The 57,671-nt window shown below is 32.3% G+C and carries 50 protein-coding genes and 1 pseudogene (1 of these 51 running past the window's edge); 16 read left to right on the top strand and 35 right to left on the bottom strand.

What is annotated here, in order from left to right; genetic code table 11:
• From pgi to uvrC, 8 genes are all read right to left on the bottom strand, one after another.
• Positions 1-832, bottom strand: partial view of a glucose-6-phosphate isomerase gene (pgi, locus tag F6464_RS07475; RefSeq protein ID WP_151107191.1) — the 5' portion only. Its footprint begins 812 nt before the window's first position; 832 of the gene's 1,644 nt are visible here — the first part of the coding sequence; it begins with the start codon at positions 830-832; the stop codon falls past the left edge of the window.
• Between the two features lie 79 nt (positions 833-911).
• Entirely contained in the window at positions 912-2,135 is a 1,224-nt protein-coding gene (locus F6464_RS07470; RefSeq protein ID WP_151107190.1) for a M23 family metallopeptidase, read from the bottom strand.
• Between the two features lie 57 nt (positions 2,136-2,192).
• Positions 2,193-2,969 (bottom strand): DUF3108 domain-containing protein, encoded by a 777-nt coding sequence (locus F6464_RS07465; protein ID WP_151107189.1) that lies wholly within the window; start codon positions 2,967-2,969, stop codon positions 2,193-2,195.
• A 294-nt stretch (positions 2,970-3,263) separates the two neighbouring features.
• A complete protein-coding gene (gene hppD, locus F6464_RS07460) occupies positions 3,264-4,424 on the bottom strand; it encodes a 4-hydroxyphenylpyruvate dioxygenase (protein ID WP_151107188.1) in 1,161 nt (386 codons plus the stop codon).
• Positions 4,425-4,614: 190 nt separating this feature from the next.
• Complete coding sequence (locus tag F6464_RS07455; RefSeq protein ID WP_151107187.1) at positions 4,615-5,772, bottom strand: homogentisate 1,2-dioxygenase; 1,158 nt, start codon at positions 5,770-5,772, stop codon at positions 4,615-4,617.
• A gap of 243 nt (positions 5,773-6,015) precedes the next feature.
• A complete protein-coding gene (locus F6464_RS07450) occupies positions 6,016-7,653 on the bottom strand; it encodes an amino acid permease (RefSeq protein WP_151107186.1) in 1,638 nt (545 codons plus the stop codon).
• A 71-nt stretch (positions 7,654-7,724) separates the two neighbouring features.
• A complete protein-coding gene (locus tag F6464_RS07445; RefSeq protein WP_151107185.1) occupies positions 7,725-9,935 on the bottom strand; it encodes a patatin-like phospholipase family protein in 2,211 nt (736 codons plus the stop codon).
• Between the two features lie 7 nt (positions 9,936-9,942).
• On the bottom strand, positions 9,943-11,742 hold the full coding sequence (uvrC, locus tag F6464_RS07440; RefSeq protein WP_151107184.1) for an excinuclease ABC subunit UvrC: 1,800 nt from the start codon (positions 11,740-11,742) through the stop codon (positions 9,943-9,945).
• A gap of 72 nt (positions 11,743-11,814) precedes the next feature.
• Between uvrC and F6464_RS07435 the strand changes: the two genes are divergently transcribed.
• Positions 11,815-12,378 (top strand): 5-formyltetrahydrofolate cyclo-ligase, encoded by a 564-nt coding sequence (locus F6464_RS07435; protein ID WP_151107183.1) that lies wholly within the window; start codon positions 11,815-11,817, stop codon positions 12,376-12,378.
• A 20-nt stretch (positions 12,379-12,398) separates the two neighbouring features.
• Here F6464_RS07435 and F6464_RS07430 read toward each other — a convergent pair whose 3' ends face one another.
• The 6 genes from F6464_RS07430 to gdhA form a co-directional block, all read right to left on the bottom strand.
• The gene (locus tag F6464_RS07430; protein WP_151107182.1) at positions 12,399-13,001 is read right to left on the bottom strand and encodes a lipoprotein signal peptidase; all 603 of its coding nucleotides are present in this window, start codon (positions 12,999-13,001) and stop codon (positions 12,399-12,401) included.
• 87 nt (positions 13,002-13,088) lie between these two features.
• A complete protein-coding gene (locus tag F6464_RS07425) occupies positions 13,089-13,469 on the bottom strand; it encodes a TraR/DksA family transcriptional regulator (protein ID WP_151107181.1) in 381 nt (126 codons plus the stop codon).
• A 7-nt stretch (positions 13,470-13,476) separates the two neighbouring features.
• Complete coding sequence (gene ileS, locus F6464_RS07420; protein WP_151107180.1) at positions 13,477-16,935, bottom strand: isoleucine--tRNA ligase; 3,459 nt, start codon at positions 16,933-16,935, stop codon at positions 13,477-13,479.
• A gap of 190 nt (positions 16,936-17,125) precedes the next feature.
• Positions 17,126-17,839 carry a DNA repair protein RecO gene (gene recO / locus F6464_RS07415; protein ID WP_151107179.1) on the bottom strand — a complete coding sequence of 238 codons (714 nt, stop codon included), beginning with the start codon at positions 17,837-17,839 and terminating at the stop codon, positions 17,126-17,128.
• Between the two features lie 33 nt (positions 17,840-17,872).
• Positions 17,873-20,149, bottom strand: coding sequence for a type IX secretion system anionic LPS delivery protein PorZ (porZ, locus tag F6464_RS07410; RefSeq protein WP_151107178.1), 2,277 nt, complete (start codon positions 20,147-20,149; stop codon positions 17,873-17,875).
• A gap of 120 nt (positions 20,150-20,269) precedes the next feature.
• On the bottom strand, positions 20,270-21,613 hold the full coding sequence (gdhA, locus tag F6464_RS07405; protein WP_151107177.1) for an NADP-specific glutamate dehydrogenase: 1,344 nt from the start codon (positions 21,611-21,613) through the stop codon (positions 20,270-20,272).
• Positions 21,614-21,894: 281 nt separating this feature from the next.
• Between gdhA and F6464_RS07400 the strand changes: the two genes are divergently transcribed.
• Entirely contained in the window at positions 21,895-22,677 is a 783-nt protein-coding gene (locus F6464_RS07400; RefSeq protein ID WP_151107176.1) for a THC0290_0291 family protein, read from the top strand.
• Between the two features lie 40 nt (positions 22,678-22,717).
• Here F6464_RS07400 and F6464_RS07395 read toward each other — a convergent pair whose 3' ends face one another.
• Positions 22,718-23,872, bottom strand: coding sequence for a cystathionine gamma-synthase (locus F6464_RS07395; protein ID WP_262714078.1), 1,155 nt, complete (start codon positions 23,870-23,872; stop codon positions 22,718-22,720).
• 143 nt (positions 23,873-24,015) lie between these two features.
• Positions 24,016-24,276: a DinB family protein gene (locus F6464_RS07390; protein ID WP_225318044.1), complete on the bottom strand. Its 261-nt coding sequence runs from the start codon at positions 24,274-24,276 to the stop codon at positions 24,016-24,018.
• Positions 24,277-24,353: 77 nt separating this feature from the next.
• Between F6464_RS07390 and F6464_RS07385 the strand changes: the two genes are divergently transcribed.
• The 6 genes from F6464_RS07385 (at position 24,354) to F6464_RS07360 (ending at position 29,149) form a co-directional block, all read left to right on the top strand.
• The gene (locus F6464_RS07385; RefSeq protein ID WP_151107174.1) at positions 24,354-24,704 is read left to right on the top strand and encodes an arsenate reductase family protein; all 351 of its coding nucleotides are present in this window, start codon (positions 24,354-24,356) and stop codon (positions 24,702-24,704) included.
• On the top strand, positions 24,704-25,594 hold the full coding sequence (locus F6464_RS07380; RefSeq protein ID WP_151107173.1) for a DMT family transporter: 891 nt from the start codon (positions 24,704-24,706) through the stop codon (positions 25,592-25,594). Before F6464_RS07385 ends, F6464_RS07380 begins: the two co-directional genes overlap by 1 nt.
• A 45-nt stretch (positions 25,595-25,639) precedes the next feature.
• Positions 25,640-26,500: a YicC/YloC family endoribonuclease gene (locus tag F6464_RS07375; RefSeq protein WP_151107172.1), complete on the top strand. Its 861-nt coding sequence runs from the start codon at positions 25,640-25,642 to the stop codon at positions 26,498-26,500.
• Between the two features lie 101 nt (positions 26,501-26,601).
• Positions 26,602-27,174 (top strand): guanylate kinase, encoded by a 573-nt coding sequence (gmk, locus tag F6464_RS07370; protein WP_151107171.1) that lies wholly within the window; start codon positions 26,602-26,604, stop codon positions 27,172-27,174.
• A 61-nt stretch (positions 27,175-27,235) separates the two neighbouring features.
• A complete protein-coding gene (nadD, locus tag F6464_RS07365) occupies positions 27,236-27,817 on the top strand; it encodes a nicotinate (nicotinamide) nucleotide adenylyltransferase (RefSeq protein WP_151107170.1) in 582 nt (193 codons plus the stop codon).
• 336 nt (positions 27,818-28,153) lie between these two features.
• Positions 28,154-29,149 carry an NAD(P)H-dependent glycerol-3-phosphate dehydrogenase gene (locus F6464_RS07360; protein WP_151107169.1) on the top strand — a complete coding sequence of 332 codons (996 nt, stop codon included), beginning with the start codon at positions 28,154-28,156 and terminating at the stop codon, positions 29,147-29,149.
• Between the two features lie 71 nt (positions 29,150-29,220).
• Here the strand turns inward: F6464_RS07360 and F6464_RS07355 are convergent, their stop codons facing one another.
• The 6 genes from F6464_RS07355 to F6464_RS07330 form a co-directional block, all read right to left on the bottom strand.
• Positions 29,221-30,102, bottom strand: coding sequence for an aldehyde dehydrogenase family protein (locus tag F6464_RS07355; protein ID WP_151107168.1), 882 nt, complete (start codon positions 30,100-30,102; stop codon positions 29,221-29,223).
• A 10-nt stretch (positions 30,103-30,112) separates the two neighbouring features.
• Positions 30,113-31,579: an aldehyde dehydrogenase family protein gene (locus F6464_RS07350; protein WP_151107167.1), complete on the bottom strand. Its 1,467-nt coding sequence runs from the start codon at positions 31,577-31,579 to the stop codon at positions 30,113-30,115.
• 5 nt (positions 31,580-31,584) lie between these two features.
• A complete protein-coding gene (deoC, locus tag F6464_RS07345) occupies positions 31,585-32,487 on the bottom strand; it encodes a deoxyribose-phosphate aldolase (protein WP_151107166.1) in 903 nt (300 codons plus the stop codon).
• 125 nt (positions 32,488-32,612) lie between these two features.
• Complete coding sequence (locus tag F6464_RS07340) at positions 32,613-33,020, bottom strand: hypothetical protein (protein ID WP_151107165.1); 408 nt, start codon at positions 33,018-33,020, stop codon at positions 32,613-32,615.
• Positions 33,021-33,101: 81 nt separating this feature from the next.
• Complete coding sequence (gene pheS, locus F6464_RS07335; protein ID WP_151107164.1) at positions 33,102-34,121, bottom strand: phenylalanine--tRNA ligase subunit alpha; 1,020 nt, start codon at positions 34,119-34,121, stop codon at positions 33,102-33,104.
• Between the two features lie 121 nt (positions 34,122-34,242).
• On the bottom strand, positions 34,243-34,599 hold the full coding sequence (locus F6464_RS07330; RefSeq protein WP_151107163.1) for a hypothetical protein: 357 nt from the start codon (positions 34,597-34,599) through the stop codon (positions 34,243-34,245).
• 136 nt (positions 34,600-34,735) lie between these two features.
• On the opposite strand from F6464_RS07330, the gene F6464_RS07325 reads away from it, so the two are divergent.
• Positions 34,736-35,239: a CvpA family protein gene (locus F6464_RS07325; protein ID WP_151107162.1), complete on the top strand. Its 504-nt coding sequence runs from the start codon at positions 34,736-34,738 to the stop codon at positions 35,237-35,239.
• A gap of 21 nt (positions 35,240-35,260) precedes the next feature.
• Here the strand turns inward: F6464_RS07325 and F6464_RS07320 are convergent, their stop codons facing one another.
• The 8 genes from F6464_RS07320 to F6464_RS07285 all read right to left on the bottom strand — a co-directional run bounded on the left by F6464_RS07320 (position 35,261) and on the right by F6464_RS07285 (position 44,356).
• The gene (locus tag F6464_RS07320; protein ID WP_151107161.1) at positions 35,261-36,007 is read right to left on the bottom strand and encodes a tetratricopeptide repeat protein; all 747 of its coding nucleotides are present in this window, start codon (positions 36,005-36,007) and stop codon (positions 35,261-35,263) included.
• 41 nt (positions 36,008-36,048) lie between these two features.
• Positions 36,049-37,806 carry a BatD family protein gene (locus tag F6464_RS07315; RefSeq protein WP_151107160.1) on the bottom strand — a complete coding sequence of 586 codons (1,758 nt, stop codon included), beginning with the start codon at positions 37,804-37,806 and terminating at the stop codon, positions 36,049-36,051.
• Between the two features lie 45 nt (positions 37,807-37,851).
• Positions 37,852-38,634 carry a tetratricopeptide repeat protein gene (locus tag F6464_RS07310; protein ID WP_151107159.1) on the bottom strand — a complete coding sequence of 261 codons (783 nt, stop codon included), beginning with the start codon at positions 38,632-38,634 and terminating at the stop codon, positions 37,852-37,854.
• Complete coding sequence (locus F6464_RS07305) at positions 38,634-39,668, bottom strand: vWA domain-containing protein (protein WP_151107158.1); 1,035 nt, start codon at positions 39,666-39,668, stop codon at positions 38,634-38,636. The genes F6464_RS07310 and F6464_RS07305 overlap by 1 nt, the downstream gene beginning before the upstream one ends.
• A 70-nt stretch (positions 39,669-39,738) precedes the next feature.
• Positions 39,739-40,740, bottom strand: a complete 1,002-nt coding sequence (locus tag F6464_RS07300) for a vWA domain-containing protein (RefSeq protein ID WP_151107157.1) — start codon at positions 40,738-40,740, stop codon at positions 39,739-39,741.
• The gene (locus F6464_RS07295; protein ID WP_151107156.1) at positions 40,740-42,362 is read right to left on the bottom strand and encodes a hypothetical protein; all 1,623 of its coding nucleotides are present in this window, start codon (positions 42,360-42,362) and stop codon (positions 40,740-40,742) included. Before F6464_RS07295 ends, F6464_RS07300 begins: the two co-directional genes overlap by 1 nt.
• 48 nt (positions 42,363-42,410) lie before the next feature.
• Positions 42,411-43,274 (bottom strand): DUF58 domain-containing protein, encoded by an 864-nt coding sequence (locus F6464_RS07290; RefSeq protein ID WP_151107155.1) that lies wholly within the window; start codon positions 43,272-43,274, stop codon positions 42,411-42,413.
• Between the two features lie 77 nt (positions 43,275-43,351).
• Positions 43,352-44,356, bottom strand: coding sequence for an AAA family ATPase (locus F6464_RS07285; RefSeq protein ID WP_151107154.1), 1,005 nt, complete (start codon positions 44,354-44,356; stop codon positions 43,352-43,354).
• Positions 44,357-44,568: 212 nt separating this feature from the next.
• Here F6464_RS07285 and F6464_RS07280 point away from each other — a divergent pair, with 212 nt between their 5' ends.
• From F6464_RS07280 to F6464_RS07265, 4 genes are read left to right on the top strand one after another with little or no spacing between them, the layout of a single operon-like run.
• Positions 44,569-45,441: an aldo/keto reductase gene (locus F6464_RS07280; protein WP_151107153.1), complete on the top strand. Its 873-nt coding sequence runs from the start codon at positions 44,569-44,571 to the stop codon at positions 45,439-45,441.
• A gap of 42 nt (positions 45,442-45,483) precedes the next feature.
• A complete protein-coding gene (locus F6464_RS07275; RefSeq protein ID WP_151107152.1) occupies positions 45,484-46,623 on the top strand; it encodes an ATP-binding protein in 1,140 nt (379 codons plus the stop codon).
• A gap of 16 nt (positions 46,624-46,639) precedes the next feature.
• Positions 46,640-47,365, top strand: coding sequence for a metallophosphoesterase family protein (locus tag F6464_RS07270; protein WP_151107151.1), 726 nt, complete (start codon positions 46,640-46,642; stop codon positions 47,363-47,365).
• A gap of 45 nt (positions 47,366-47,410) precedes the next feature.
• Positions 47,411-47,917: a DUF6646 family protein gene (locus F6464_RS07265; protein ID WP_151107150.1), complete on the top strand. Its 507-nt coding sequence runs from the start codon at positions 47,411-47,413 to the stop codon at positions 47,915-47,917.
• A gap of 73 nt (positions 47,918-47,990) precedes the next feature.
• Here F6464_RS07265 and amaB read toward each other — a convergent pair whose 3' ends face one another.
• Positions 47,991-49,544 carry an L-piperidine-6-carboxylate dehydrogenase gene (gene amaB / locus F6464_RS07260; RefSeq protein WP_151107149.1) on the bottom strand — a complete coding sequence of 518 codons (1,554 nt, stop codon included), beginning with the start codon at positions 49,542-49,544 and terminating at the stop codon, positions 47,991-47,993.
• Positions 49,545-49,722: 178 nt separating this feature from the next.
• Complete coding sequence (locus F6464_RS07255) at positions 49,723-50,829, bottom strand: endonuclease/exonuclease/phosphatase family protein (RefSeq protein WP_151107148.1); 1,107 nt, start codon at positions 50,827-50,829, stop codon at positions 49,723-49,725.
• 138 nt (positions 50,830-50,967) lie between these two features.
• Here F6464_RS07255 and F6464_RS07250 point away from each other — a divergent pair, with 138 nt between their 5' ends.
• From F6464_RS07250 to F6464_RS07240, 3 genes are read left to right on the top strand one after another with little or no spacing between them, the layout of a single operon-like run.
• Positions 50,968-53,856, top strand: a complete 2,889-nt coding sequence (locus tag F6464_RS07250; RefSeq protein WP_151107147.1) for a carboxypeptidase-like regulatory domain-containing protein — start codon at positions 50,968-50,970, stop codon at positions 53,854-53,856.
• A gap of 11 nt (positions 53,857-53,867) precedes the next feature.
• Positions 53,868-54,467, top strand: coding sequence for a choice-of-anchor J domain-containing protein (locus tag F6464_RS07245; RefSeq protein ID WP_151107146.1), 600 nt, complete (start codon positions 53,868-53,870; stop codon positions 54,465-54,467).
• A gap of 24 nt (positions 54,468-54,491) precedes the next feature.
• Entirely contained in the window at positions 54,492-55,823 is a 1,332-nt protein-coding gene (locus tag F6464_RS07240) for a DUF5689 domain-containing protein (RefSeq protein WP_151107145.1), read from the top strand.
• A 374-nt stretch (positions 55,824-56,197) separates the two neighbouring features.
• On the opposite strand, the pseudogene F6464_RS07235 reads toward F6464_RS07240, so the two are convergent.
• The 3 genes and pseudogenes from F6464_RS07235 to F6464_RS07225 form a co-directional block, all read right to left on the bottom strand.
• A pseudogene (locus F6464_RS07235) lies at positions 56,198-56,281 on the bottom strand (transposase); the annotation flags it as partial.
• Positions 56,282-56,618: 337 nt separating this feature from the next.
• Entirely contained in the window at positions 56,619-57,125 is a 507-nt protein-coding gene (locus F6464_RS07230; RefSeq protein ID WP_151107144.1) for a COG3415 family protein, read from the bottom strand.
• A gap of 299 nt (positions 57,126-57,424) precedes the next feature.
• A partial coding sequence (locus tag F6464_RS07225; RefSeq protein WP_151107143.1) for an OmpA family protein occupies positions 57,425-57,671 on the bottom strand: 247 nt, incomplete at its 5' end.

The following is a 57,671-nucleotide window of genomic DNA, read 5'->3' as shown; positions in this document are numbered from 1 at the left end:
CTACTGCGCTCCAAAGAGAAAATCTTCCTCCAACCCAATCCCACATAGGAAAAACATTGCTTTCATTAATTCCAAATTCAGTAACATTTTTAATATTGGTAGAAACTGCCACGAAATGTTTCGCAACATCTTCTTTGCTTGCTGATTGTAAAAACCATTTTCTAATCGTTTCAGAATTAGTTAGTGTTTCTTGCGTTGTAAATGTTTTAGAAACAATTACAAAAAGAGTCGTTTCTGGATTTAATTTTTTGATGATTTCATTTACATGATCACCATCTACATTTGAAACAAAATGAACATCTAAATGATTCTTATAATATTGTAAGGCTTCAACAACCATTGCTGGTCCTAAATCTGATCCTCCAATTCCAATGTTTACTACATCAGTAAAGGCTTTTCCAGTATATCCTTTTCTATAGCCGTTTACTACTTCATTAGTGAAGCTTTTTATTTTATCTTTTACTTCAAAAATCTCTGGTATTACATTTTCGCCTTCAAACTTTATGTTTGCCGATGCTGGAGATCGCAAGGCAGTATGCAAAACAGCTCTATTTTCGGTTTGATTGATGCTGTCGCCATCAAAATATTTAGTGATTGCATCTTTCAGTTGAGTTTCGTTTGCCAATTCAACTAACAAATCCATCGTTTCTTGATTAATGATGTTTTTAGAATAATCAACTAAAAAGTCATTCCATTGAATATGAAACTGATTGGCTCTAGAAGCATCTTCTTTAAACATGGTAACCATTGACGCATTTTGTAAGTTTTCAAAGTGGTTTTTAAGTTTTTTCCAAGATGCTGTTGTTGTTGGGTTTGTAGTGTTTAATGCCATTATTTTTTTATTTGAGGTGCAAATTTACAGTATTTGCATGTAAATTTATTAGTCTATTTAAGAGTTGATTCAATTAATTTTAGTTTTTTAATTTTGAAACGTTATCCAATTGTTGTTTGAGAGGTTTCATTAAAGTCAAAAATCGGGGTAAATTACTTTTATCCATGGGTTCGGAGTTTGGGAGTTTTAAGCGCAAAGCATCTACTTGAATACCATTTTTCCAGAAGCGATAACACACATGTGGTCCTGTAGCAAGTCCTGTACTACCTACTTTTCCAATTACATCGCCTTGATTGACACGCTGTCCTCTTCGAGCTAATATTTTAGACATGTGTAAATATTGTGTTGAATACGTTCGGTCGTGTTTTACTTTTACAAAATTTCCGTTTCCTGCTGTAAACCCTGTTTGCTCTACCACTCCCGATGCTGTAGTCATAATTGGCGTTCCTGTAGGTGCGGCATAATCGGTTCCTTTGTGGGCTTTCCAGATTAATTGAACGGGGTGAAAACGGTTTTTAGTATAATGTGAAGTTATGTTTACAAATTTAAGTGGCGCTTTAAGGAAAAAGTTTTTGAGTGCTTTTCCTTCTTCATCATAATAATCGATTTTGCCTGAAGCTTCATTTTGAGCAAACGGAAATGCATAAATGGTTTTTCCTTTATATACAAAAAAAGCAGCTTTTAAACTGTCAACTCCGTCATAAATGGTATCATCAATATATCTTTCTGTAAATGTAATTCCAAATTTATCTCCTTTTTTAAGTTTAAAAAAATCGATAGACCAGGCGTATACTTTTGTTAATTTGTTGGCTAATGAAGCGTCAACACCTTCTTTATTTAAAGCTTCAGATAAAGAACCGTCTAGACTTCCCGCAATAGTTCGGGTTTTGATCTTTGTTGGTCTAATTTTTTTTAAAACTGAAATAGAATCCCTCAAATCGACTACATAGTAACTCCCTCGATCAGCTTGGTAAACAAATGCTTGTAATTTTTTATATCTATCTTTTGTTCTAAAAAGTGTATATGGTTTACCAATTCGCATAATCCTAACGTCAAAAGTGTCTTTTACTTTTGCTACAATATCATAAACTAATTTATCATTTAGATTTTGATTGTCGAGTATAGTTCCAAAGGTATCTCCAGACTCAATTGTATCGTTAACAACATTAAAATCGTTATATTTAAATCCGAATTTTTCAATAATTGGCTTTTGCACTGCTGCCGTTTCGATTATTTCTTCTTGTATATTGTTGCAAGAAAGTATAAAAAGAAGAGAGAATATGAGTAAGATTACTTTTTTCAAAAGTTGTTTTTTTGAGAATTGGAGAATTGACTGAATTCTGTTTTTTTTTATTACAATTTAATGTTTCAATTTTACTTTAAAAGAATATTTTAGTCCTTTAAATGCATCTAAATCGGCTTTTATAGACCCTACCGCTAGGCTGGCTTTAATACTTACAGGGATTTTATTATCATCGTCTGAAATCCAAACGGTTAAACTTTCTTCTTCTTTAAAAACGCGTCCTGACTGCACCAATGGCCTGAATATCAAGGTTGGAACTAGCCCAAATTTAGTGTCTAAATCTTCTTTTCCAATAAATTTTAACTTAAACTTTGTAGTTTCGTTATCAAAAAACATATCAATTGTTATCGATTCGCCTACTTTAAGTTTGTCTATCGTAGGATAGTTTCTTAAGTAATAAAAAGCAGAAACAATATCCTGAGTATTTTCAGGAATTAAAAAAGTATTCTCGGATTTATTTTTATAATCCTTAACAAAAATCTTGTTTTCTGATTGATTAAAAAATCCTTCTTGGTTTTTTTTATAACCTCCTTCATCTATTTTTCTAACAAATTGATAAGGCTTACCTGTTTCTTTATCAAAATAACTTTCATAATTATCATCTACTCTAAAGAAAAAACGAGACATTCCGGTAGTATACCCTTTTCCAATAGCGTGGTATACTTTTTTATTGTTTTTGGTTGCCTCTTGCACTTCGAGTGTTGCATATCCTGCGTTGAATAAGCCATAATGCACTCTGAATTTAAACCACTCGCCCGAATCAAAAGCTCTTTCTTTTTGAGAACTAAACCCAAGAGTTATAATAACCAATACTACTATAATTATTTTTTTCATTATTTTTTTAGTTGATATAGTAGTAAAATACAATATTCGTTCCAAATATATTAAAACAAAAAAACCCAGTCAAATAATGACTGAGTTTTTATGCTATTAACCAACCAAAAAAACTATAAATTATGAAAATTTATATAAAATATAAGGAAACCACTCCGTCTATTTTGTTTAGCAAATATAATTACTTTTTTTGAATAATTTTCAACTAAATTTCAACTTTAACATTAATTATCATGCTATGATGAGACTACAACGTTATATTATGATAATTATGTAAAATTTTTAACATTTCTTTTACAAGGTTCCTCGCTTTTCTTGTTCCCTTTCTATCGATTCAAAAAGAGCTTTAAAATTTCCCGCTCCAAATCCTTTAGCACCCATTCTTTGGATGATTTCAAAGAATAACGTTGGCCTATCTTCTATGGGTTTCGTAAAAATTTGCAATAAATAGCCATCTTCATCGGCATCGACCATTATGGCCAAATTTTCTATAGCTGTCAAATCCTCATGCATCATGTTCATGTGTTCGCCCAATCTGCTGGGAATTGCCTCATAATAGGCTTTTGGAGGTGCTGAAAGAAATTCGATGCCTCTTGCTCTTAGTTCGGTTACAGTAGCAATAATATTATCGGTAGCAATGGCAATGTGTTGTACTCCTGAACCTTCATAAAAATCTAAATATTCTTCTATTTGCGAACGCTTATTTCCTTTTGCTGGTTCATTAATAGGAAATTTAATTCTTCCGTTGCCGTTGCTCATCACTTTACTCATTAGGGCAGAATATTCCGTATGAATTTGTTTGTCGTCGAATGAAAGAAAGTTTACAAATCCCATGACATCTTCATACCACTTGACCCAATTATTCATTTGATTCCATCCGACATTTCCTACCATGTGGTCAATATATTTTAGACCAATGGGTGCTGGATTATAATCGGATTTCCATTCTATAAATCCTGGCAAAAATGCTCCTGAATAATTTTTTCGTTCTACAAACATATGAACCGTTTCACCGTAGGTATAGATTCCGGATCGGACAACTTCTCCAAATTCGTCTTTTTCTATAACTGGTTCCATATACACTTTTGCGCCGCGTTTGGTAGTTTCTTCGAAAGATTTTTGAGCATCTTCTACCCATAACGCTATAATTTTTACACCATCGCCATGTTTTTTTACGTGTTCTCCAATAGGTGAATCGCTAGTTAATGCGGATGTTAATACTAATCGGATTTTATCTTGCTTTAAAACATAAGAAGCTCGATCTCGAACACCCGTTTCTAATCCGCAATAAGCATGCGACTGGAATCCGAATGCGGTTTTATAAAAATGAGCCGCTTGTTTGGCATTTCCCACATATAATTCAATATAATCGGTTCCCATTAATGGAAGAAAATCTTGTGCTCCTTCGAATATTTTTTCGAGTCCGTAGTTTACGGAGTTAACTTGTTTTGACATGATTACTATTTTTTATGGTAAACTGTTTTACTAAACATATAGGGCTATTAAACAGTTATACACGAATTTTAATATATTTTAAAATGTTGTTGTTAGTCTAGCCCTGATGGTAACGGCATCCTTTTATGCCTGCCATAGCCATGGCGAGGCGAAAAAGATATAGTGAACAGCAGGAATTAGCTCCTAAAAATTATTCTAACCAAGATTTATAATATTTCCCATCGTCTAATTTCATTGCTTCATCGGTTACCATTAACGGACGGAATGTATCTACCATTACTGCTAATTCTAATGTTTTAGTAAGACCAATACTTCGCTCCATTGCTCCAGGTGCTGGTCCGTGAGGAATGCCTTTGGGATGGAGGGTTATAAATCCCTGTTCTATGTTGTTACGGCTCATGAAATCTCCGTCAACATAATAAATTACCTCATCGCTATCGATGTTGCTGTGGTTGTATGGCGCAGGAACTGCCTTAGGATGGTAATCGTACAACCGTGGACAAAATGAACACACGACGAAGGATGCCGTTTCAAAAGTTTGGTGCACTGGCGGTGGCTGATGCACACGGCCTGTTATGGGTTCGAAATTATGAATGCTAAATCCATAAGGGAAATTGTAGCCGTCCCAACCTATAACATCAAAAGGATGCGTAGCATAAACCACCTCATGAATCATTCCTTCCTTTTTTATTTTGATAAGAAAATCACCTTTTTCGTCATGAGTTTCAAGCTCTATAGGCACTTTGAAATCGCGTTCGCAAAAAGGAGCGTGTTCTAAATGTTGACCGGACTCATTCTTATAGCGTTTTGGGGTGTAGAATGGTGAGAAAGATTCTACATAAAACAATCTGTTTTCGGTAGTATCAAATTCGATTTGATAGATTATGCCTCTTGGAATGATTAGATAATCGCCATATTCGAAATTTATATTTCCGAGCATGGTTCGCAATTTTCCTGAACCTTTATGTATGAATATTAGTTCATCAGCATCGGCATTTTTGTAAAAATAAGATGTAAGTGAATTTTTAGGAGCAGCAACACCTATAGTACAGTCTTTATTGACTAGCATGGGTTTTCTACTTTCTAAAAAATCATCTTCTGGGAGGAGTTCAAATCCTTTTAAAAGTAATGATTTGATATTTTTGCCAATGGCTATTTTGGGTTCAACCGAATAGGATTTAATAATTTCTTTTACTTGTGTTGGCCTATGCAAATGATAGGACAAGGATGAATGACCGTGAAATCCTTCGGTGCCAAAAAGTTGTTCGTAATAAAAGCCTCCTTCGGGTTTTTCGAACTGAGTGTGTCGCTTTTGTGGAAAATTTCCGAGTTTATGATATAAAGGCATTTGATATAAGATTTTTGAATTAAAGTTTAAAATTTCTTCAAAAATAAAATACTCATTCTGGATTTCTTTTGATGAGAAATTGCAGATAGTCTAACAAATCGACCCAAATGGTTTTCATACTAACAAATATCGTGAAATTTTAATTTTCAATCTATTATCTTATGAAATATTTACAATTGAAAAAGGCATTAAAAAATGATAATTCAAGTTTTAATGCCTTTACAAAATATTATGAAGTGATATTTATCTTACTTTTTTAAAACTATACGCATAAATCAGTGTGTGAATTACTGCAAAAAGTAAAGAAAAATAGAATAAGAAATGATCGTCAATATTTGGGTCATTATGGTGTATAAAAGCAATTACAATTAACGCGAATACCATTCCTAATCCAGATCCTGCAACAGTTTTATAACTTTTTAAACTGAACGCCCCTTTGTTTAAAACACTGTTTTTCATACCATAAAATAAGTATAAATCAAATCCTATCATCATCCAAACAATTAGTCTAATCCAAGTGTCTAAAGGCAAAAACACCATCATAAATAAACAAACAAAAACACCCGCTATAGGCACAAAAGGCACTAATGGGGTTCTAAATGCTCTTGGAGCATCTGGCATTTTCTTGCGCATAATCAAGACGCCTATGCATACCAAAATAAAGGCAAATAAAGTTCCAATACTTGTCATCTCTCCAACCACTCTTGCAGGTACAAATGCTGCAAAAAGGCTTACAATAACCATAAATAAAAGATTATTTTTAGCTGGAGTTCTAAATTTTGAATGGACTTCAGAAAAAACTTTCGGCATTAAACCGTCTTTACTCATAGAGAAAAATACTCTGCTTTGACCCATTAACATCACTAAAATAACAGATGCATATCCTCCTAATATTGCCAAAAGAATTGCATTGTTTAACCAAGGATAAGCTGGTGTAATCATACCGTCAGGACCAGCCGTCCCCATGGCTTCTACGGCTATAGCTACAGGAGCAATTCCGTCTTTTCCAGCAAAAGCTTGATAATTAACAACACCCGTCATAACATGTGCAAAAAGTATATATAAAACCGTGCATATAGCTAATGAAAGTAATATTCCAATTGGCATATCTCTTTTGGGATTTTTTGCTTCTTGAGCTGCTGTAGAAACGGCGTCAAAGCCAATGTATGCAAAAAACACTATTGCAGCTGCTCTAATTATTCCAGAGAAACCAAATTCACCAAATTTACCAGTATTTTCAGGGATATATGGAGTATAGTTTTCAGGTCTGATGTATTGCCAACCTACTGCAATAAAAACCAAAACAACAGTTACTTTAAGTAGTACTATTATTCCGTTTATAAAAGCCGATTCGCGAGTTCCACGGATTAAAATTAGAGACATTACCATAACAATAAAAACTGCTGGAGCATTAATAATTCCACCTTCAAAAGGAGAAAGTGTATAGGATTCGTCTAAATGTATACCATAGCCTCCTAAAAATTTCCCTAAATACCTCGACCAACTAATAGAAACTGTCGCTGCGCCTACTGCATATTCAAGAACTAAATCCCAACCTATAATCCAAGCTATAAATTCTCCCATGGTAGCAAAAGAATAAGTATATGCGCTACCCGCAACAGGAATCATTGAAGAAAATTCAGCATAACACAATCCAGCAAAAATGCAACCAAAAGCAGCTACTAGAAAGGATATTGTTATTGCTGGACCCGCATTCATTGAAGCTGCTAAACCAGTAATGGAGAATAATCCTGCACCAATAATTGCTCCTATACCAAGGGCTACTAATCCAGGTGCGGTTAATGTTTTCTTTAACCCTTTTTCAGATTCTGAAGCTTCATTTAATAATTGTGATAAAGGTTTTCGTTTCCAAATAGACATGTGTTTCCTGTTTTAAGTTTGTATTAAAAAATCAAATATATAGTTTTTTGTACAACATTAAACAAAAAATATTAAAACCAAAAGCCAACATTAAACCAAGCAAAACTTCTGCCTGTTTCTGGTGACCAAGTATATTTAATTTCTATTGGACCAATTAAGGTTTCTAAACCATAACCTAATGCATATCCTGAATATCTAGGCTTTGATATCCAATCTGTTGTATTAAAAAGATTATTTTGAACATTTGCATAGTTTGCAGTTATATTTAAGTGGTTTTTTTTGTAAAATTCATAATCTAAAGTAAATGATGATTTAATAAAACTGTCGGCCGCAATACTTAAAAAATCATAGCCATAAAAATGCTTAAAGTTATTTATTGCGTTAAAACCATAACCTCCAAGTACAAAGTTAAAAAATGGAATGGAGTTCTCGCCAATATCAAATCCTGCTTCGTTATGAAAATTAAACGCTAATTTGTTTGTAATCGTTCTTGCAAAACCTATTTCTCCTTTTGCAATTGAAAATCTATTGAAATTGTTATTGTAATCTGATGAATACCCATAGTATTGAAAATCTCCTGTGAGATACCAACCTTTTTTTGGAAAATATTTATTATCTAAAGAATCAAATTTCAAATATCCGAAAAGGCTTAAATAATTACTGTTTTCAAAAACTGGATTAACAAAATCAATGGTTTTTGATTTTATTCTGAGATGTTTAAATTCAATTCCTGTTCCTATAAGAAATTTTTGAGCAAAAATAGTTTGTGCATATGCTAGATTAGAAAAATCAGAGAAGTCAATGTTTATTGAATTAATTCCTTGCTGACTTAACAATTCACCATTATTAAAATCAAATTTTGTATTAGAATTAAAAGTATTTAGTCGTGACTTAAAACCAAAGCTCCAATAAAAACCATTGTCTATATAGTAATCGATATTATATCTTAAATTGTCTCCCAAAATAATGTCTAATGAGGTAATATCATTTTTGACTAAAGCACTCTTTTGTGTCAAATTAACTAAAAAACCACTTTTATATAAATCATCATAATGCAAAGCAAACTTTAAAAAAGTTTTAATTGAATTCTCATTTAAATCTATTACTAAGTCATCGCTATTTTCGTTCTTCTCTAAAGCATACGTTATGGTACTAAAGTTCTGAGTAGCCGTAATATTATCTATGCCTTTCTTTAAATCTTCGTAACTAATTTTTGATTTTTGTTTAAAACCTAGCTTTCCTATGATATATGAGCGTGTGTAGTTTTTTAAAAGTTTGATTCGAATAGTATTAATTTGAATGCTATCTGAACTTTTTGCTAGACCTTTATTTAAATTCATTTCGGAAAAACTTCCTAAAGCCTTTAATTTTTCATAAACTGAGAAAGCAGCTTCTTCTCCGCTCTTTATAATTTCTGCTCCATCATCAAATGAAATAACTCCATATTTTTCTGTGTCTGGTTTTATATAAATATCGGTTTGTTTAATCTTTACCTTCATTTTTTCAATAGATTGAAGATTTATAATTTGAGATAAAATTTTTGTTGCTTCTTTTAGTTTACTTCTATCTAATAAATCATCTTGTACATCGACACCTATAATAATGTCAGCTCCCAACTTTCTTACTTCTTCAATTGGATAGTTATTTGCTACACCTCCATCTAAAAGCATTTTTCCATCTATTTCTACAGGAGAAAATAAGGTTGGAAAGGCCGCACTAGCTAAAATGGCTTTCGCTAAATAACCTTTATTTAAAACAACCTCATCTCCGTTTTCTATATTTGAGGCTATGCAAGTAAAAGCTATTGGAAGTTTATTAAAATCTCTAATATGCCGCATATTCTTAGTAAGTCTATTTAATAAATTATAATTGTAAATTCCTTTTGATAAGGATGTTGGAACTCCAATTTTAAACTTATTAAAAGGCAATACAAAAGCATACAACTCATCATTCTTTTTTTCGTAAAAATTCTTCGAAGATCTAGGTATAAAATCATTTATTAAATCATCAAAATTTGTTGCCTTGAAAATTGAATCGAGCTGATTGGCATTATAGCCACAAGCATATAATCCGCCAACTACCGCTCCCATACTAGTTCCGCCAATGTAATCTATTTTTACACCTGCTTGTTCTAATACTTTAAGAACGCCAATATGAGCGAATCCTTTTGCACCGCCTCCGCTTAACACCAATCCTATTTTAGGCTTTTTAAGTGTTTGTTCTTGCGAAAAACAATTAGAAAGAGTAAAAAACATTATAAAAAATAAAAGAATTTTTTTCATGTAGAATTTACAGATTAGTTGTTTTGTAAAAGTCGGTAATTTTTTTGGCTTTTGATGCACCAACAACGTCAGAAATCTCTTTTTCTGAAGCCAATTTCAATCTTTTAACGCTTTTAAAATGTTGAATTAAGACTAACATCGTTTTTTCACCTATTCCTGCAATGGCTTCAATAGAAGAATTTAAAGCGGCTTTGCTTCTTTTATCTCTGTGAAAGGTAATTCCAAAACGGTGTGCTTCATTTCTAAGCTGTTGTATTACCTTTAAGGTTTCCGATTTTTTATCTAAATACAACGGAACTGAATCGCCTGGATAAAATAATTCTTCTAATCGTTTTGCAATTCCTATAATAGCAATTTTTCCTCTTAAACCTAGTTCGTCAATACTTTTTAAAGCTGATGATAATTGTCCTTTTCCCCCATCAATAATTATTAATTGAGGCAATGGTTGTTGTTCGTCAAGCATGCGTTTGTACCTGCGAAAGACTACTTCTTCCATTGAAGCGAAATCGTTTGGCCCTTCAACGGTCTTAATATTAAAATGCCTATAGTCTTTTTTACTGGGTTTTGCATCTTTAAAAACAACACAAGCCGCAACAGGATTGGTTCCTTGAATGTTAGAATTATCAAAACATTCGATGTGTCTTGGCTCGACTTGCAATCGTAAATCCTTTTGCATCTGCACCATAATTCGGTTCGTGTGCCGGTCTGGATCTACAATTTGTAATTGTTTGAGTTGCTCTATTCTATAAAACTTAGCATTACGAATAGACAATTCTAAAATTTGTTTTTTGTCTCCCAATTGTGGCACTGTAACTTTAATGCTCGAACCCACTTCGACTTCAAAAGGAACAATAATTTCTTTAGATAATAATTGAAACCGTTCTCTAAGTTCAATAATAGCTAGTTCTAACAGTTCTTCATCCGATTCATCGAGTTTCTTTTTTATTTCTAAAGTATGTGAACGAATTATTGAACCATGTGCAATTTGAAGAAAATTGACATAGGCCGCACTTTCGTCTGAAACAATAGAAAAAACATCAATATTTGTAATTTTTGGATTTACAATTGTAGAACGAGATTGGTATTTTTCTAAAGTTTCTATTTTTTCTTTTACTTTTTGAGCTTCTTCAAAATGCATTTTAGAGGCCAAGTCATTCATCAATTTTTTGAAATCTTTCATGCTTTCTTTGAAATTCCCTTTCAAAATTTCGCGTATTGCATCTACTTGTTTTTGATAGTTATCTAGAGATTCATAGCCTTCGCAAGGTCCTTTGCAATTGCCAATGTGGTACTCGAGACAAACTTTAAATTTATGGTTTTCGATGTTAGTTGCACTCAAATCAAAATTACAGGTTCGCAACGGATACAATTCTTTAATCAAATCCAGAATCGTTGTTACGGTTTTGAAACTGGTATAAGGTCCAAAATACTCTGAACCGTCTTTGACCATTTTTCTCGTGGGAAATATTCTAGAAAATGGTTCTTTTTTAATACAAATCCAAGGATAGGATTTATCATCACGAAGCAAGACATTATAACGCGGTTGCAATGTTTTTATAAGATTGTTTTCCAGTAACAAAGCGTCCGACTCTGTAGGAACAACAATATGCTTTATAGTAACAATTTTCTTTACAAGAACATTAGTTTTAGCCGTATCGTGAATTTTGTTAAAATAGGAAGAAACTCTTTTCTTCAAGTTTTTAGCTTTGCCTACATAAAGAATTTTTTCTTCTTTATCATAATACTGATAGACTCCGGGACTATCAGGAAGGGTTTGTATTTGAAGTTCTAGTGAAGGAGTTGTCATGGAAACAAAGTTATGATGATAATCATGAATTTCAAATGAGACTTTGCAAATTTAATTTTATAATTTTACTTCATGAACAAAAGCGATTTAAGATTTAAATATAAAGCATTAAGAAAGCAGCTTTCTGAAGACAAAATAGAAGAAATGAGTTTAGCCATTGCCAATAAATTATTGCAATTACCCATTTGGCACAAAACCTATTTTCATGTTTTTTTACCAATTCTCGAACAAAAAGAGGTAGATACCGAATGTATATTGCATATATTATCAGGAAAAGACAAGGAAATTATAATTTCGAAATCTGATTTTAAAACGTGCAGTATGACTCATTTCTTACTAACTGAAAATACCACAATAAAGAAAAATCAATATAATATTCCTGAACCTTTAGAGGGAATTGAAGTTCCTATACGTAAAATAGAGGTGATTTTTGTACCTCTTTTAGCTTTTGACACAAAAGGAAATCGGGTGGGTTATGGCAAAGGCTTTTATGATAAATTTTTATCGGAATGCAACCCGGAAACCATTAAAATAGGATTGTCTTTTTTTGAAGCAGAAGATACAATTACTGATGTTTTTGAAAATGATGTGAAGTTAGATTATTGCGTGACACCAAATACCATTTATACTTTTTAGTGTAAAACTTGACAAATTATCTATACGTTTTGATGATGAAAGGCTTTTTTATTAAAAACGATTAAGATTCCAACTCCAGTAGAAATGGCCATATCGGCAACATTAAAAATAGCATTAAAAAATTTAAAATCAGTTCCGCCCCAAAAAGGCAACCAGCTTGGGAAAGTTCCGTCAATAATAGGAAAATACAACATGTCGACCACTTTACCGTGAAAAACTTTACCATACGGATTTTCAGAAAACAAAGTAGCTAAGTGGTTGTGGCTATCGTCAAAGATAATTCCGTAAAAAACAGAATCAATAATGTTCCCGAATGCTCCTGCTAAAATTAAAGCAATGGCAACTATTAAATAATTGGATGAATTTTTATGTGAAGCATCCCAAAGCCAATATCCTATTGCAGTTACTGCTATTAGCCTGAAAACGGTAAGAAATAATTTACCATACGCTCCTGGTATTTCTGTTCCCCATGCCATTCCTTCATTTTCTATAAAAAGAATTTTAAACCAGCTGAAAACGTTGACTTCTTCACCCAAAACAAAATTAGTTTTGATGTAAATTTTAGACAATTGATCTATAAGTAATACGATGAAAATTAGGAAATAAGCGTTTCTTAATGACATTATGTTTGATTTTTTAAGGCGCAAAAATACTGTTTTTTTCTAAAAAAAACGCTCCTACTGGAGCGTTAATTATTGTGTAACTAATTCTTATCGTTGTAAATTCTTAGCTTCAATACTCATTGTAGCGTGAGGAACAATCATCAATCGTTCTTTACTAATCAATTTTCCTGTTACTTTGCAAACACCATAGGTTTTGTTCTCCACACGGAAAAGAGCATTTTTTAAATCACGAATAAATTTTTCCTGACGAATAGCCAATTGTGAATTTGCCTCTTTAGACATCGTTTCACTTCCCTCTTCAAATGCTTTGAAGGTTGGTGAAGTATCGTCGGTACCGTTATTTAAGTCATTCATGTAAGCACTTTTTATTAAATCTAAATCGGCTTGTGCTTTACTAATTTTTTTTAGGATTAACTCTTTAAACTCAGCCAAATCTCCGTCTGAGTATCTTGCAATTTCATCTACCATGTTCTTGTTATTTTGTAATTAGTATTCTTGTTTTTATTTCGTCAAATTCTATTTCAATTCCGTCTTTTACATTTTCTTCAAAAAGTAATGTTTCTGTTAATGTTTCTGACTTGATATAGGCTTCATTTGCTAAAACCGCTTTTTGCAAAGCTTCGTCTTTTTGCAAATGAACTTTAATCTTATCTGTAACTTCAAATCCTGAATCTTTCCTAATGTTTTGAATTCTGTTCACTAATTCTCTAGCAATACCTTCTTCTTTTAATTCTGAAGAGATGGTAATGTCTAGCGCTACTGTTATCCCGTTTGAATTAGCAACCAGCCAACCTTCGATATCTTGAGAAGAAATCTCTACATCCTCCTGTGATAAAGTTATAGTATTTCCTGAGATTTCAATACTTAAAAACCCTAAATTATCTAATTGATTGATTTGTTCTGGTGTAAAATTTTGTATCTGTTTGGAAATCAAACCCATATCTTTACCAAAACGAGGTCCTAAAGTCTTGAAATTCGGCTTGATTTGTTTTACTAAAATTCCTGAAGCATCGTCTAAAAGTACGATTTCCTTTACGTTTACTTCTGCCTTTATAAGGTCAGAAATGGCTTCAATTTCAGCACGTTGACTCTCGTCAAGTATTGGAATCATTACCTTTTGCAACGGTTGGCGCACCTTAATCATTTCCTTTTTTCTTAGTGATAATACTAAGGATGATATCGTCTGTGCTTTTTGCATTTTGCTCTCTAATAATTTATTAACAAAGTTTTCAACGTATTTTGGAAACTCCGCCAAATGTACACTGTCGTAATTTTCTGACTGTGTTGCTTGCGTTAAGTCTCTATAAAGTTTGTCCATAAAGAATGGAGCTACTGGAGCACTTAATTTACTTACGGTTAATAAACAGGTGTATAAGGTTTGATAAGCTGCAATTTTATCTTGTGCGTATTCGCCTTTCCAGAAACGACGACGACACAAACGAACGTACCAATTGCTTAGGTTTTCCTGAACAAAATCAGAAATGGCACGTGTGGCTTTAGTAGGTTCATAATCGGCATAAGCCTCATCTACGACTTTTATCAAAGTATTCAATTCTGAAATAATCCATTGGTCTATTTCTGGTCTTTCGTTTAACGGAATTTCAGCTTCAGCGTATTTGAAATGATCGATATTGGCATACAAACTAAAAAACGAATAGGTATTATACAAAGTTCCAAAAAATTTACGCCGAACTTCAGCAATTCCTTCTAAATCGAATTTTAAATTGTCCCAAGGATTGGCGTTCGAAATCATATACCAACGTGTGGCATCAGGACCATATTCATTTAATGTATCAAAAGGATCGGCAGCATTTCCTAAACGTTTAGACATTTTCTGCCCATTTTTATCTAAAACTAATCCGTTAGAAACTACATTCTTATAGGCAACTCTGTCAAAAACTAAAGTTCCGATAGCGTGTAAAGTATAGAACCAGCCACGCGTTTGATCGACTCCTTCAGCAATAAAATCAGCAGGAAAATCTTTGTTTTCGTCAATTTTAGCCGCATTTTCAAAAGGATAATGCCATTGTGCATAAGGCATTGCACCAGAATCAAACCAAACATCAATTAGGTCGCTTTCGCGTTTCATTGGTTTTCCAGAAGGCGAAACTAAGGTAATTTCATCGACTACATTTTTATGTAAATCAATTAAATCATAGTTGCTTTCGCTCATATTTCCTACTTCAAAACCTTTGAAAGGATTTTCTTTTTGAAATCCGGCAGCGATAGATTTTTCGATTTCATTGTATAATTCTTCAACAGAACCAATCAAGATTTCTTCTGTTCCTTCATCAGTTCTCCAGATTGGCAAAGGAATTCCCCAAAAACGGGATCGTGATAAATTCCAATCGTTGGCATTTTTTAGCCAATTCCCAAAACGGCCTTCTCCTGTTGCTTTTGGTTTCCAGTTGATGGTTTCGTTTAGTTCGAACATTCTATCTCGAACTTCAGTTATTTTTATAAACCAAGAATCTAGCGGATAATATAAAATGGGTGTGTCAGTTCTCCAACAATGTGGATAACTGTGTACGTATTTTTCTACTTTAAAGGCTTTGTTTTCTTCTTTTAATCGTATAGCTATTTCAACATCAATAGAGCGTTCGGGAGCTTCGCCTTCAGTGTAATATTCGTTTTTAACATATTTTCCGGAATAACTTCCCAAACCATCGATGAATTTACCTTGTAAATTTACCAATGGAACTGGGTTTTCATTTTCGTCCAAAACCAACATTGGCGGCACTTCTGGAATAGCCTCCTTGGCCACTTTGGCATCATCAGCTCCAAAAGTTGGCGCAGTGTGCACAATACCTGTTCCGTCTTCGGTAGTCACAAAATCTCCTGAAATTACTCGGAAAGCATTTTCTGGATTTTGATATGGCAAAGCCAATTTCATTAATTGTTCGTAACGAATACCGACTAAATCAGACCCTTTACATTCGGCAATAATTTGATATGGAATTTTTTTGTCGCCTTCTTTGAAATTTTCAAAATCAGAAGGTTCTGCACTTTCAAAAAATCCTTTACTAAATTGTTTTCCAACTAAGTTTTTAGCAAGAATAACATTAATATGTTTGAAAGTATATTGATTGAATGTTTTAATCAGTACATAATCAATTTTTGGACCAACAGTCAATGCGGTATTTGAAGGTAATGTCCATGGAGTAGTTGTCCATGCTAAAAATTGGAATCTTCCTCTCATTGAACCTTCTCCAAAAAAAAGCGGATGTTGTAATTTGAATGCTTTTTCAATAGTGTTTTCTTCAGTCTCACCGTTAGGATAAAGACTTGCTTGAAACTGTGCAACAACTGTAGTATCTGTTACATCACGATAACTTCCGGGTTGGTTTACTTCATGAGACGACAATCCTGTTCCTGCTTTTGGGGAATAGGGTTGTATGGTATAGCCCTTATACATCAAATCTTTGTTATAGATTTGTTTTAGTAGCCACCAAACCGTTTCCATGTATTTGGGTTTGTAGGTCACGTACGGATCCTCCATATCGACCCAATAGCCCATTTTTTCAGTTAAATCATTCCACACATCGGTGTAACGCATGACAGTTTTCTTACACGCTTCGTTGTATTCTTCGATAGAAATGGTTTTGCCTATGTCTTCTTTTGTGATGCCTAATTCCTTTTCGGTACCCAATTCTACAGGCAATCCGTGGGTATCCCAACCGGCTTTACGCTTCACTTGAAATCCTTTTTGAGTTTTATAACGGCAAAAAATATCTTTAATCGCTCTTGCCATTACATGGTGAATTCCCGGCAATCCATTTGCAGAAGGAGGTCCTTCAAAAAACACGAATGGTGATGCTCCTTCACGAGTAGTGATGCTCTTCTCGAATATGTTTTCTTTTTTCCAAAAATCAAGAACTTCTGATGCTACTTTTGGTAAGTCAAGTCCTTTGTATTCAGTAAATTTTGTGCTCATTTTGTACTTTTCTTAATCGAGGTGCGAAAGTAATAAATAGTTATGAATTATGAGTGATGAGTAATGAGTTTTTGTGCATGAGGGATGGAAGAGAAAATCCTCCCGCTTTTTTTCGGGAGATTATAACGAACAGCCCGACCCAACTATGCAAGGAGGTACGACGAAGCAATAGGAAGGGTCATGCCCGAATTTAAGAAAAAACCTCCTTCAATACGTCCAAAGATTTGGGTCTTTTAAAACCATCTAGATGAAAACTGTAGTAATCGACTAGTATTTTCAGAACAATTTGTCTTTCGATGATATGAAAAATCTTTTGATTGTTTTCGAATTTTAAATGGATGAGTTTTTTAAATAAATTACTTTCGTGTTCTGTTAACGAACTGATTGCGTGAAATGGCGTGAAAATCCCTTCGGTCATTTCGAAAAAAGGAAAATCTATGTTAGCAATATCTGGATAAAACCCGAGAAATTTTGTCATTTCTAAGAGTAAAATAAGATGAAAATTAGTAATATCATCGTGAGTGTCTAACCAATGTAATGCTGTTTCTAAAAAGGTGAAAAGTGCTTCGTTTTTTTCTTCTTCATGAATGGAGTGATGCAAAATTTCGGATACAAACATGACAATCGTGCTTTTATAAACATCGGAATGAATCGATTGAAACGGAGTTGCAATTTTTATTTCCTTAAAATTCTCTAAAGTGCCTTTGTTTTTATGGATTGCTTCTATTTCTAGAATACTTAACGGCTGGAAATAGGCAATTTTTTGATTCGATTTTCTGGATGAAAAAGCATCTCTAACAAAATACGATTTTAAACCATCGGTTTGTGTAAAACATTTTACAATCAAGCTTTTATCTTGATATTTTAGAGAAGAAATGACGATGGCTTTGGTTTTTACTAACAATTTTAAATAGAGATACGAGATTATTAATTTTGCTTACCTAATTATCATCACTTTTTTAACTTTCGTTTCTATTCCGTCTTGGGCAGAAATAAAAATCATATATACTCCAGAAGCTACTTTATATTTTCCAAAAGCAGTAGTATCCCATTCAATTGTACCTCCCTCGGATGTGGTTTCGTATACTAAATTGCCTTCTATATCGGCTATTTTAATAGTGGCTTTATTTATTAATCCACTAATTTTAACTGTTCCTGTATACTCTGGACGTACTGGATTTGGATACACATAAACATTATTAAGAGTTTCATTGGCGTCAGTTGAAGTTCCTTTATAAGAAACCAAGCCTTTAGTGGTGGCAAAAAACACTTCTCCAGTTTCTCCGTTAATATCTATATCATTGATTGTATTACTAGGTAAAGGCGAATTGTTAATCGTAAAATGATGAATGGTTTGCTGACCGTCTGGTGACACAAGAAATACTCCAGAATCTGCAGTGCCAATCCATTTGTTGTTGGCTCCATCAACAACAATATCTATAATGAACTGTTCATACATTAGTTCTTGGGCTAGATTTTCTTCTACAATAATTATAGGATTGGCTGTCAATTGTTCATCGGAAAAAAAACTATCTATATTAGACAAGATTCTTAAACCTTTTGTCGTCCCTATCCAAAGTTGCTTATTATTGTCTGGAGTAGCAACTCGCGCATCATCAATGGGTAAGTTTCCTGCATCTGAACCTACTGTTATTTTTTTTAAAACTTTTCCGTTTTCATTAAAACCAATTATTCCGTTTTTATTAGTTGCTACCCATTTTGTTTCATTTTTATCTATTTCCATTCTTCCAAAAATAGTTTTGTTTGGGTTAGAGAGTATTGGTTTTATTGAAAAACTTAGCCATGTTTCTTTTGTTTTAAGGGTTTTTATTCCATTTTCCACAAGACTGTTATTTATCCACAAATTTCCAGTCTTGTCGAACACTAGTCCGTTTACCCATGTATCATTATCTGAAATTGCTTCTATTGAACTATTTGTTTTTCCATATAAAAAAGAGGGTGTGTCGTTTTCAATTTTTAATAAGCCTGAATCAAGAGACCCAATGTAAACTTTATTTTCATTGTTAGGATCAACGGCAATACTAATCAATGATTTTGAGCCAAATACTTTTTCATAAGGAATATGTAACCATCCTGCTTTATTAAATTTACTTATACCATAACTGTCTTTTGGGTACGGATTGTATACACTGTCATAATCGCCATAAACTGCCCAAAAAGATGTTGGTGTAGTTTTTAGTGCAAACACACTATTTCTTAAAGGGCCACTAGGAGTGCTATTCTCAAAAGTTGAAGATTCAGAAATTGTGGTGTTTATTAATCCATTTTGTTTTGTCCCAATATAAACGATGTCATTTATACTAGTAGCGCAAGTGAAATTTGGACTAAAATCCGTAATCTGATTGCTATTTATTTGACGAATTAGCGTTACTTGTTTATTGTAGATAAATACGCTGTATGCTGTGGTAATAAGAAGGTAATTGTCTGTTTTTCTCATATCAACAGCCTTTGAAGGAAGTTGTAAATACACTGCAAAAGAATTAGAAACTGAATTATATTTATGTATATATCCAGAAGTATCTATTGCAATAAGCTCAGAATGAAAAGTTTCTATGCTTGACCAATTTCCTGAGACAATTAGTACCCATTGATTGTAATCATTTAAATTTGGATTGCTAATTTCTGCACTTCGTATTCCATTAGTAAGAGTTGAAGCATAAATTTTATCATTAAAAACAGTAGTTTGAGTAACTGAAATTTGTGAACCGGAATCACCAATAAAATAAGTATCCCCAAATTGAAGTGTGGATAAATTGAATTGAACAATTCCAAAATCACAAGAAATATAAACAATTCCATTATGCTCCATAAAATGATTTATTCTTTTAATATTTGATGGTAAAGCCTTATTAATTATGTCTACAACATTTAATATGCTATTATCTTTTTCGTTTATTACTGTCATTAATCCATTTTCATAACCTACTAAAGTCTTTTTAAAATTTGGACTGTGGTAAATGGAACTTATAGTTTGTGCCGAAAGTCCATCAACCGTATTTGTTGTACTAATTTCGCCTGAAATACTGTTTTTATAAAACAAAGCATTCTCAGAAGCGGCAAATAATTTATCACTAGATTGAGACAAATCTTTAATTTCATTATAGGAAAAATAACCTTTCCATAATGCTGAGTTTTGGGAAAAACTAAATTGTATAGCCCATAAAAAAAAGAAAAAGAGACAGTGTTTTTTCATTATACTTCAAGGATTGTGAGACAAATATACTATAAAACGGAATTATTTTATTTTTAATATAAAAATCAAAAAAAATGCCTCCAATTAATGAAGGCATTACTAATCAATATTTAAACTACTTTATACTACTCCCTGCGCCAGCATTGCATCAGCCACTTTAACAAATCCAGCAATATTAGCCCCTTTTACGTAATCAATATAACCAGAAGTATCTTTACCGTACTTTACACAAGAAGTATGAATGTTTAGCATAATATTTTTTAATCTTTCATCTACTTCTCCTGATGTCCAACTTAATCTTAAAGAATTTTGTGACATTTCTAAACCAGATGTTGCAACACCTCCTGCATTAGAAGCTTTACCTGGAGCAAATAATATTTTTGCTTTTTGAAAAACGATTACGGCATCTGGAGTTGAAGGCATATTAGCTCCTTCGGCTATACAAATACATCCATTAGCAACAAGTGCTTTTGCATCATCCTGATTCAATTCATTTTGAGTAGCACATGGTAATGCAACATCACATTTTACTTCCCAAGGTCTTTTACCTTCAACATATTTAGCATTCGGATATTTTTTTAAATAATCACTTATTCTACCTCTAAGTTCATTTTTTATTTCCATAATGTAATCTAATTTAGTAGCATCAATACCATCAGCATCATAAATATATCCTGATGAATCGGACATTGTAACTACTTTAGAACCTAATTGCGTCGCTTTTTCGACAGCATATTGTGCCACATTACCTGATCCAGAAACCACTACCGTTTTTCCTGAAATGTTTTTTCCTTTTGTTGCTAACATACTTTGAGCAAAGTAAACTGCGCCATATCCTGTTGCTTCAGGACGAATTAACGAGCCTCCAAAAGAAATTCCTTTTCCTGTTAATACTCCAGTAAACTCATTTATTAGCCTTTTATATTGACCAAACATATAACCAACTTCTCTTCCTCCAACGCCCATATCTCCAGCAGGAACATCAGTGTTAGCCCCTATATGTCTTGACAATTCAGTCATAAATGCTTGACAAAAACGCATTACTTCATTTTCAGATTTCCCTTTAGGATCAAAATCAGCTCCTCCTTTTCCGCCACCCATAGGTAATGTAGTCAAACTGTTCTTGAAAGTTTGTTCGAAAGCTAGAAATTTTAAAATGCTTAAATTTACAGATGGATGAAAACGAATTCCTCCTTTATATGGGCCAATAGCCGAATTCATTTGAATGCGATATCCTCTATTTACTTGAGTATTCCCTACATCATCAATCCAAACTACTCTAAACATAATAATCCGTTCAGATTCAACCATTCTTTCCAAAAGCATTTTGTTTTGGTATTTTTTATTTTCTTCAATAAACGGAATTACTGTTTCAGCAACTTCGTGAACAGCCTGCATGAATTCAGGCTCATTTGGGTTTTTTTTAGCAACCGCCTCAACAAAAGATTGGATACTTTGTGACATGATTAATAGATTAATAACGTTTAAGAAAACGTTTTCGTTAGTGCTTACAAATATACATTATATAAAAATATAGGTGTAATTTTATACAATATAAGAGAATTTTTATCATTCTTTTAATCTAAATTCAGAAAACCTATTGTAAAAATATTAATTTTACGAAATCGTTGTAGTTTTCGTAAATAAAAGATATTTTAGTTGCTTTTTTTTTAAAGTTTAAAAAAAAAAAAATCGTCAATGATGTTTTTATATATTTGTCAATAATTGAATTAATATAGATGCAAATGCCCAAGTATTTTATCCTAACCTTCTTGTTTTTATTTGGTTATTCAAATAAATCAATTGCTCAGTTTGGGTTTTCTCATGAAGTAGGTGCTATTGCTGGGCCTATAGCTTTTCAATCTGATTATGGAGAACGATACGATTTTACTACAAATGCAGGAAACACAGGATATGGAATAGGCCTCATTCATTATTTAAATTTTTCCTATAAAGCAGATTGTAATTGTTATACTCCGGAAACTTATTTTAACGATCACTTTAAATTAAGAAGTGAATTATCCTATAACAAAACCAAATTACAACACTTTGGAGAATGGGTTGATCCTGATAAAAAAAGGCTTTTCAACGACCAATTAAGAGGAATGAGAGGTGAGGCCTCGGTAACCAACATTGGTATGCAATTGGAATTTTTTCCTTTAAGCATTAGGGATTTTACTGCAACTATAGGGTCTTTGGCTCCATTTGTTAGTTTTGGCGGACAATTTAGTTTCTACGATCCAAAAGCTTATTCTACATTGGGTAAATTAAATATTCCTTCAACAACTCCTATAAAATATTATAAAGCAACACAAAATAGCGGTGGTACTGTTTGGTCTGTTGTATCTAGTGTTGGAACTCGATATAAAGTATCTCCATTATCTGATTTGATGGTTGATTTGAGATTTCAATATTTTTTTTCTAACTGGGTTGATGGCTTAAATCCTGACCAAAAAATCTATAAAGAAAACAAAGCAAACGATTGGTTGGTTTGGTTTAATTTTGGTTATATCTACTATTTACAATAAACCATTTATTTAAATTCTATATAAATCAGATTTTTTTATCCTAAGAAGATAATGCTTGTTCTAAATCTGTTATTAAATCTTCTATATCTTCTATTCCGACACTAAGACGAACCAAATCATCGGTAATTCCGATTTCTTTTCTTTTGTCTTCAGGAATAGATGCGTGTGTCATTAATGCTGGGTGATTGGCTAGAGACTCTACACCTCCTAGAGATTCTGCTAATGTAAACACCTTTAATTTTTCTAAAAAAATTATAGATTCTTCTTTTCTTCCAGAAACAAAAGTAAAAGAAACCATTCCTCCAAATCCAGTCATTTGTTTTTTTGCAATTTCATGAAAAGGATGGCTAGTTAACCCAGGGTAATAAACGGTCTTTATTTTTGGATGTTGGTTTAAATAATCTGCAATTTTCTCTCCGTTTTCACAATGTCTTTGCATTCTCAAATGAAGCGTTTTAATTCCTCTTAAAACTAAAAAGCTATCCATTGGGCCAAGTGTCGCTCCTGTAGCAAACTGCTGAAAATGCAATTGCTCGCCCAAAGACTCCTCTTTTACAATTAATGCTCCTGCAATAACATCAGAGTGCCCACTCAAATATTTTGTTGCAGAATGCATTACAATATCAGCTCCTAAATCTAAAGGCCTTTGTAAATATGGGGTTGCAAAAGTATTGTCAACTGCAAAAAGTATGTTATGTGCTTTAGTGATTTTTGAAATCTCTTGGATATCCGCTAATTTCATCAACGGATTTGTTGGCGTTTCTACCCAAACTAACTTTGTGTATTCGTTAATTAATGATTTGAATTTTTGCAAATCATTCATATCCACAAAATGAAATCTTATTCCCGAATCTTTATAGATTCGAGTAAACATTCTATAGGTTCCTCCGTACAAGTCATCCATTGCTATAACTTCGTCACCGGCTTTAAAAGAACGTAAAATACAATCTGTAGCCGCTAATCCTGAAGAAAAAGCCAAAGCTCGTGTTCCGTTTTCTATACTTGCTAAAGCATTTTCTAAAGCCGTTCGGGTTGGATTGGAAGCTCTACTGTATTCATAATCTCCTATAGGTTGTCCAGGACTCTTTTGAACAAATGTAGATGTTTGATAAATTGGTGGCATTACGGCTCCAGTTGATGGGTCATGATGTTGACCTCCGTGAATGGTTTTAGTATTAAACTTCATTTTTTTAATTCGTTTTGAAAATAGATTAAATAAACTTTCTAATATTCATCATAAAACCAAAGTGTAATGCCTCATGATAATTGTTAAACTCCATTGCTTCTTTTGCAGAAGTAAGATTAAAACCTGTTGATGTGGAATACTCTTTGTAAGAATTAAATTTCTTCGTCAGTAGTTGTTTTGGCTGGTTTAGAACCGTTCTTATATTTATCAAACAGATCATCCGAAACATTCATAGGCAATCCTGAAAATTTATAAACCAAACCCTGTTGAACCACTATAACATGACCTATGTTCCAAATAAGATTATTACTAAATCCATCAGGGATTTTGTTAAGTTGCTCTAATGAATACGTATTTATAAAGTTTAAATATAAATTCCTATTGGTACTCCATATTTTGAATGTTGATTCCATAAAAATAATTTTAATCAAAAATAGTCATTTTACACCTCAAATGAATTTTCTTTGCAATAAGAAATTCATTTTAAATTATGAACAAAATATATTATCTCGCTTCTTGTGATACTTGTAGAAAAATTATAAAATCATTACCAAAAAACAATGATTTGGTTTTTCATGACATCAAACAAGACCCTATTTCCGAAAAAGATTTGGAAATAATGTATTTTCTTTCAGGAAGTTACGAAGCACTTTTTAGCAAAAAAGCACAATTATATAAATCAATGGATTTAAAAAACAAATCGCTAACCGAAGATGATTATAGAAAATATATTCTAGAACATTATACTTTTTTAAGTCGTCCGGTATTTATAATTGAAAATAAAATTTATATAGGTAACAGCCAGAAAAACATTTTAGAAGTCTTGAAAGTTTTAAGCTAATGTCTAATAGAAATCTAGCTTTATTTAGCGCAACTATAGTTTCAATAATTTACGGGGTTACATTTACCATCGCAAAAGATGTTATGCCTCAATATATTGGTGCTTACGGATTTATTTTATTGCGTGTTGGAGGAACTGTAATTTTATTTTGGATAGTGAGTCTTTTCATTTCAAAAGAAAAAATAGAACGTGTTGATTTTATTAGAATCGTTGGTGCCGCTTTTTTTGGGGTTGCATTCAATATGCTTACCTTTTTTAAAGGCTTAAGTCTTACCTCTCCTATTTCGGCAGCTGTAATTATGGTTACAACTCCAATGATTGTAATGGTTTTAGCTGCAATTATTATAAAAGAAAAAATGCAAAAGGAAAAAGTTTTAGGAATTTTTTTAGGTTTAATAGGCACCGCAATGCTTATTTTATATGGAAAATCTATAGAAAATACTTCAAATGCAGGTTTAGGGAATTTTTTGGTATTTATAAATGCTGTTTCGTATAGTTTTTATCTTATAATTGTAAAAAAACTTATGGATAAATACAATGCTTTTACGTTTGTAAAATGGATTTATTTATTTGGATTTTTAATGGTTTTGCCTTTTGGTTGGAATCAATTTGAAACTGTAAACTGGAGAATGGTTCCTGATTTAATTCTTTTAAAAATAGGTTTTGTTGTTATTTTTTCGACCTTTATTACTTATTTGCTAAATCTTCTTTCTATGAAAGAATTAAAGCCAACAACGGTAGCTGTTTTTATCTATTTACAACCTTTATTTGCATCGATATTTGCTATAAGTTTAGGAAAAGACCAATTAAATCCTGTTAAAATAGGTTCTGCATTTTTAATATTCGTTGGTGTTTATTTGGTTACTCAGATAAAAACAAAAGCTGCATAATAAAAAATACTTTTTCCTTATATTTGAACTCTTTTATACCATTTTATGATACAATCTATGACAGGCTTTGGCAAAGCAACACTTCAATTGCCTACAAAAAAAATAACGGTAGAAGCAAAATCTTTAAACAGTAAAGGTTTAGATCTAAATGTTAGAATGCCCTCTGTTTATAGAGAACTCGAATTGGGTTTGAGAAATCAAATCGCTTTAGCATTAGAAAGAGGCAAAATTGACTTTTCTATATATATTGAAAACAGCGCAGAGCAAACCTCAACCAAAGTTAATGTGCCAATCGTAAAAGCATATATCGATCAATTACGTGAAGTTTATAGCGAAGCCGATGAGACAGAATTGATGAAAATGGCGGTAAGAATGCCAGATGCGTTAAAAACGGAACGTGAAGAAATTGATGAAAATGATTGGAAGCAAATTCAAAGTGTTATCGAAGAAGGTTTAGTTAATATTATTAGTTTCAGAAAAGACGAAGGCGCTTCATTAGAGAAAGAGTTTCAATTACGAATTGGCAATATTCGTTCCTACATGGAACAAGCACTAGCTTTAGATCCTGAACGTGTTCAAGCCATAAAAGACCGTTTGCAAACCGCAATAACCGAACTTAAAGTAAATGTAGACGAAAATCGTTTTGAACAAGAATTGATATATTATCTCGAAAAATTAGATATTACCGAAGAAAAAGTACGTCTAACCAACCATTTAGATTATTTTCTAGAAACCATAAACGGAAATGAAGCCAACGGCAGAAAACTAGGCTTTATTACTCAAGAAATGGGAAGAGAAATTAATACAATGGGCTCTAAATCGAACCATGCACAAATGCAAAAACTAGTGGTAATGATGAAAGACGAATTAGAAAAAATAAAAGAACAAGTTTTGAATGTGCTTTAGAATTTTTACCAATTAACTTGTGTAAGTCGTGGCTAAAAAATAAAAATGGAGAATGAAATTGCTTTGCTTCGCGCCTAGCAACCCCTTACAATGATTTTAAAATGAAAAAAGGAAAATTAATCGTATTCTCTGCGCCCTCTGGTTCAGGAAAAACAACAATAGTAAAGCATCTATTAAGTAAAGAAGATTTGAATTTAGAATTCTCTATTTCGGCTGCTTCACGAGAAGCAAGAGGTGAAGAAGTAAATGGTAAAGATTATTATTTTATTTCTACCGAGGAGTTTAAAAAACATATTAAAGCCGGAGATTTTCTAGAATGGGAAGAAGTATATCGTGATAATTTTTATGGTACCCTAAAAAGTGAAATCGAACGCATTTGGGCATTAGGCAAAAACGTAATTTTTGACATTGATGTCGCTGGCGGATTGCGTATAAAACACAAATTTCCAGAAGAAACTCTAGCTGTTTTTGTAAAACCACCCAGTATTGATGAATTAAAAATTAGACTCAAAAAACGTTCTACCGAAAGTGAAGATAAAATAAACATGCGAATTGCAAAAGCCTCAGTAGAATTAGCTACAGCACCACAATTTGACAAAATTATTAAAAATTATGATTTAGATGTTGCAAAAGAAGAAGCATATCAATTGGTAAAAAAATTTCTAAATGATTAAAAATTTGAAAGATTGAAGAATTAAAAATTCTATCGCTAATGTTAATCTTTAAATTAAATACATGAAAATTGGTCTTTATTTTGGCACTTTTAACCCCATTCATATAGGTCATTTAATTATTGCCAATCATATGGGTGAATATTCTGGATTAGACCAAATTTGGATGATGGTTACGCCGCATAATCCTCTAAAAAAGAAAGATACGTTATTAGATGATTATCAGCGGTTGCAATTGGTTTTTTTAGCAACAGAAGATTATCCAAAAATTAAACCTTCTGACTTTGAGTTTAAATTACCGCAACCCAATTATACTGTAAATACTCTTTCGCATCTACAAGATAAATATCCTACATATGAATTTTCACTAATTATGGGAGAAGACAATATAAAAACCTTTCATAAATGGAAAAATTATGAAACAATTTTAGAAAATCATGATATCTATGTTTATCCACGCATTTCATCAGAAATAGAAAATAACGAATTTAAAAACCATCCTAGAATTCAATTTATAAACGCCCCAATTGTAGAAATTTCATCTACTTTTATTCGTGAAAACATCAAAAACAAAAAAAATGTACAACCTCTTTTACCTGCAAAAGTTTGGGAATACATAGACCATAATAATCTATATAAGAAATAACTCTTTAAAATTTAAAAAAGGCATTCTTAAGTATAACTTAAAAACACCTTTTTTCACCAAAACAAACTTTAAGAAAGGAAAAAACTAACCAAATTAAATCCTGTTTTTTTAAAACGAAAAGAATTGCATGGTATTGTTTTGATATTCATAATTTTGCGTTAATGTTTTATAAAAATGAAATCGACTTACTGTTTTCATATTTCTTATCTGCTTTTTGTGAATTTTCGTTACATTTGAATAATTAATAAATTCAGTTTTAAATTTTGAATTACTGATATTTTTTTGTGCTTTAATATGATAATTTCGTTTAAAAGCTAATTTAGAGACTAATTAATAATGGAAAATTATCCAAAATTTGCAGTAATTGGTGGAGGAAGTTGGGCAACAGCGATTGCAAAAATACTTTGTGTAAATCTACCAGAAATTGCATGGTATATGCGCAATGAAGAAGCAGTTGAACATATAAAAACACAGCATCACAATCCTAATTACTTGAGTTCGGTAGAATTTAATATCGAAAAATTAAAACTCACTAACGATATTAACGAAGCAGTTGCTTATGCCGATTACATTATTTTTGCTATTCCTTCTGCATTTTTAGGTAGTGAATTGTCAAAAATGACTGAAAGTTTAAATGATAAAATCATCTTTTCAGCAATAAAAGGAATTGTTCCCGAAACCAGTTTAATTGTTGGTGAACATTTCAATAAAGTGTATGATATTCCTTTTGAAAATATTGGAGTAATAACGGGACCTTGTCATGCAGAAGAGGTTGCCTTAGAGCGTTTATCCTATCTAACAATTGCTTGTGGCGATGCCGAAAAAGCTAAAATTGTAGCCAAATATTTTTCAAATAATTATATCAAAACCAAAATCACCGATGATATTATTGGAACTGAATATGCAGCGATGCTTAAAAACATTTATGCTATAGCTGCTGGAATGGCTCATGGCTTGGGTTATGGAGATAATTTTCAATCGGTTTTAATGAGTAATGGCATTCGGGAAATGAAAAAATTCATCCGAAAAGTGCATAAAATGAAACGGAACATTAATGATTCAGCTTATTTAGGTGATTTATTGGTAACCGGATATTCTGTGTTTTCTCGAAATAGAATGTTCGGTAATATGATAGGAAAAGGCTATACCGTAAAAAGCGCTATGATGGAAATGAGTATGGTTGCTGAAGGCTATTATGCCGCAAAAAGTGCGTGGCAACTGAATCAAGGTTATGGCGCAAAAACTCCAATAATCGATGCGGTATACAGTATTTTATATGAAGGGAAAGATGCTAAAAGAACCTTTAAGAAATTGACTGAAAAATTAGATTAGTTCTATTTTCTATAAATTCAAAAAAACCTGTAAAATAATTCACAGGTTTTTCAAAATATTTATGTTTAATCCTAATAACCGCTTCCTGCGCCACCTATTTGTTCAATAGGATGCCAAGTGGTTTTGGTTTCTTGAAAATCATAGATGTAGTGTAAATTTTCGTACTTTTCATCCATATAATCACTATTGTCACGAACAATTACTCGCTTTATATTGTCAATAGCAAGTACTTGAATAGATTTTATTAAATTGGAATCAGAACCACAATACAATAACGCATTTACATTCATATGCGATGCAAATACTGCGCTTAACTCTGCTATTTTACCCGTTAATATATTTACTACTCCATTAGGAACATCTGATGTTGCTAGTACTTCTGAAAAAGAAATGGCGCATAATGGCAAATGCTCTGAGGCTAAAACTACACAAGTATTTCCTCCTGCAATGATACTACATATCTGAGTAACCAATCCCAATAATCCGCTATCTTCTGGAGCAAAAACAGCTACAACTCCCATAGGTTCAGGAACAGAAAAATTAAAATAACTTCCCGAAACAGGATTAACCGTACTGTGCATTTGAATGTATTTATCGCACCAGCCCGCATAATAAATCAAGCGGTCTATGCTTAATTCTACTTCTTGAGTGGCTTTGCTTTTTGCAATACCTTGAGTTTCTAATTCTTCTATAAACTGTGCTTTTCTTCCTTCTAAAACCTCAGCAATTCTATATAAAATTTGGCTTCGGTTATAGGCTGTTTTAGTTGCCCAACCTCCTTGTGCAGAACGAGCTGCTACAACCGCATTTCTAAAATCTTTTACCGATGATAAACACATGTTTGCAATTATTTTATTGTTATGTTTTAATGGATAAAAACGACCAGATTCTGTTCTTGGAAATTTCCCACCAATAAAAATTTTATACGTTTTTAAAACTTCAATTCTAGACATAGCTTACTTTTTAAACAAATTTCAAATATTGATCCAATCCGTGAACGCCACCTTCTCGTCCAAAACCACTTTCTTTATAACCCCCAAATGGAGAAGCTGGATCGAATTTATTAAAGGTATTTGCCCAAACTATTCCAGCTCTCAATTGTGACGTCATATTAAAAATCTTTGAGCCTTTATCGGTCCAAACTCCAGCCGATAATCCATAAGGTGAATTATTGGCTTTATCAATAACCTCATCAATAGTTCTGAAAGTTTGAATCGCTAACACAGGTCCAAAAATCTCTTCTTGAGCAATTCGGTTAGATTGTGTTACATTAGTAAACAAGGTTGGTTTGCACCAAAATCCGTTTTCAGGAACAGTACAAACTGGTTGATACATTTCAGCACCTTCTTCTAAACCAATTTCAATATATTTTTGAATAGTTGTCAATTGCTTTTTAGAATTAATTGCTCCTATATCGGTATTTTTATCAATAGGGTCGCCAACCGTTAAGGCTTGCATTCTATCTTTTAATTTCTGAACTACTTTATCAAAAACAGATTCTTGTACATACAATCTCGATCCCGCACAACATACATGTCCTTGATTGAAGAAGATTCCGTTTACGATTCCTTCAACCGCCTGATCTAATGCTGCATCTTCAAATATAATGTTTGCTGCTTTTCCGCCCAACTCCATAGATGCCTTTTTAGGCGTTCCTGCAATCGCTTTCATAATAATTTTACCAACAGCTGTTGAACCTGTAAATGCTATTTTATCGACATCGGGATGATTAACAATATGTGAACCTGTTTGTCCTGCTCCAGAAACAATGTTTACAACTCCTGGCGGCAAACCTGCTTCTTGTATCACTTCGGCTAATAAATATAGGGTTAAGGGTGTTGTTTCTGAAGATTTAATAACCACTGTATTTCCAGTTGCTAAAGCGGGAGCAATTTTCCAAGCTGCCATTAATAATGGGAAATTCCAAGGAATAATTTGTCCTGCAACACCCAATGATTTGGTTTTTCTATTTGGAAAAGCATACTCTAATTTATCAGCCCAACCAGCGTAATAAAAAAAGTGAGCTGCTGCCAAAGGAACATCAACATCTCGAGATTCACGAATGGCTTTTCCGCCATTTAAGGTTTCAATCACTGCAAATTCTCTTGAACGCTCTTGAATGATTCGTGCAATTCGATACAAATATTTTCCTCGTTCTTTTCCAGATAGTTTAGACCAAGTAGTATTGTATGCTTTTCGTGCTGCTTTTACAGCTAAATCAACATCTTCTTCATTGGCTTCGGCTACTTTGGCTAATACCTTTTCGTTTGCTGGATTTATAGTGTCAAAATACTTTCCTGATTTTGGCGCTACAAATTTGCCGTTAATAAACAAATCGTAGGTTTCTTTTAACTTTATTGTTGCTGTGCTTTCTGGTGCTGGAACTAAATTCCAGTCTGAACTAAAATCTATATTATGTTGTTTTTTCATCTGATTTAAACTTTAGAAAAATAATCTCCTGATTGATAAATACCTGATTTTTGTTTCACAATTTGCATTAAAACATCGTTAGCCAAACTACTCGCTCCAAATCTAAAATATTCATTGGTTAACCATTTTCCGCCAAGAGTTTCTTTTACCATCAACAAGTATTGAAGTGCCAATTTTGAATTTGAGATTCCGCCAGCAGGTTTCATTCCAATCATAATTCCAGTTTCATAATAATAATCTCTTATCGCTTCGAGCATAACTAAAGTTACTGGTAATGTAGCTGCTGGACTTATTTTTCCAGTTGATGTTTTTATAAAATCGGCTCCAGCGTACATAGCAATATCACTTGCACGACGTACTTTGTCTAGTTCGCCCAACTCGCCTGTTTCAAGAATTACTTTTAGTCGAACATCTTTTCCACAAGCTTCTTTTATCATAGCAATTTCATCAAAAACAAAACTGTAATCGCCACTATGAAATTTGCCACGACTTATAACCATATCTACTTCGTGAGCACCATTGTCAACTGCCATTTTCACATCTAGCAATTTAACCTCAGCACTCGATTGCCCGCTTGGAAAAGCTGTTGCAACAGAAGCTACTTTTACGTTTGTTCCCTTTAATTCATTGACTGCAATTTTAACAAAATTAGGATACACACAAACGGCTGCGGTTGTTGGCAATCCTGGTATAGCATCATGTAAATGATGCGCTTTATAGCACAATTGTTTTACTTTTTCTTCAGTATCAGCTCCTTCTAGCGTAGTAAGGTCTATCATGTTTAGCGCCATTAAAAGCCCATGCATTTTAGCTTCTTTCTTTATACTTCGGGCGGTTATTCTGCTAATTCTATCTTCAACTCCAACTTGATCAATTGTAGGAGAATTTAAAAAATCATATTGTTTCATTCGTACTATTGTTTTCTGTTTTGTTTGTGCTTTTGGAAAAATAAGAATGCTAAGGTAAGGTATTCTGTAAATTATTGATAAAATAAATACTTTTTATTAACTATTTTGAACAAATTAACAATGTTTTACCTTGAAATTACTCCATTTACAAATAATATTGGCACTTCTTCTTCAAAATCTTCGTGAATAGAATCCGCTTTAAATATGTATTTTTTATCGTATAGCGTGTTACCAATAAAAAAAGTAACCATAAACTCGTTGTTTAGGGCCAACAAGCTATTTTGTAGCATTTCAACTTTTACAACTGAAACACAAGGGATTTCTACAAAAGCATGGCGTAATAAGGAGGTTTTTTTCATTTCTCCATCAATGGTCCCAAAAGCTTTTGAAACTACCATGATATTGTCTAACTGAAAATCGCTATCGTTTACAATATATACATTCCAAACTTTTTCCATAAAGTCGTCGCTCCATTCTGGGATTGCCGCTAGGAAAATGTTTTCAACTACGGGGATAATGATGTCTGATTTCATTTTTAGATAATATAGTGATAGAGCAATAAATGAAAGACTAAGATAGCTTCTTTCATCTATCCGTCTATTATCATTTTTCTTTTAAATACTAGATTTAAACTGTTCTAAAAACCGAACATCATTTTCATAAAACATTCGGATATCGCCAATTTGATATAAAAGCATGGCAATTCTTTCAATTCCCATCCCAAAAGCAAAACCATTGTATTCATCAGGATTAATGCCGCAATTTTTTAAAACATTAGGGTCGACCATACCGCAACCCATAATTTCTAACCAACCAGTACCTTTGGTGATACGGTAATCGGTTTCGGTTTTTAAACCCCAATAAATGTCAACTTCAGCACTTGGTTCTGTAAAAGGAAAATAGGAAGGGCGCAAACGAATTTTAGATTTTCCGAACATCTCTTTGGTGAAATATAAAAGTGTTTGTTTTAAATCGGCAAAAGAAACATCTTTATCAATATACAATCCTTCAACTTGGTGAAAAATACAATGCGAACGTGATGAAACGGCTTCATTTCGGAAAACTCTGCCTGGAGAAATAGTTCTAATAGGCGGTTTATTGTTTTCCATATACCTTACTTGTACCGATGAAGTGTGTGTACGCAACAAAATATCTGGATTGGTTTGAATGAAAAAAGTGTCTTGCATATCACGAGCTGGATGGTATTCAGGCAAGTTTAATGCGGTGAAATTATGCCAATCGTCTTCAATTTCTGGTCCTTCAGAAACATTAAAACCAATATTTGAAAAAATATCAATAATTTGGTTTTTTACCAACGAAATTGGATGACGAGAACCTATAATTACTGGCTCAGAAGAACGTGTTAAATCTCCATAAAACCCTTTAATTTCTTCTTTACTTTCTAAGAAATCTTGAATGGTTTTTACTTTTTCTTCGGCTGTCGTTTTTAATAAATTAATGACCTGACCAAATTCTTTTTTTTGATCATTTGGCACATTTTTAAACTCGGCAAAAAATTCTTTTAAAAGCCCTTTACTTCCTAGAAATTTAATTCGGAATGTTTCTAATTCAGCAGCATTTTGAGTAGAAAAAGCTTGAGCTTCACCAATATATTCTTTTATCTTGTCTATCATTTTCATCCAATAATTGAGATTGCGAATTTATGAAAAAGTTGGAAGTTAGAAGTTAGAAGTTAGAAGTTTTTCTAAACATCTGCCATAAAAACATAAATCTGCATTCGTTAATCTGAAATCATCAATCGATTAGCTCTTTTTCTAAAAAATAATTTACGATGGCTTCTTTCATTAAAACGGATTGTTCTCCTGCTTTTAAAGGAGGCAACTCTTCTTTTACTTTAAAATGTGGCCAGCCGTCTTCATCGAAATATTCAAATTCGTAGAATCCATAAGGCTCTAATAATCTACAAATAGCGATGTGCATCAGATTGAGTTTCTCATCTTTCTTAAAGGCTTGATGCACTTTTCCGAGTTCCTGAACACCAATTAAATAGATAATTGCATCCAAATCTAAGTCTTCGCCTTGCGAAAATTGGTTGGAAAGTATATTTACGAGCTGTTCCCAGCGTTCTTTTAGTTGTGTGTCTCTAGACATTTCTTGAATTATTAATTATGAATTATGAATTCATAAAACACAAAATTAGTTGGTAAAGATAAGAACTTGAAATTTGACAATGCAAGAGAACTATTGTTTTATATTTGCTCATTTTTTAATCAATAACAGAAATTATATGAGTTTTTTAGATATTATTTTGGGCGGATTATTGTGTAATTCTATTTATAAAGGCTTACGCAGTGGTCTTTTTGTAGAATTGGCTTCATTGGTTTCACTAGTTTTAGGGATATATTTTACTATAAAATTCTCTTCGTTTGTAGGTGAGATAATTAGTGGCTTTTTGCATTCTAAATCCAAAATGATTCAAATTTTTTCCTTTATTATTACTTTTATCTTAGTCTTATTAGGCATTTCGTTTTTTGCAAAATTCTTAACAGGGATTGCAAATTTTGCTTATTTGGGCTGGATAAATAAACTTGGTGGCGGATTATTTAGATTTTTTAAAACAGTATTGCTTATCAGTATTGTTCTGAATCTATTTGAAAAAATAAATTTCAATAATACATTTGCTAAAAAAGAGACTTTAGATAAATCGCTGTTTTATAGACCTATACAAAAAACGGCTCGATTCATTTACCCTTCGATAGAAAAATGGTATGTAGATTTGAAGAAGGAGTAATTTATAAAAGAAAACTGAACCCTAATTTTTTACTTCCTTAATTGCATTATCAATAATCCAGCCTTCGGTGCCATCAGTTAGTTGAATTTTTTTCCAATCATCAACTGTTTCTAAAACATAGACTTTTGTCCCTTCGTGAAGCGTAAACACATCTGAACTTGACAATTTTGGTTCGCTTTTTACTGCTATTACTTCGGCAAAAACTATTGCAGGTCTTTCATTTTCGTAATGGCTTTTCTCGAAAATTGCTGATAATGTACTAATCAGAATCAAGAAAACAAGAACAAACATTCCAAAAAAGAATATTCTTTTAGATGCTGTAATTTGAGAAAAATAATAACCTATAAAAAACAATAAAAATAATAGTGCTAGCGAAACTGAAATCCAAGCCCAAGTATTGTAATGAAATGTTGCGGTAAAATCTCGAATTATTTTTGCGAAACCTACTTTTGGCACTTCTTTAATTTCATCAATTTGTAGTTTATGGGCGAATTTTAAATTGTTTTGAATTTCGGTATCATTAGGATTCATAACTAATGCCTTTTCGTAATTATAAATTGCTGGTGCCACTTTATTTAATTTATAATAGCAATTCGCAATATTAAAATACAACTCTGCTGATTGTTTTTTAGATTGCAAAACACTTTCATAAGCTGCAATTGCTTCATTGTAATTGCCTTTTTGGTACAATGCATTTCCTTTTTCGAAGCTCGTTTGAGCAAAGAAAATTTGAGAAATTAATGGTAATAGATATAAAATATTTTTCATAATATGAATTTAAACACTAAGTACACTAAAATCAGATGTGGTTAAGAAATTTGTTTTTCTAAATCCGATAATATTAGAACCGCCTTTTCATAATCCTGCTGAATGGCAACACTTGATGATGGTGCATATCGAGCCAATTCGCAATTTTGAGTTAAATCTATAAATGATTGAACTGTTTCTGATGTAGCTTTCCTTGAAATTAATAACTCTTGTATTTTATCTTTACTCATTTCAGAGGTTTCGATATGCAGTTTCGCTTTCAGGAAATTGTGCATGGCCTTTTCTAAAGCAATATAAAATGGCTCTTTATTATTGATTTGATTCTTGGCTTCCGATAAATATTTCTTGGCCAGTTTGTTATTCATTTTAATTCTGTTTCCATAAACATCACCATCAATAGCTTCTTTCTTTTTCTTCACTAAAATAATAAGTGGAATAAGAGAAAACGGCAACACCATCAATGAATAAAATAAAGTAGAACCCAAGAAATCTTTTTCATTAACTGATGAAAGAGTTGTTTTTAATTTAATGTATTTAAATTGTTCGCCAGCTGAAACTTTCATTTTAGAAACTCCTGTATTAGCTGCGACTGCATTGTCGGAAGCAGTAGGTCCGTCGAGAACGGTAATAAAAATCTCAGGAGAAGTAATAGTTTTGTACTTATAAGTCGCTAAATCAAAATAGGTAAACGACATCGGTTTTATGGGATATTTCCCTTTAAACTGTGGAATAATGGTATAAGAATCTGATATTTTTCCGTTCATTCCAGAAAGGGGCGTTTGTACTTTTTCGTCATGAACAGCATCATACATTTCTAATGAATTAGGAACTAAAGGTTTGGGTAATGTAAATAGTTTTAAATTTCCTGTTCCTGATACAGAAACTAGTAAATCGAGTGACTCCCCGTTTTTAAGCGTTGTTTTAGATGGTGTTGCGGTAAAATTAAATCTCCCAACTGCACCTGAAAAATCTTCAGGTTTGCCTGATTCTGGCAACGGTTTTACATTGATAGTTTTGCTTCCTGCAGAGACCCGTTTATTGTCTTCTACAAGTTGTGCTTGTCCGAAAATATTTCTTCGGTTTGTAGGCACTTGCACATCAATATCTAATGTTAAAGGTTCTATTTCTAATTTACCAGATTTTTGTGGGTATAGCACCGTTTTTCTTAAAACTACATATCGAAATTTTTCGCCGTTGTATTTTCCTTCTTCTGCAACTAGTTGTTTGATGTCAATGTTTTGACTCCAAAAATCATTGAATTTTGGTTTGTTAAGTTCTCGCCAATTGGTGATTCCGATGTTGTAACTAAAAAATAATTTGTATACTACAGTAATTGGTTCGTTTACATATGGATTTCCTTTTGAAATTTCGGCAACAAGATGAATGGCATCATCTACAGATACTTGCGGAGCATCATTTGGGTCACGAGGTTGCTCTACTGCTGCTGTAACATTTATTTTAATTGGATTTGTTTTATAAATTTGGCCGTTGATTTCAACAGCAGCTTGTTTTATTAATAATGTTCCTTTTTGCGTAGGCAATAAAAAATAAGAATAGGATTTGTTAAAGGAACTTCGTCCGTTTATCCATGACTGACTGACTTGCTGACTAGGCCCTCCAACTATTCGGAAGCCTTCAAATGAAGGCGGAGTAAAATTATCGCCATCATCATTCATCGTAAAATCGACACGAAGCCTCTCATTAAGTCCTAATGTGTTCTTACTAACTCTAGCTTCAAATTGTACTTGAGCTAAAAGCCCTTGAAAACTGAGTAGTATTAAAATTACAATTCTTTTCATTTCTTGTTTAATCGTTGTTCGTTTAATCGATTTTAGATTAGAAAACTACCAATCTTTTTCTGTTTGTACTGGTTTGCCTTTAACTTTTTGAGCATTTACTTTTTCCTGAACTTTCTTCTCTTCGTTGTTAACAGCATCCATTAAATTTTGCAATCGTTCCTTAGAAATCCCACCTGGTTTAGGTTGTGGTTTTTGGTTAGGCTTCTCATTGCCTTTGTCTTCTTTCTTGTCTTTATCACCCTCTTTTTTATCGTCTTTCTTGTCCTTATCGCCGTCTTTCTTGTCCTTATCGCCGTCTTTCTTGTCCTTATCGCCGTCTTTCTTGTCGTCCTTTTTATCTTTATCCTTTTTATCTTTATCCTTTTTATCTTTGTCTTTCTTTTTATCGTCTTTTTTTGGTGGGTTTTCTTTTAGCATTTTTTTAGCTAAAGCATAATTGTAACGTGTTTCTTCGTCAGACGGATTGTTTCGCAAGGCGTTTTTATATGCTTCGACCGCTTGTGAATATTTTTTTTCGTTCATAAATACATTTCCTAAATTGTGAAATGCTTGATGTTTTTGAGCTCGAGTTTTTGAATTTTCTATTGCCTTTAAAAAAGAATACTTTGCTTCGCTAGATTGATTTTGTCTGTAAATTGCGTTTCCTAAATTATAAGACGCTAACTCGCTTTTAGGTATTTTAGATTGCGATATTCTATAATCGGCCTCAGCCTCAGTATAGTTTTTATCTTCAAACTCTTGATTTCCCTTTGGCAAATTAGGATCTTTTTCTTGAGCAAAGGTTGCTAAAGAAAAAAATAGTAAACTATATAGAACTGCCTTTTTCATTATTCCTTTTCATTAAATAAATTCAACTTCTTTATCCAACTTGTTGCCCTTTCTGAAAGAAAAATATCTAAAAACAACAATGCAAATGCAATGCCTAAAAACCACTGAAACTGCGATTGAAAATTTGCCATTTGAGTGGCTTCAAACTCTGTTTTTTGAATATTCTCTAAAGCTTTTTTTACGGATTCTACTACTTGCTTGGTATTGGATCCGTTTATATAACTTCCTTTGGTTGCTTTTGCAATTTTTTCTAGACTTTCTGGATTGAGTTTTGTGATAACCACATCATTATTATTGTCTCTTTTAAAACTTTCTACTACTCCGTTTTGTTTTATAGGTATTGGACCTCCTTTTTCTGTTCCGAGACCTATAGTAATAATTTTCATCCCGTTTTTATTGGCTTCGGCGGCTGCCGATTCAGCTCCTTCAGTATGATCTTCTCCATCTGATAATAAAATCAGCAATTTACTGGTTTTATTTCCTTTATCGAAATAGGTAGATGACAGCTCTATTGCATCTTCTAATGACGTTCCTTGTGAAGAAACCATATTGGCATTGGTACTTTGCAAAAACATCTTAGCAACACCATAATCAGTAGTTATAGGCAAAACTGGAAAAGCACTCCCTGCATAAGCTACTATCCCTATTCTATCGTTTCCTAATTGATTGATAATTTGCGAAACAATTTGTTTGCTTTTTTCCAATCGACTGGGAGCTACATCTTCGGCAAGCATACTCTTAGAAACATCCATTGCAAAGACGATATCTATACCTTCGCGTTTTACGGTTTCTATTTTAGTTCCAATTTTAGGATTTACTAATCCAAAAATTAATGCAGCAAAAGCTAAAAGTATAATTATAAATTTAAGAATTGGTTTGAATAGAGACTGATCTGGACTCAATTTTTTTATTAAATCTAAATCGCCAAATTCGTGTTGCTTTTTTCTTTTCCAGATTTGAATGTACAAGAAAAGCACTGCAAAAATTGGCAGTATTATTAAGAGATACAAATAACCTTTTTCTTCTAATTCCATTTTTATTTGAAATATTTGATTTTAGATTTTATCCAAAATTAAATCTTATCTTTTTTTGTTTATTTAAAATTTATATAAAACTTCTAAAAATTGTATTTCGTAAACTAATTTCTGCTAAAAGCAAAAAGCCTGCAATCCACACAAAAGGACGGTATTTTTCGTCGTAATCGTAAAATTTTAATTCTTCAATTTCTGTAGTTTCTAATTTATTAATTTCGTTATAAATTTGTGCTAACTTGTCATTTCCAGTGGCTCTAAAATATTTTCCTCCTGTTTTTTTGGCAATACTTTGCAATAAATTGACATCAATCTCAACTTTCATCATTCTAAATAAAAATTGTCCGTTTGGAGCAATTGCATACGGAAAATCGGCCATTCCGTTCGTGCCAATTCCAATGGTGTAGACTTTAATTCCGTATTGTTGCGCAATATCTGAAGCTGTTTCAGGCTCAATAAACCCAGCATTGTTTACTCCGTCGGTTAATAAAATAATAATTTTACTTTTAGCTTTACTCTCTTTTAGTCGGTTTACGGCCGTGGTTAATCCCATTCCTATTCCTGTTCCGTCTTGCAAAACATTATCATATTTAATGCTACTTATAGCATCAAGAACAACAGCTTTATCACTCGTAACAGGCGATTTCGTATACGCTTCTGCAGCATAAACTACTAATCCTATTCTGTCATTTGGTCGTTCTAAAACAAAATCAGAAGCTACTCTTTTAAGCGCCTCCATTCGATTTGGTTTTAAATCCTTTGCCAACATACTTCCAGAAACGTCAATAGCCATCACAATATCGATACCTTTTGTTGTTTTAGTTTTATTGCTTACATCTACCGTTCTTGGTCTTGCCATTGCTACTATAAGCGAACTTAAAGCTAGTAATCGAAGTACAAATAAAAAAGGTTTTACTTTTGCTAAAAAAGAACTTGAGGTTTGAAAACCTTTTAACGAACTTATTTTTAATGTCGTTGATTGCTGGTTTCTTTTCCAAAACAACCAAGCAATAGCCACTGGAATTAATAAAAATAACCAGAAAAACTCAGGATTTAAAAAAGTTACGTTTTTCATTATTCGTTAGCTACTTTAAGTTCTACAGAGTTTAAAATTCGTTCCGATATTTGATTAGCATATTGATCACCTTCCTCATGCATAATAAAAATTTGTTGCAAGCCTTCGTTTTGACTAAACAATACTATTTCGTAATATATTTTTGAACTTGTTTTTGTTAGCATATTAATTCTTGAGAAAGTCCCATACCCTTTGATGCCTTTAATTCCTTGCTTTGTGTTAAATTCCTCTTGTTTTACAATCATATTTTGTCCGCCTTGCAATTCTATCATTTTTAAAGAACTTTCCAATGCATTTGATAAATCAACTTCTGCTTGTTGCTTATAATTAACAGTAGAAACCATCAAATAAAAATCACTTATAAGACTTCCATAAGCAAAGGATTGCATGTCTTTTATGAGTGCTAAACCTTCTTTAGGTAAAGTGTTTGTCAAGTCGACTCTTTTTAACACTTTTGGGGTTTCAATAGCTACTGATGGATTTCCGTATTCGCTATACACCCATTCTCCTTCCAGTAATTCCTTAGATTGATTTCCTAAAATATTGTCTTTTACAAAATCGAAACCTTTAGTAATTACAAAGAAAATAAATAGCCCGATGATTGCTCCAAGAACAATTCCAACGGCAGTTAATATCCGGCTTTTTCGTTTTTTTTGTAATTGCTTTTTTATTTGTTCCTTGCGTTGTAATTCATTTAGTAACAATTCATCTTGATTTTCTTCTATAACAGGAATCGATTTATCAAGAATAATAATTGATTTTTCTATTTTTTTGCGGTCTTCGGTAATTTCAAAATCTAACGGTTTTGATTTAGCAAATTTTACTAAATCGGCTTGTCTTAATACTTGTTCTAAATTTTCAATAGTTTCTTTAGAAAGTGCCATTTTCTTTTTTTGTGAAGCCTTTCTAATTGCTTCAATCAATTCGGCTGTAGTACATTCCATTGCTGGAATTTCTATAGCTTCTTCAATATAATTTCTGGCAATATCTGTTAATTCACTATAATAGGCTTTGATTTCTCCTTTTTGCCAAAGTTCCTTTTTTTCAAGAGTATTCAATAAACTAGTTGCTCTTTCTATTGGAGTTTTGAAAGCTTCTGCTTCTATCTTTTTCTTCTGACGGATTTTAAGCCACCAATAAACGAAAGCTCCAACTCCCGCAAGCAATAGTAAAACTAGGAGCAATTTCCAAATCCAGCTTTTACTTGATGAGGCTTCTGCAATTGGCTTAATGTCGAACATTTTTTGTTTTAAAGTGTCAACAACAACATTTGAAACCTCAACTGCAATACTATCCGTAAAAAAAGGTTTATTGTTTATAAGTATTGGAATTCTAGGAATGGTAAATCTACCAGTATCAAACTGCGTTAAGCCATATTTTTTGATGAGTTCGTATTTGTCATTATTTTTAATGGTATCAATTGCATACGACCGAATAACTTCTAACAACCCAAAGTTTTTTGTAGTTGGAAAAACCACTTTTGATGAAGTATCTACAACTGCTTTTATGGTTAGTTTGAACTCGGCTCCAATTTTATTTTTAGTAGTGTCAATAAAAACCGTTGCTTTTTGAGCAAAAAGGGCTGTTGAAAATAGTAATAATATATATAATTTAATTTTCATTTGTTTTTATATTAAACCTTTCAGTTGAAGAAACCTGAAGGATTTAGTTTAACGAGATTTAAAATATCCCAACAATTTAGTTACATAACTCTCATCTACCCGAGTATTGACAACTCCAGAACCTGATTTACTAAACGTTTCTTTAAAATATTTTACTTTGTCATGATAGTATTTTTCATAATTCATCCGAACTTGTTTAGACCCTGTGTTTATTAATTGCGTTTGCCCTGTTTCTGCATCTAGCATAGAAACCATTCCTAAATTTGGCATTTTTTCTTCTCGAATATCGTATACTCTAATGCCAGTAATATCGTGTTTTTTGGAAGCAATTTTAAGCGTTTGTTCATAGTCCTCAGACATAAAATCAGAAATTACAAATACGATTGCTTTCTTTTTTTGAGTTCCAGATAAAAATTTTAATGCTTGAGCAATATCGGTTTTGAAGCTTTTAGGCTGAAACTCTATCAATTCTCTAATAATTCGCAAAACATGCGAACGTCCTTTTTTGGGCGGAATATATAACTCTATTTGGTCTGAAAATAAAATTAATCCAATTTTATCATTGTTTTGAGTTGCCGAAAAAGCCATTGTGGCAGCAATCTCTGTAACAATATCTTTTTTGAATTGATTTTTAGTGCCAAAACTTTCTGAACCAGAAATGTCCACCATTAGCATCATGGTAAGTTCTCGTTCTTCTTCAAAAACTTTAACATGAGCTTCGTTATAGCGAGCGGTTACATTCCAATCGATAGCACGAATGTCGTCTCCAAATTGATACGGACGCACTTCAGAAAAAGTCATTCCGCGTCCTTTAAAAGAAGTATGGTATTCTCCCGAAAAGATATGATCGCTCAATCTTCGGGTCTTGATTTCAATTTTTCGTACTTTTTTTAGTAGTTCTTTTGTATCCATTTGATTGTTGATTGTTGATTAACGATTGCTGATTTCAGATCTAAAATCTAAAATCTACATTCAAAATCTAAAATCTTTTAAGGTACTTCTATTTCGTTTACAATTTTGTTGATAATATCAACAGAAGTGATGTTTTCAGCTTCGGCTTCATAAGTTATGCCTATTCTGTGACGCAACACGTCATGCACAACTGCACGAACATCCTCCGGAATTACATAACCACGGCGTTTGATAAACGCATAACATTTTGCAGCATTAGCTAAATTAATGCTTCCACGTGGCGAGGAGCCAAAACTGATTAACGGTTTTAGACTTTCTAATTTGTATTTCTCGGGATAACGAGTGGCAAAAATAATATCTAATATGTATTTTTCTATTTTTTCGTCCATATACACCTCACGTACCGCTTCTTGAGCGCGAAGAATTTGTTCTACAGAAACTACTGGATTTACTTTTTCATAGGTTCCTTTCAGATTTTGACGAATTACCATTCGCTCTTCATCCATTTTTGGGTAATCGATAACTGTTTTTAACATAAAACGATCGACTTGCGCCTCTGGTAATGGATAGGTTCCTTCTTGTTCAATTGGGTTTTGAGTGGCTAAAACTAAAAAAGGTTTGTCTAGTTTGAAGGTGGTGTCGCCAATAGTAACTTGTTTTTCCTGCATGGCTTCAAGCAATGCCGATTGCACTTTAGCTGGAGCTCTGTTAATCTCATCGGCTAAAACAAAATTAGCAAAAATAGGTCCTTTTTTTATAGAAAACTCGTTTGATTTGATATTGTAAATCATGGTTCCAACTACATCAGCAGGTAATAAATCAGGGGTAAATTGAATTCTACTAAAAGATCCATGAACTGCTTGAGACAACGTATTTATTGCAAGTGTCTTTGCTAATCCAGGAACTCCCTCTAATAAAATATGTCCTTGACCTAAAAGACCAATTAATAATCGTTCAATCATGTGCTTTTGTCCTACAATTACCTTGTTCATTTCCATGATAAGTAAATCAATAAAAGCACTCTCTCTTTCTATTTTTTCATTAATTGCTCTAATGTCTAAAGTCGAAGTATTTTCTTCCATTTCTTTTTATTTTTTGCTGTAAATTCTGTTCGATTATTTTAACGGTGCAAATTGAAATTTTTTTTAGAAGTAAGATGTTAAAAAATGGTTAAAACTTATGGTAAAGCTTGAATTTTAAGGACGATTTGTGAAACAATTTTCATATTTTTAAGAACTTAAAAAATTATCTGTTAAAACAGAAGATTTACTAAATATTTTAATTACTAGAAAACATGAGTAAAACAGTATTATCGCCTATTATTGCTGGCACTATGAATTGGGGAGTTTGGGATAAAAATTTATCACAAAAAGATATGGCAAATATGATTCATATATGCTTAGAAAACAAAATTACAACCTTTGATCATGCTGATATTTATGGTTCTTATACTACCGAAACTGCATTTGGAAAAGCATTTGCATCGAGCGCGATTGCGAGAGAAAAAATGCAACTCATTTCAAAATGTGGCATCCAACTAGTCTCTGAAAACAGATCAAACACCATAAAACATTACAATTATTCAAAAGATTATATAATTTGGTCGGTAGAAAATTCATTAAAAAATTTGCAAACTGATTTTTTAGATGTGCTTTTACTTCACAGACCAAGTCCGTTAATGCAGGCAGATGAAATTGCCGAAGCTATTCTAAAACTTAAAACCGAAGGAAAAATTTTAGATTTCGGGCTATCAAATTTTACCGCTTCTCAAACAGACTTGATTCGTCAGAAAGTCGAAGTGAGTTTCAACCAGATACAATTTTCTGCCACTCATCATGAAGCGATGCTAGATGGAAGTTTAGATTATATGCAAATTCATGATATAAGACCCATGTCATGGAATCCTCTTGGAACCGTTTTTAGAGAAGATATTGAACAAACTAGAAGATTGAAAAAAATATTGGTTCAATTGGTTGAAAAATATGGTTTGGGATCAGATACTATTTTACTTTCTTGGGTTTTGCAGCATCCAGCAAAAGTAATTCCTATAGCTGGAACTGTAAATATTTCAAGAATTCAATTGTTAATGAAAGCAGTACAATTAAAGCTTGAAAAAGAAGATTGGTTTGCTCTTTGGGCAGCAAGTATGGGAGAAGATGTGCCTTAATTTTGATTTCAAATATAGATTTCAAATTTTAAACCCTTGTAAATGATAAACAAACGCCTTCTTATAAAAAACCTATTAGCTCATAATGATGAGAGTAGTTTTTATGACAAAAAGCGTCAGTTAAATTTGCATACTAGAGAAGGAAAAGCAAAGTTTTTGAAACACATTTGCGCTTTATCCAATTCTAATCCTGCAAACAATTCCTATATTGTTGTAGGTGTAGAAGATCATAATAACGAAATTGTAGGTGATGATTTTTTTGATGACAGTCACATTCAAAATTTAGTAAATGCCTTTTTAGAAAACCCACCAAAAATTCAATATGAAAATGTGCCTTTCCCTAATTTGCCAAAAGATAAAGTAGTTGGACTAGTAACGATCAAAGCAAAAAGCAAAACTTCATATTTCAAAAAAGGCATTCATACTATTCTGGCAAATAGTGTTTTCATAAGGCGTGGCAGCAATACTGTTCCTGTCGAAAATGAATTTGAAAAAAATCATCAAAATACAGAAACCGTTATTGGAATTGAAAATAATTCTAGAAATAGTATCAAATATACTTTAGACGGGGTTATTGACTTTATGAATTTAAAACATAAAGACATGGCTCCAGAATATAACGTTTTTAAAGAGTTATTTGTGATTTGTTGGGCAGGAATTCCAAAAAAAGTAAGAGACACAACCTATTTGTCACGCGTTGATATAGAATTGATTAATGAGCAAATTAAACTATTTTATTCTGCTCAAGATGTAGTAACTATAAGCTTTGATGAGGAATCTTTTACCATCATAGAATATGTTCCATTAGGTTTAAATGATAAAACGAGTTTTTATCCATTAGAGAAGCAAACCATTCAGTTCTATGAAAATGGGTATTATAAAATTAATATGGAAATGCTTTTTCAACCTCCTAAATTTAATAAGAAAATGTTGTTTCATATCTATAATACTAACTTGTCTTTGATTAGAAAATTACAAAATGGTCTTTCATTATCAGAAAGAGAATTTAAAGATTTAGAAAACTTACCTTCCACTTTTATGATTTGTTATCTCAATGGTTTTGAAGATGCCAAACAAAAATTAATTGATGCAAAAACACTATTGAAACCTTTTGGTCAAGTATATTTGTCCTTTAAAGAAGCCTTACGCATTTTGAGAAAAATGAAATACGATAGTCAGTAAAAAAGTACACTAACAAATGAGAACACTTGTCATAGGAGATATTCATGGAGGATTGCGTGCGCTACATCAAATTTTTGAAAGAGCAAAAGTTACAAAAGACGACCAATTAATTTTTTTAGGAGATTATGTAGACGGGTGGAGTCAATCTCCAGAGGTTTTAGACTTTTTAATAACATTAAAGCAACAGCAGAACTGCATTTTTATAAGAGGAAACCACGATGATCTTTTACATTCTTGGCTTAATGAAAGTAAGGATAACGAATTATGGTACAAACATGGAGGAGAGTCAACGGTTTTAGCCTATATTGATGTAAAATGGGATAAAAAACAAAGTCATATTGAGTTTCTAAAATCATTACAGAATTATTATTTAGACTACAAAAACCGATTGTTTATTCACGCTGGATTTACCAATTTAAATGGGATTGATTTTGAATATTTTCCAAAATCATTTTATTGGGATAGAACTTTATGGGAAACTGCATTAGCATTAGATACAAAAATAAAAACTACAGATTTATTTTATCCTAAAAGATTACTTCTTTATGACGAAATTTATATTGGTCATACTCCTGTTACCAGAATAAACAAAACCATACCTGTACAAAAAGCTAACATATGGAATTTAGATACTGGTGCTGCTTTTAAAGGTCCACTTACAGTTATGGATGTCGATACGAAAGAATTTTGGCAGAGCGAACCGTTACCCAATTTATACCCAAATGAAAAAGGCAGAAATTAAGTAGGAAATTACTATATTTGCTAGACAATTTTTAAACTAAACACCATGAAAAAAATTATTACATTATTATTATTAATCTCTGTTGGATTTGTAAATGCTCAGGCGTATAAAGGTAAAGGAGATATTAAAGCGCAAGTTGGTGCTAATATTCAAGATGGCGCAACAGGAATTCAGGTGTCTACTGATTTTGGACTTGGAGAAAATATGTCATATGGATTTACTGCCTGTTATTTATTGTCTGTTCAAGAATATGAAATTTTAGGCGTAACTCAAAAACCTGAATTTGGCGATAGATTTGACTTAAAAGCTCGTTTTAGCGCTAATATAGGAAACGTTCTTAAATTAAACCCAAAAATGGATATATATCCAGGACTAAATCTGGGTTTAAGAAATTTTGGTGCTCATTTAGGGTTCCGTTATTTCTTAACTGATGGTTTTGGTTTGTATGCTGAAGCGGGAATTCCTATTGCTAAATACGATACAAAAATTACAGGTTTTGATAATTACAACAACCAATTTACATTAAATGTTGGTGTTTCGTTTAATTTGTAGTGAATATAAATTTTAAAGTTTTTATATAAAAAAATCGCCAATTGGCGATTTTTTTATTGGTTCATTTCCCCAATTACAAATCAAATTTTATTCCTTGTGCTAATGGCAAACTCGTAGTATAATTTATAGTATTGGTTTGTCGTCTCATGTATATTTTCCAGGCATCAGATCCTGATTCACGACCGCCACCTGTTTCTTTTTCTCCACCAAAAGCGCCACCTATTTCCGCTCCAGAAGTGCCTATGTTTACATTAGCAATACCACAATCTGAACCAACTACAGATAAAAACAATTCGGCCTCTCTTAAATTATTAGTCATAATAGCTGAAGATAAGCCTTGAGCAACGCCATTTTGTAATTGAATTGCGTTTTCTACTGTTCCAGAGTATCTAAGTAAATATAGAACTGGTGCAAATGTTTCATGCTGAACGATTTCGAATGAATTATCAGCTTCGGCAATTGCTGGTTTAACATAACAGCCACTTTCGTAGCCTTCTCCAGAGAGCACTCCACCTTCTACTAAAACTTTGCCACCTTCTGCAACTACTTTTGAAAGGGCATTTTTATACATTTCTACCGCATGTAAATCAATTAAAGGGCCTACGTGATTGTTCTGATCTAACGGATTTCCAATTTTTAATTGTCCATAAGCCGATACAATAGCGTCTTTTACTTTCTCATAAATGCTTTCATGTATAATTAGTCTACGAGTAGAGGTGCAACGTTGTCCCGCAGTTCCTACAGCTCCGAAAACAGCACCAATAACTGTCATTTTTATATCGGCATCAGGAGTTACAATAATCGCATTATTTCCTCCTAATTCTAATAATGACTTTCCTAATCTACTTGCAACAGCTTGCGCTACTATTTTCCCCATTCGGGTAGAACCTGTGGCTGAAATTAATGGAATTCGTTTGTCGTTTGTCATTAATGCTCCAACGGTGTAATCTCCATTTATCAAACATGAAATTCCTTCTGGAAGATTATTTTCTTTGATTACTTGTGCAATAATATTTTGACATGCAACTCCGCATAACGGTGTTTTTTCTGAGGGTTTCCAAACACAAACATCTCCCGATATCCATGCTAGAGCGGTGTTCCAAGCCCAAACTGCAACTGGAAAATTAAATGCCGAAATTATTCCTACAACGCCTAGCGGATGGTATTGTTCATACATTCGGTGACCAGGCCTTTCGGAGTGCATGGTTAACCCGTGTAATTGACGTGACAACCCTACAGCAAAATCGCAGATGTCTATCATTTCTTGAACTTCACCATAACCTTCTTGTAGTGATTTTCCCATTTCATAAGAAACCAATTTCCCCAACGCTTCTTTGTTTTTACGTAATTTTTCACCAAACTGTCTCACAATTTCTCCTCTTTGTGGGGCTGGCATGGTCCTGAAAGATTGAAAAGCTTCAGTTGCAGTTTGCATCACTTTTTCATAATCAACTATAGTAGATGTTTTAACAGTTGCAATTAATTGTCCATCAACAGGAGAAAAACTCTCTAATAGCTCACCATTAGAAAAGTGATTTTGCCCTGTTGATGTTCCTTCGTTGATAGTATGAATTCCTAATTGTTGAAGTGCTTCGGTCATACCGAATTGCTGCGCTATTGTTATCATTGTAACTTTTTTACTTGAATTTGTTATAGTAATTACAAATATATTGTTTATTACTAAATTTTATTCATTTTTTATACAAAATTCCAAATGGATTTTTTTTTAATTTAAAAAAATAAAATTTCGTAAATAAAAAAGGTTAGCGTTAACTAACCTTTACATGACTTTTAATAAATCTTTTTTATTTTGCTTCTTTAATCAAATAAATATAAACGGGAAAGTGATCACTAAATCCAACCTCATTGGCTTGGTGACGCAAAGGATATCCTTTATATTGTCCTGTGGTTTGAATCATGTATTGTTTGTTGTAAATACCCGCTTTCCAATATCTAAATGATGAGTAATCTGTTTTGATTAATTGCTCAGAAACCATGATTTGATCAAAAATGTCTCCAGAGTCTCTGTAGAACAATGTCGACTGTCCTTTATGAAACATTTCTTCAAAAGGATTGTATATTCCAAACTGTTTTACTTCTTCTTTTTTACGTTTAGCTCCTATACCTTCTTTCACACTTTTATTATATGATGCATCATTCAAATCGCCCATAGTAATAATCTTAGCATTTGGATTTACTTTGTATATAGAATCCATTATTTTTCTGTTTAACTTACCCGCCGCTTCACGAAAAGGACTGCTTTTTTTCTCTCCACCTGAACGTGATGGCCAGTGATTTACCATAACATTTACTTCATCGCCATCTAAAAAGCCAGTTACTAAAAGGATATCCCTAGTGTAACGTCTTTCACCAGTAGCAACTTCATTTTTATCATTATCCGCTTTGTCTTCTTCGGTTTCTTTTTCGGCTTTAATTTTTGAGAAATTATCGTAAATTAATAAAGGAATATTCACATAACTTGTTGGGGTAAAGTGCTTCTTTTGATACAAAAGCGCTACATCTATCCCTCTTTTATCAGGAGAATCAAAATGGACAATACCATAATCATAGGGTAACAATTTCGGTTGTTTTACCAAATCCTCTAAAACACCTCTGTTTTCAATTTCACATCCTCCAATAAGTGTAGGGGCATTGTTTGGGTTTTCACCAGTTCCTATTTCAGATAAAACTCTGGCTAAATTCTCCAGTTTTTTATGATATTTCTTCGATGTCCAGTTCTGAGCTCCAGTTGGCAACCATTCTTCATCAATGTTAGGATTGTTAATGGTATCGAACAGATTTTCTAAATTGTAAAAAGCAACAGTGTGCACTACAAACTTTTTTTGTTGAGCAATACCCGTGACTATTGTAAATAATACAAATAAAACAGCAATTAATGTTTTAATTTTCATAAATGGATAGATTAATAAATTATCAAGTTTAACATAAACTTATCAGCAAAAGTAAATATTATTAATTAATAATGTACATTTGCGACATTAAGAAATGATTATTCTTTAAAAAAAAGACGAATTAACTAAATTTTATTTATGAAAAAGCTTGTTATTAGTACAATTTTTGTAATGCAAGTGCTTTTTAGTTTTGCTCAAACTGGAACCGGAATTACTGGTAAAGTAGTAGATTCAAAAACTCAAAAGCCACTGCAGGGTGTTGTTGCATCGATTCAAAACACCAATTTAACCCAAATAACGGATGTTCTTGGGAAATTTTCTTTTCTAGATGTACCAAAAGGAAAACAATTATTACAAATTAAAACCCAGGGGTACAAAGAGCAACTGTTACAAATAGAAGTTGTTTCAGGTAAAGTTCTTGATTTGGGTATAGTTTTTTTTGAAGTCGACCAAACCGAGGAACAGCAATTAAGTTTAATAACAATTACTGAAAATGATTTAGGTGATGACAATAGTGGCTCTGAAAGCACATCTGGCTTGCTTCAAGCAAGTAGAGATGCTTTTCAACAAACAGCCGCCTTTAATTGGGGTCAAGCACGTTTTAGAATTCGAGGATTAGATAATGAATATGGAACTGTATTGATTAATGGTATTACCATGAACAAAATTTACGACGGAAGACCTCAATGGGGAAACTGGGGTGGTTTAAATGATGCTACCAGAAATCAAGAGTTCACGAGCGGTTCAGCACCCTCTGATTATACATTTGGTGGAATCCTTGGGACACAAGAAATTAATACAAGAGCTTCATTGTACAGAAAAGGGTCTAGAGTTTCGTTTTCTGGAACCAACACCAATTATAGTTGGAGAACAATGGGTACGCACGTATCAGGAATGAATAAAGATGGCTGGGCTTTTGTAATTTCAGGATCAAGACGTTGGGCAAATGAAGGCTACTTTGAAGGAACTAATTATGCAGCCAATTCTTTGTTTGCTAGTGTTGAAAAGAAATTTAATGAAAAACATAGTCTGAATTTTACTTCGATCTATGCTCAAAACAGAAGAGGAAAAACCTCGCCAAATTCTCAAGAGGTAAATGACTTAAAAGGATTTAAATACAACTCTTATTGGGGCTACCAAGATGGTAAAAAGAGAAATTCAAGAGAGAAAAACATTGAAGAACCCATAAATATGTTGAGTCATTATTGGAAGATGTCCGATAAAACCAATTTGAATACTAATGTTTCCTACCAAATAGGTTCTGTTGGAAATAGTAGAATTGATTTTCAATCAGCTAATAATCCAGACCCTACATACTATAAAAATTTACCAAATTATTATTTAAATTTATCCACCTATTATTTCCCTGCGAAAGACGAGAATGGGAGCCCAATATTAGATGGTGAAGGAAATCAAACTTATACAAATCCTCAAGCTTTGATTGCTAAAAACAATTTCTTAAACAATGGTCAAGTAAATTGGAATAAAATATATTATACAAATGCCATTGTAAACAAAGGCGAAAAAAGTGCATATGTGTTATATGAAGATAGAACCGATGATAAATTATGGAGTGCTAATTCCATAATAAACTCAAATTTATCAGATAATATTAATATGAACGCGGGTATTAATTTTAAGAAATTAAGATCTAGAAATTTTCAAAGATTAATAGATTTATTAGGCGGAAGTTATTTTAAAGATATTGATCCTTTTTATAATGATGATGCATCACAATCAGACCTCAACAATCCCAATAGAAATGTACTGGTCGGTGACGATTATGGCTATAATTATTATTTAAACGCCACAACATTTGATGGTTTTACTCAATTTAAGTTTAGATATAAAAAGATTGATTTCTATTTGGGCCAATCATTTTCTAGAACTGAATATCAAAGAGAAGGATTATACAAAAACGGAATTTACGCAAGCAATTCTTATGGCAAAAGTTCAAATGTAATTTTTGAAAACTTCGGATTTAAAGGCGGTTTAACTTATAAAATAACTGGACGTCAGATGTTAGATTTCAATGGCTTTTATTCAACAAAAGCTCCGAGTTTAAAGAATACTTTTTCGAATGCACGGATTAATAACAATGTTACACCTGATCTAAGAAGTGAGTCAATTATGAGTGTTGATGGAAGTTATATTATAAAGGCGCCTAAATTTAAAGGAAGATTAACTGGTTATTATAGTAAAATAATGAATTCGACAGAAGTATCCTTTTTCTATGGTGAAGGGCTTTTTGATGAAGAAGCTGTAGGCGCTGGAAATGAAGACTCGTTTATTAGCGAAATTGTTACTGGAATTAATAAAAAACAACTTGGTTTAGAATTAGGATTAGAATATAATCTTACATCAACTATAAAAGTTACAGGTGTTGCAGCATATGGGCAATATACTTATGATAATAACCCTAACTTAAAAGTAAATGATGATGCACAAGCGTCAACAACTAATTCTAATCCTATTACTGATTTTGGTAAAGCATATTTAAAAAATTACCGCTTACCAGGGTCGCCTCAACAAGCATACTCAGTTGGTTTAGAATACAGAGATCCTAAATTCTGGTGGATAGGTACAAATGCAAATTACCTTGCTGATACCTATATTGATATTTCAAGTATTTTAAGGACTAATAATTTTACAGTAGACAAACAAACAGGATCTTCATATGAAGGATTGACAGAAGAAACTGTGAGAGGATTATTGAAACAAGAAAAATTTGACCCAATTACATTGGTGAATCTTGTGGGAGGAAAATCTTGGAAAATAAAAAGCAATACATTTGGTTTCTTTGCTTCAATTAATAATGTGTTTGATATTACCTATAAAACAGGAGGTTTTGAACAATCAAGAAAAGCAACTTACCCAGATTATAAAGCCGATAACACATCTGAATTGCCTTTAAACAATCCTGCAAATGGAACGTTCAATGTTGGACAAACACATCCTTCATTTGCTCCAAAATACTTCTACGGTTATGGCAGAACTTATTTTGTAAATTTCTATATTAATTTTTAATAAAATATACTATGAAAAAAAACTTTAAATTAATCATCTTATCAATACTTTTTTCAAGTGTTTTAATAAGTTGCGTAAATGATGGTGACACTGAAATACCGCGTGTTGATCCAGCTCCTTTATATAAAGAATCATTCGAAACTAATTTTCCTAATTGGGTAAAATATAGTAAAACTGGAAGTCAAGTATGGTCTTTAGAAACTAAATACGGAAATCCTGCCGAATGTGCTAAGATAACAGGTTTTAGTGGAGGTGCTAACAATGACAATGTTGATTGGTTAATATCGCCTGCTCAAAATTTGTCTGCTTTAAACAACGCAAAACTATCTTTTGATAATGCATATAAATTCAATGGTCCTCCAATTGAAGTTTATATTTCCAATAATTATTCTGGTACAGGAAATCCCGAAGTGAGCGGAGTTACTTGGACAAAAATTACAGGAGCAATTTTATCTGTAGGAGAGTATAAATGGACAGGATCTGGTTCTTTAAATATTTCAAATTTTACAGGAGTAGGAAATGAAACTGTATATATTGCTTTCAAATATACTTCAACTTCTTCCGAAGGTTCTACTTGGGAAATAGACAATGTTAAAATAGCCACAGAGTAAAGAATTACTTAAAAATATAAAATTATGAAAACTTATAAATTTGTTTTATCAATTGCAATTATAGCTACTCTTTTTAGCTGTGTTGATTCCGAAAATTATGTTTCCCCTGATTTAAGCGGTGTGTGTGGTGAATTAGTCGCAAATAAGTCTGTCTTAGAAATAACTTCAAAATCTAGTGCTAGTAGCGTGAAATATGTTGATGAAGATATTATTGAAGCTTATGTAACCTCTAGTGATGAAGGAGGAAATTTTTACAAGTCGATCTCCTTTGTATCAACTGACGGAAAAACTGGATTTAGTATGCCAATAGACGATTATAATTTATATACTAAATATGAGCCAGGTAGAAAAGTATATATTAACTTGAAAGATCGTTATCTTAAAAAAGAATACGGTTCTACAATAATTGGCTCTTTATATAATAATGATACCCCTAGTAGTGAGGGTGATGATAAAGTTGGTAGAATGTCAGGTGTAGAATATCAAAGTGTTTTAACGGCTTCTTGCTCTTCATCTATTAAAGAAGAAGATTTAATACAAAAAATGTCGTTAAAAGATGCCCAAACAGATGCAAACTTAAATAAATTAATTGAACTTGATAATGTTCAGTTTACCGATGAATCATTAGGTAAAAAATATTATGATGAAAGTTTGTTTACAATAGGTGGTTCAACAAATCATTTGATTATAGATGCTAATGGAAATACTGTAACATTAAGAGGAAGTCAATATGCTACTTTTGCTACTCAACCAATCCCTAGTGGAAATGGTAAAATTATAGGTGTTATGACAAAATACAGTAGTACATATCAATTCATGATTAGAACTCTTAGAGATGTTCAATTAACCAATCCTAGAGTTGTTCCTTTCTTTGAAGAATCGTTTACATCCAATTTTCCTAATTGGATAAAATTTAGTGTGTCGGGGGCTCAAGTTTGGGGTATAGACACTCAATTTGGTAATCCTGGTTCATGTGCTAAAATGACAGGTTTTGCTAGCAGTAAAAGCAATGAAAATGAAGATTGGTTAATTTCTCCAGTACAAGATTTATCTTCTCTTACATCGGCTACTTTAACCTTTGATACCGCTACAAACTTTTCTGGAAATGCTTTACTAGCATATGTTTCTAATAATTATTCTGGATCTGGTAGTCCTTCGGCAGCAACGTGGACATTATTAAATGCTGTATATTCTCCAAGTAATGGGGGTTACAAATGGACAAATTCTGGATCCCTAAATATTTCGGCTTTTACTGGTTCTGGAAACAATGGTGTTTATATAGCTTTTAAATATACCTCTACCACATCAGCCTCAGCTACATGGGAAGTAGACAATGTAAAGATTACATCTAAATAAATTTATGACAGAAATACCATAAAAAAAGAGGCTTTATTAGCCTCTTTTTTTATGGTGTTAAATCAATTGTGAAACAAAGTAATAAAATTATAATTTTGTGAGCTTTATTAAATCATTGTATTTCACTCACATGGTTGTTAGTGTTTTTTAATACTGTTTATTTACATACGAAGTTATAATGTTTATTATAGAATTATATATTTTATCAATTTCTTGTGATAAAATAATACCAATTATGCATTTAATTTAGTCTAAAATAATTATAAAAAATAATCAAAACTGCATAAATTCTTAATAAACTTTTCAGTTAATAATTCATTTACTATTTTATTGATTTGAATTTTTAACTACTCCATTGTTTTATACACTTTATTGGTAATTTTCCTTTTGATATTTAACCAAACTATTTCGGCAGGATTTAATTCTGGTGAGTATGGCGGTAAAAAGACTAACTTTATATTGTTAGGAATTTCTAGATATTTCCTTTTTGAAAACGACCGTTATATAAAACGACAACTTTATATTCTGTTGGTTTTTTATTTGAAAGCTCGTTCAAGAAGATTTGAAAATTATCACCATTACAATACGGTAATTCCATAACTAAACTATCGCCATTATAGGGCAAACACGCCAAATATATAAGTTGATTTGAATACGTTTTGATAATTGCAAATAGGTTTTACACCAACAGCTGTTAATGTTTTTTCATTTCAAATAAACAATCCAAATCTACTTTCATATTGAACATAAAGATTAAAAGTTTTAAATTCTTCTAAAACTTCACTCAATGCGTGTTCAAGAATTATTTTGAAGTTTTTTAAAAGCATCGCTATCCTCTTGCATTTTATTGATGCGACTTTTTCTAGCCACTTGTAATTTGGCACCAAAATTTCTTTTCACATAGCTATTTATAGTTTGATAATTAATTCCCTGAGGCATATAATTATCAGTAATCCATTTGATTAAATCAATATATGAAGTGAAGGCATCTTTTGGAGAATTCAATCTTGACTGTATTTCTAGGTGTAACTCTTTACTTATAATTGATGGCTTAAACCCTATTTTGCCATAGTGCAAAAGGCCTTCTATACCTTTTTCAAAATATAAATTTCTCCATTTTTGAGCAGTATTATGATTGACTTTTAAAATTTTAGAAAGTTCAAGTTTACTTAAAGAAGCATCACTTCTTTTTAAAACCAATAACATATCAATTCTTTTTCTCAGATGAACAGGCTGCTTGTGTTTTAACTTAATTAGCTCTTGTTCGCTTTCTTTTACTACAATTTGTTTAGATTTTGCCATAAACAAATATACATAATATATTTATAAAATAGTCTAAATATAATAAAAAATAGCTAAAAAAATTAAACTATTTTAAATGCATAATTGGTGTAATTTTAAAGAAAGTTTATTCTTAAAAAAGCCCTAAAATTTTATTTTAAAGTAAACTTAATCTGTTAATATTCTTTATTAATTTAAAATCATCTTATTAATTAACATAATGTAAACTAGATTTAATAATAACAAAAAAACCGAGTCACAGTGACTCGGTTTGTATTTCTGGTAGAATTCCTATAATGTATTGTATTTCTTAAACTCCTTTACTTCACAATCAAAAATTCCGATCTTCTATTTTGTGCATGTTGCTCATCGGTGCACGTATCTTTGCAGTCTACTTTAGGTTCAGTTTTTCCGTATCCTTTTCCTGTGATTCTTTTTGCATCAATACCCTTAGAAATTACATATTGTACTGTAGCTTTTGCTCTTCTGTCTGATAAGGATAGGTTGTAGGCATCACTTCCTCTATAATCGGTGTGCGATTTAGCCAATATGATTAACTTTTTGTTG

The organism is Flavobacterium luteum (assembly GCF_008806775.1).
Lineage (GTDB): Bacteria > Bacteroidota > Bacteroidia > Flavobacteriales > Flavobacteriaceae > Flavobacterium > Flavobacterium luteum.
The sequence above is the reverse complement of the archived record's forward strand: the minus strand, read 5'-3'. Positions and strand labels throughout refer to the sequence as shown.

Coding starts and splice junctions, on each gene's coding strand:
- F6464_RS07465 (WP_151107189.1), bottom strand. CDS start 2,969: ATGAAAAAAATAATTATAGTAGTATTGGTTATTATAACTCTTGGGTTT.
- hppD (WP_151107188.1), bottom strand. CDS start 4,424: ATGTCAAAACAAGTTAACTCCGTAAACTACGGACTCGAAAAAATATTC.
- F6464_RS07455 (WP_151107187.1), bottom strand. CDS start 5,772: ATGCCTTTATATCATAAACTCGGAAATTTTCCACAAAAGCGACACACT.
- F6464_RS07450 (WP_151107186.1), bottom strand. CDS start 7,653: ATGTCTATTTGGAAACGAAAACCTTTATCACAATTATTAAATGAAGCT.
- F6464_RS07445 (WP_151107185.1), bottom strand. CDS start 9,935: ATGAAAAAAATTCTTTTATTTTTTATAATGTTTTTTACTCTTTCTAAT.
- uvrC (WP_151107184.1), bottom strand. CDS start 11,742: ATGACAACTCCTTCACTAGAACTTCAAATACAAACCCTTCCTGATAGT.
- F6464_RS07435 (WP_151107183.1), top strand. CDS start 11,815: ATGAACAAAAGCGATTTAAGATTTAAATATAAAGCATTAAGAAAGCAG.
- F6464_RS07430 (WP_151107182.1), bottom strand. CDS start 13,001: ATGTCATTAAGAAACGCTTATTTCCTAATTTTCATCGTATTACTTATA.
- F6464_RS07425 (WP_151107181.1), bottom strand. CDS start 13,469: ATGGTAGATGAAATTGCAAGATACTCAGACGGAGATTTGGCTGAGTTT.
- ileS (WP_151107180.1), bottom strand. CDS start 16,935: ATGAGCACAAAATTTACTGAATACAAAGGACTTGACTTACCAAAAGTA.
- porZ (WP_151107178.1), bottom strand. CDS start 20,149: ATGAAAAAACACTGTCTCTTTTTCTTTTTTTTATGGGCTATACAATTT.
- gdhA (WP_151107177.1), bottom strand. CDS start 21,613: ATGTCACAAAGTATCCAATCTTTTGTTGAGGCGGTTGCTAAAAAAAAC.
- F6464_RS07400 (WP_151107176.1), top strand. CDS start 21,895: ATGCCCAAGTATTTTATCCTAACCTTCTTGTTTTTATTTGGTTATTCA.
- F6464_RS07390 (WP_225318044.1), bottom strand. CDS start 24,276: ATGGAATCAACATTCAAAATATGGAGTACCAATAGGAATTTATATTTA.
- F6464_RS07385 (WP_151107174.1), top strand. CDS start 24,354: ATGAACAAAATATATTATCTCGCTTCTTGTGATACTTGTAGAAAAATT.
- F6464_RS07380 (WP_151107173.1), top strand. CDS start 24,704: ATGTCTAATAGAAATCTAGCTTTATTTAGCGCAACTATAGTTTCAATA.
- F6464_RS07375 (WP_151107172.1), top strand. CDS start 25,640: ATGATACAATCTATGACAGGCTTTGGCAAAGCAACACTTCAATTGCCT.
- gmk (WP_151107171.1), top strand. CDS start 26,602: ATGAAAAAAGGAAAATTAATCGTATTCTCTGCGCCCTCTGGTTCAGGA.
- nadD (WP_151107170.1), top strand. CDS start 27,236: ATGAAAATTGGTCTTTATTTTGGCACTTTTAACCCCATTCATATAGGT.
- F6464_RS07360 (WP_151107169.1), top strand. CDS start 28,154: ATGGAAAATTATCCAAAATTTGCAGTAATTGGTGGAGGAAGTTGGGCA.
- F6464_RS07355 (WP_151107168.1), bottom strand. CDS start 30,102: ATGTCTAGAATTGAAGTTTTAAAAACGTATAAAATTTTTATTGGTGGG.
- F6464_RS07350 (WP_151107167.1), bottom strand. CDS start 31,579: ATGAAAAAACAACATAATATAGATTTTAGTTCAGACTGGAATTTAGTT.
- deoC (WP_151107166.1), bottom strand. CDS start 32,487: ATGAAACAATATGATTTTTTAAATTCTCCTACAATTGATCAAGTTGGA.
- F6464_RS07340 (WP_151107165.1), bottom strand. CDS start 33,020: ATGAAATCAGACATCATTATCCCCGTAGTTGAAAACATTTTCCTAGCG.
- pheS (WP_151107164.1), bottom strand. CDS start 34,121: ATGATAGACAAGATAAAAGAATATATTGGTGAAGCTCAAGCTTTTTCT.
- F6464_RS07330 (WP_151107163.1), bottom strand. CDS start 34,599: ATGTCTAGAGACACACAACTAAAAGAACGCTGGGAACAGCTCGTAAAT.
- F6464_RS07325 (WP_151107162.1), top strand. CDS start 34,736: ATGAGTTTTTTAGATATTATTTTGGGCGGATTATTGTGTAATTCTATT.
- F6464_RS07320 (WP_151107161.1), bottom strand. CDS start 36,007: ATGAAAAATATTTTATATCTATTACCATTAATTTCTCAAATTTTCTTT.
- F6464_RS07315 (WP_151107160.1), bottom strand. CDS start 37,806: ATGAAAAGAATTGTAATTTTAATACTACTCAGTTTTCAAGGGCTTTTA.
- F6464_RS07310 (WP_151107159.1), bottom strand. CDS start 38,634: ATGAAAAAGGCAGTTCTATATAGTTTACTATTTTTTTCTTTAGCAACC.
- F6464_RS07305 (WP_151107158.1), bottom strand. CDS start 39,668: ATGGAATTAGAAGAAAAAGGTTATTTGTATCTCTTAATAATACTGCCA.
- F6464_RS07300 (WP_151107157.1), bottom strand. CDS start 40,740: ATGAAAAACGTAACTTTTTTAAATCCTGAGTTTTTCTGGTTATTTTTA.
- F6464_RS07295 (WP_151107156.1), bottom strand. CDS start 42,362: ATGAAAATTAAATTATATATATTATTACTATTTTCAACAGCCCTTTTT.
- F6464_RS07290 (WP_151107155.1), bottom strand. CDS start 43,274: ATGGATACAAAAGAACTACTAAAAAAAGTACGAAAAATTGAAATCAAG.
- F6464_RS07285 (WP_151107154.1), bottom strand. CDS start 44,356: ATGGAAGAAAATACTTCGACTTTAGACATTAGAGCAATTAATGAAAAA.
- F6464_RS07280 (WP_151107153.1), top strand. CDS start 44,569: ATGAGTAAAACAGTATTATCGCCTATTATTGCTGGCACTATGAATTGG.
- F6464_RS07275 (WP_151107152.1), top strand. CDS start 45,484: ATGATAAACAAACGCCTTCTTATAAAAAACCTATTAGCTCATAATGAT.
- F6464_RS07270 (WP_151107151.1), top strand. CDS start 46,640: ATGAGAACACTTGTCATAGGAGATATTCATGGAGGATTGCGTGCGCTA.
- F6464_RS07265 (WP_151107150.1), top strand. CDS start 47,411: ATGAAAAAAATTATTACATTATTATTATTAATCTCTGTTGGATTTGTA.
- amaB (WP_151107149.1), bottom strand. CDS start 49,544: ATGATAACAATAGCGCAGCAATTCGGTATGACCGAAGCACTTCAACAA.
- F6464_RS07255 (WP_151107148.1), bottom strand. CDS start 50,829: ATGAAAATTAAAACATTAATTGCTGTTTTATTTGTATTATTTACAATA.
- F6464_RS07250 (WP_151107147.1), top strand. CDS start 50,968: ATGAAAAAGCTTGTTATTAGTACAATTTTTGTAATGCAAGTGCTTTTT.
- F6464_RS07245 (WP_151107146.1), top strand. CDS start 53,868: ATGAAAAAAAACTTTAAATTAATCATCTTATCAATACTTTTTTCAAGT.
- F6464_RS07240 (WP_151107145.1), top strand. CDS start 54,492: ATGAAAACTTATAAATTTGTTTTATCAATTGCAATTATAGCTACTCTT.
- F6464_RS07230 (WP_151107144.1), bottom strand. CDS start 57,125: ATGGCAAAATCTAAACAAATTGTAGTAAAAGAAAGCGAACAAGAGCTA.